Genomic DNA, 57,671 nt, shown 5'->3' on the forward strand with positions numbered 1-57,671 from the left:
CCACCACGACCCAGTCCCGTGGCGCCATCCACAACAATGCGGTCAGTGCGAGAAATACCTCCATCATGTCCCGATCTTCTCCATTCGGTGTGTGCTTGACGGGGCTTTGTCGGAGGCGCACTTTCCCCACTTCGGTGGTTCCCTCATCTCGCCCACGAAACGTAACCGCCCTCGCGGGGCTGGACCGTACCTCACTCAAGGATCCTGGCGTGCCCTTTCTGACACACTCTGGCCGGTGCACGGCGGCATTCGGGCTGGTGCTTGGTCTCGCCGCATGTGGCGACAAGGCTCCTCCGCAGCTGCCCCCGCCCGCCGTCACGATCGTCACCACCGCGCCGCACGACATTCCGGCCAGCATCGAACTGGTTGGACAGGGGGCCGCGTCCAAGTTCATCGAGGTGCGATCGCAGCTCAACGGGGTGATCATCGAGCGGCCGTACACCGAGGGCAGTGACGTGGCCAAGGGGACACTCCTCTTTCGGCTGGATCCCACGGTCTACGAGGCCGCCGCGCGCAGCACCCAGGCGGCGGCGGACAACGCCCAGGCACGGCTCGACAACGCGGAGCGCACCCTGAAGCGCCTGACACCGCTCCTCGCCGAGGGCGCCGTCTCCCAGAAGGACGTGGACGACGCCACCACCGAGCTTCAGCAGGCGCAGGCCTCGCTCGCCGAGGCCACCGCCAACGCCGACCGGGCGCGGAAGGACTACGACGACACCTTCATCCGGGCCGAGATTCCCGGCCGGGCCGGCCGCGCGGCACTCCCCCTCGGGGCGCGGGTCACCGGGCCGGCAGACATTCTCACCGACCTCCAGCAGATCGATCCCATCTACGTCTACTTCAGTCCCTCGGACCTGGAGTTGCTGCGGTTCCGCCGGGAGCGCGCCGAAGGGAAGCTGGTCTTCCCGGCCGGCAAGCTGCAGGTGGAGGTCCGCCTCTCGGACGGTACGCCGCTGCCCTCGAAGGGGCAGCTGGACTTTGCCGACCTCTCGCTCGACTCACGCACGGGCACCCAGCAGTACCGGGCCGAGTTTCGAAATCCCGACCGGATTCTTCTCCCCGGGCAATTCGTCCGGGTGCGGATCCTTGGCGTGACCCGGCGCGACGCCATCGTCGTCCCGCAGCGGGCCGTGCAGCAGGGACTCGGGGGGGCCTTTGTCTACGTCGTCACCGACGGTGACACCGCCCGTGCCCGCACCGTCGTGGCCTCGAATTGGGAAGGCGACGGCTGGGTCATCGACAGCGGCCTCGTCGCCAGCGAGCGCGTCATCGTGGACGGGATCCAGCGGGTCATCGCCGGACGCCCGGTGCGCATCACGACCGGCGCCGACTCGGCCGCGACGCCCGCCACCGCCGCGCCATGAGCGACCACACCCCGGCCGCGCCGGGCGGCGCCCCCTACGTCGCGAAGAACCTGTTCATCCGGCGACCGATTCTCGCGGCCGTCATCTCCATCGTGATCGTCCTGGTCGGTGTGGCCGCCATCAGCGCGCTGCCGATTTCGCTCTACCCGCGCATCACCCCGCCCAGCGTGAACGTGACGGCCGTCTATCCCGGCGCGACCGCCGAAGACGTTGCGCAGGCGGTGGCGGCGCCCATCGAACAGCAGCTGTCCAGTCTCGACGGCCTGCTCTACTTCAAGTCGTCGAACGGCAGCGACGGCACGATGAACCTGTCCATCTACTTCGATATCGATCGCGACCAGGACCTCGCGGCGGTCGACGTGCAGAACCAGGTCAAGCTCGCCGAACCGCAGCTCCCCGAGGAAGTCCGACGCCAGGGCATCACCGTCAAGAAGTCGCAGCCGGACATCCTGCTGATGGCGGCGCTCACCTCCGACGATCCCCGGTACGACGCCGAGTACCTGAGTAACTACGCGAAGATCAACATCGAGGACGAGCTCAAGCGCATCCCGGGCGTGGGCGACGCTTATGTCTATGGCCAGCTTGAGTTCTCGATGCTGCTGCAGCTCGATCCCGACCGCATGGCACAGCTCGGCCTGACGGTGGCGGACGTGCAGAACGCCGTGCGCGAGCAGAACGCCACCAATCCCGGCGGCCGCGTGGGGCGGGAGCCGTCGCCCCCCGGCACCGAACTGACCGTCCCCGTCACGACCAAGGGACGCCTGAAGACCACCGAGGAGTTTGGCAGCATCATCCTGCGGGCCGGCCCCGACGGGGCGATCCTGCGCCTGTCCGACATCGCCGATGTCAAGCTGGGCGCCAGGAACTACGACCTGGTCGGGCGGCTCAACAGCCAGCCCACCACGCTCATCCTCGTGTACAGTCGTGCCGGCGCGAACGCGCTCGACCTCCGGGAGAGGCTGGGCCACCGGCTCGAGGAGCTGGCCCAGAACTTCCCGCCCGGTGTCAAGTACACCATCGCGTATGACACGACGCCGTTCATTGAGGCCTCGATCGAGGAGGTGATCCACACCCTCGGCGAGGCGATGCTGCTCGTGACGCTCGTCGTGTTCATCTTCCTGCAGAGCTGGCGGACCACCCTCATCCCGCTCCTGGCGGTCCCGGTCTCCATCGTGGGGACATTTGCCGGCATGGCATTGCTGGGCTTCAGCATCAACATCCTGACTCTCTTCGGGCTGGTCCTGGCCATCGGGATCGTGGTGGACGACGCCATCATCGTGATCGAGAACGTCGAGCGGATCATGGCGACCGAGCACGTCGGCGTCGTCGAGGCCACAGACAAGGCGATGAGCCAGGTCACCGGCGCCCTGATCGCGGTGGTGCTGGTGCTCGGCGCGGTGTTCATCCCGGTCGGGTTCATGGGCGGCATCACCGGTGCGATGTTCATGCAGTTTGCCGTGACCATCGTCGTGTCCGTGACGCTCTCGGGCATCGTGGCGCTGACCCTGACTCCGGCGCTCTGCACCCTGCTTATCAAGGACGAGCACCCGGCCAAGGGCCGGTTCTTCACCTGGTTCAACTCGACCTTCGACCGGTTTACCGGCACCTACATGGGTGGGGTGCGCGGCGTGCTCGGCCGCCCCCGAACCTTCCTGGCTGTGTTCGCGGTCATCCTCGCGCTGATTGTCGTGCTCTTCAAGACCATCCCCGGCGGCTTCGTCCCGACCGAAGACAAGGGCTATTTCGCCATGGCGGTCCAGCTGCCGTCCGGAGCCTCCCGCCAGCGGACGGACTCCGCCGTCGCCCGGGTGGAGGCGATCCTGGAACGACAGCCCGGCGTCGCCAACGTGATCACCCTCGTCGGGCTCGACTTCATCCAGAACGCCAACCTGACGAACACCGCCGCGCTGTTCGTGATGCTGAAGCCCTGGGGCGAGCGCACCGACGAGGCCACCAGCATCAACGCGATCATCGGGGCGGTGAACCGCCAGCTCTCCCAGATGCCGGAAGCCGCGGCGTTCGCGTTCAACCTGCCGGAAATCCCCGGGCTCGGCAGCACTGCCGGCCTCGAGATGAACCTGCTCGACCGGTCGGGCGGGAGCGTGAAGGAGTTTGCCGGCGTCGTCAACGAGTTCGTCGGCGCGGCGCGGCGGTCGCCCGACGTGGTGGGCGCCCGGACCCTGATCAGCGTCAATACGCCGCAGGTGTACGTGACGGTCGACCGGGAAAAGGTCAAGTCGCTGGGGGTGTCGCTCACCGACGTCTTCCAGACCCTGCAGGCCATGCTGTCGGCGGTGTACATCAACGACTTCAACCTCTTCGGGCGCACCTACCGCGTGCAGGCCGAGGCGCAACCACGCTTCCGCATCACCCCCGGCGACATCGGCAAGCTCTACGTGGCCGCCCCGGGCGGTGCCATGGTCCCGATTTCTTCGCTGGTGAAGACCGAGTTCGTGGGTGGCCCTTCCGTCGTGACCCGGTTCAACGGGTTCACCTCCGCGCTCGTCACCGCCGAACCGGCGCCGGGCAAGAGCACCGGCCAGATGATGGCCGCGGTCGAGGCAACGGCGGGGGAATTTGCCGATCGCGGGATCGCGTACGCGTACAGCGGGCAGTCCTACCAGGAAAAGATCGCGCAGGCGCAGGGGAGCATGGTGTTCGTGCTCGGCATCCTGCTCGTCTTCCTCGTCCTCGCCGCGCAGTACGAGAGCTGGTCGATCCCCTTTGGCGTGCTCCTCGGTGTGCCCTTCGGCGTGGTGGGTGCCCTCATCGGCATTCTCCTCCGCGGCGTGCCCAACGACGTCTACTTCCAGATCGGGCTCGTGACCGTCATCGGCCTGGCCGCCAAGAACGCCATCCTCATCGTGGAGTTTGCCAATACCCTCCGCCTTGCGGGGGCCACGGTGCGCGCCGCCACGCTCGAGGCCGCGAAGGACCGGTTTCGGCCGATCCTCATGACGTCGTTCGCGTTCATCCTCGGCGTCGTCCCGATGCTGATCGCGAGCGGGGCCGGCGCGCAAAGCCGCCACTCGCTCGCTACCGGCGTCTTTGCCGGCATGCTCATCGCCACCGCGCTTGGCGTCTTGTTCATCCCGCTTTTCTTCTACCTCATCGCCGGCGCAGGACAGACACCGGCGGCGGAAGGGGCGGAGCCATGATGCGCCACCACCTGGCGTCCGGACTGGCGGCCCTGGCCCTCGGCGCCTGCGCCGTCGGCCCCGGCTACGAACGGCCGCCGACGCCGATGCCGGCCGCCTACCGCGGCGACACGCTGCAGATTGTCCGGGACACCGCCGCCGCCATCGCGCCGCTGGTGCCGCCCGCCGCGTCCGCGACCGACACGATCGCTCCCACCTGGAACCAGACGCTTGGCGACACCGTGCTGCTCGCCCTGATGGACACCGCGCGCGCCCACAACCAGGACCTGCTCGCGACCATCGCCGTCACCCGGGAGTTCCAGGCTCGCTACGCGATCGCGCGCAGCGGCTTCTTCCCGCAGGTGAACGTGAGCGGGGCCGGCGGCACCATCGACTCGCGGATCCCCGGCGTCAGTGGCGACCTCTACACGGCTTCCGCCGACGCCGCCTGGGAGCTCGACCTCTGGGGCCGGGTCCGGCGCACCAGCGAGGCCGGCAAGGCCACCTACTTCGCGCGGACGGAGGAACTCCGCGGCGCCGAGCTGAGTCTCGCCGCGGCGGTGGCCACCGGGTATTTCGCGCTGCTCCAGTTCGACCGGCAGCTGGCGGTGGCGGAGCGGACGCTCGCCTCACGCCAGGAAACCGCGGCGCTCTCCCGCGCCCGCTTCCGCGAAGGGCAGGTGTCCCGGCTGGACGTGTTGCAATTCGAGTCGCAAGTCCAGGAAACCCAGGCGCAGCTGGCCTCCATTGCCCGTCTCCGCTCCGAGCAGGAAAACGCGCTGAGCGTCCTGGTCGGGCTGCCTCCGCGGGGGTTGCCGCGCGGCACGCCGCTGGACCAGCAGGTGGCGAACTTCGACGTGCCCGAGGGGCTGCCCTCGAATCTCCTGACCCGCCGGCCGGATGTGCGCGCCGCCGAAGAGGACCTGCGCGCCGCCAACGCCCGGATCGGGATTGCCTGGGGGAACCGGTTGCCGCAGGTCGTGCTGACCGGCGAATACGGTTACGTGAGCGACGACCTCTCGACCCTCTTCGAGAGCCAGAACAACACCAACCAGCTCTTTCTCGGCGTGGCGATCCCGATCTTCACGGGCGGCCGGCTGCAGGGCGAGGTGAATGTCGCCGAGGCGCAGGCCGAACAGGCCCGGGCTCGGTATGAGCAGGTGGTCCTCCGGGCGCTGCAGGACGTCGAAGACGCTCTGGTCGCCATCCGGACGAGCCGGGACCAGGTGGCGGCGCAGGCGGCGCAGGTCGAGACGCTGTCAACCTCGCTCTCACTGGTGCAGCATCGATACGAAAACGGCTTGTCGACGTATCTTGAAGTCCTGGATGCGCAACGAACGCTCTTCAATGCCGAACTGAGCCTCGCCCAGGTACAGGCCCTTCAGCTGGCCAGCGGGGTACGGCTCTACAAGGCGCTGGGTGGACCATGGTCGGAGCTCGGTACCGCGCGCGAGTGACGCATCCGCTGCGTCGCACCGTCGGCACAGCATTCGCCGGCGCGGTACTCCTGCTCGTTGCCATGCCCGGTAGCGCGCGCGCCCAGACCCCAACCGACAGTCTCACGCCGGCCGGTGCCGAGTACCAGTTTGACGGCACCTTCTCCGGCTTCGATCGCTTCGTGTACGGGAGCCGGTATCGATCGCTCTGGGCGGTGCCGGTGGCCGCCCCGGCGCTCCGAATCGACCTTGAGCTGATCGACACTCTCCCCGGCGATGGAACGACCTGGGTCTGGACCCCCGATGGCGAGCTCTGGGAGTTCATCCCGCTTGACCAGGACTTCGTGTCCAGCGCCCCGCCCGCCTTCCGCCAAAACCTCCTCCCCACCACCCTCCAGGGGCTCAACCCGGTGCGCCATCCGGGAGCGGCGCCGGTGGTCGAGGTCCTCGCCGACGCTGTCGGGGTGCCGGTGCCCGCGACCACGCTGGTACGGCTGGTCAACACCGCCACCGATGCCGAGGGGGGACAGCTCGGCTATCTCGTCCGGGCGGGACGGGGAGGACCCACGACAGCCGAAGTCCTCGACAGCCTGCGCGCCGGTGGCGGACGGGATCTCGATGCGCGCGCCTACCTCCGCGACCGGCTCTTCGACACCTTCCTCGGACAGTGGAACGTGGCCCCCGAACAGTGGCGGTGGCGACGGGACGGTGGGTCCGGACAGTGGACGCCGGAGCCGCGCTACCGGGAATTCGCCTTTGCCAGGTTCGACGGCCTGCTGGCGCGGCTCGCCGGGATGTCCTTCACCGGATTTGTGAACTTTGGAAGCCGGTATCAGGGTCACCTCGGGGTGACTCCGTATCAGCAGACCCTCGACCGGCAACTGCTGACCGTGCTCGATTGGAGCGTGTGGGATTCGGTAGCCAGCGCGCAGCGCGCCCTGCTGACCGATTCCGTCATCGATGCGGCGGTGGCCCAGTTGCCGCCGGAGTACCGGCCCGCTGGCGCCACCCCCCTCGCGACCGCGCTGCGTGCCCGCCGGGACAATCTCAACAAGGCGGTCCGTGGGCTCTACCGCCTGGTCAACAAGGAGGCGGCGCTCTTCGGGACATCGGGAGCCGACACCGTCACCGTCACGCGCGGCCAGCATGGCGGCATGGAGGTCGCGTTCGAGGACGGCTTCCATCGGTCCTTCGCCCCGGGAGACACCCGGGCAGTCGCTCTGTACCTCGGCGGCGGAGCGGATGCCGTCGCCCTTGCCGGCCCTGGCGGGACCGGCCCAGTCCTCGACCTGGCCTGGGAGCCGGGGCTCGAGGTGACGGGTTCGCGAAACAGCGGCAGGCACACCATCAGCTACGGCGGAGGACCACCGGATCGCGCGCTGCGCGTGAGCACCGTTCCCGATTCACTACCGGTGCCCGGCGTGCAGGACCTCGATTGGTCGAGCCCGCCGCCAGTTCCGCTACATGGCACCCGCACCGCCCCGGTGCCCTGGTTCGGTGCGAATTCCGACATCGGGCTCCTGCTCGGCGGCGGCGTCACCCTCACCACCTACCGCATTGGCCACACCCCGTTCTACCGGAAGGTGCGGGTCCGGGCCGGGTATACCACGGAGCTGAAGCGCGCGGCACTGGAGATGCACGCGGAGTTCAACCGGTGGCGCTCCCCCACCACGTTCACGCTCGACGTCGGGGTCCCCGCACTGACCGACCTCCGCTTCTTCGGCTACGGCAACACCACTCCGTTCACCGAGTCCGCCGCCTACTACCAGACCACCCAGCGCGAGATCTACATCTATCCCGCGTGGCACTACCGCCTGGGCCGGCGCAGCCAGCTCGCGGTCGGCCCGATCTTCAAGCAGATCACCACCGACACCTCGCAGAACGACTTCATCAGCCAGGACCGTCCCTACGGCGTGCCGGACTTCGCGCAGTTCGGCGCGGAGGCCACCGCCACCCTGGATACCCGCGACGCCCCGGCCTTTGCTCGGTCCGGCTGGCATGCCGTGGCTGGAGGCAGCTGGTACCCGGTCACCTTCGGGGCGGGAGATGCATTCGGCAGTCTCCGCGGATCGGTGGCGACGTACCTGACGCCACGAGGTTTGGATCGGCTCACACTCGCCCTCCGTGCGAGTGCGCGGCTGACGATGGGCGAGGTGCCGGTGCACGAAGCGGCATATGTCGGGGGATCAAGCACCCTGCGAGGATATCAGTCGGGGAGGTACGCCGGGAACGCGGGGGTCTGGTTCAACAGTGAACTCCGGGCCGAGCTGGGCACCCTCGCGTTCGTGGCCCCGTGGCGCTTCGGTGTGCTGGGGATCGGGGATCTCGGGCGGGTCTTCTATGACACGGACAACACCGATGTCTGGCACGCCAGCGGCGGCGGCGGATTCTGGATGGCGCTGCCCGACCGCTCCATGGGATTGGTGGTGACGGCCGTCCGGAGCGACGAGGGGACCGCCTTCTGGTTCGGGTCCTCCTTCATGTACTAGGAGGCTCGCAACTCCTCCAACGCCCGACGGACGAAGACCGAGGCCATTTCCTTTCGCCAGCCGATGGTGAAGTCGGTGTTGTCGAGCGGCTTGGCAAGCTTGCCCGCCAACCGCACCGCCTCGTCGAGCTGGTCGTCCGCCAGCGTGCCGCCCACCAGCACCTCGGCCGCCTCCGGCACAGTCTTCGGGTACGATCCGACCGCCCCCAGGACGATGCGAGCCGACATCACCTTTCCCGCCCCGTCGAACGACGCCCACCCCGCCACGCCGAGCACCGGAAAGTCGAAGGCACCCCGGCGGCGGAGCTTGCGGTAGCTCGCGCGTGCGCCGGCCAGCGCCGGCACCTCGACGCACACCAGCAGTTCCTCCGGGCGCTTCGTCACGAACGCCATCCCATCGTCGTGATAAAGCGCCGAGGCCGGAATCGTGCGCTCACCGTCCGGGCCGGCCAGCACCACCCGCGCGTCGAGCGCCACCATCACCGGGGCCAGGTCGCTCGACTGCACCGCCCAGCAGCGCGGACTCGACGGCGCCACCCAGCAGGTGTCGCCATCCTTCTTCATGCAGAAGTTGATCGCCTGCCGCCACTCGTATCCCTGGTCGTAGTAGTTGCACCGGGTGTCGAGCAGGAGATTGCCGCCGACGGTCCCCATGTTCTGCAGGAGCGGCGTGGAGATCTCGCTCGCGGCATGCGCCAGTGCGGGCCAACCAGTCCGCACCCGCGCGTCGCGCATGAACCGCGTGAGGGTCACGCCCGCCCCGACAATCAGCGTACCGTCCGCCGATACCTCGAGCCGACTCAGCTCCGGAATTCGCCGGACGTCGATGACCCGCCTCGGCTCCTGCTGCCGGCGCTTCATGTTGGGATAGAGGTCGGTGCCCCCGGCCACGTACGCGCCGGCAGCACCGGCCGACACGCGTTCGGCTACCGCCTCGCGGATCGAGGTGGGAAACGACGTCTCGTGTGGTGGCAGTCTCAGCATCGGCTCATGGCCTCGGGTATTGGTTCAAAGCGCGTCAGTGGGCGGCCAGCTCCGGAAGGTCCGGGACCTTCCATGAGTCCCGAAGACCGGACCGCCCCGGAGGCACGTGAGTTCACAGGTGGCCTCTGTGCTGGATCCATCCGTCGAGCGTGAACTCCAGTGCCGCAGGAGCGGGCTGGTCGAGGGGCTCACAATCTGAAGCATCAGTCTTTCCCGTTTCCACCCTGCGCCGGCGTCCGCACGTAGGTCCGCTCCGGCCACGGCACCGTCGGCGTCCCGCCCGGCCCGAAGCGCGGATCCTTGCCTTTCAACTTCGCCTGGATGGCCTTGAGCACCTTGGGTGCGCTCATCGGCACCTCGTCGATCCGCACCCCCACCGCGTCGTAGATCGCGTTGGCGATGGCCGGCATCACCGGGTTGAGCGGCCCCTGCCCCGCCTCCTTGGCGCCGAAGGGGCCGTTGGGATCGGGGTCCTCGATCAGGTAGGTGATGACGTCGCACATCTCCATCGTCGTCGGGCTCTTGTATTCGAGCATCGAGGGCCACTTGTGCACCAGCCCGAGCTTCTCGCGGTACGCCATCTCCTCCATCAGCGCCTCGCCGAGCCCCATGTACACGCCGCCCTCGACCTGCCCCATGACCAGTGCCGGATTGATGCACTGCCCGATGTCGTGACCGATCCAGATGGTCGGCACCCGCACGATGCCGGTATCGGGGTCCACCTCGACCTCCGCCACGGCGGCGGAATAGCTGTACGCCGCGGAGGGGCCGACGCCGGCGCCGCGGTACCGGCCCGGGGAGCGCGGGGGGGTGTAGCTCCCCACCGCGCCGAGGGTTCCGTGCTTCGCCTCGGCGACACCCAGCGCCTCCCGGAAGGTCAGCCCGGTGTCGGGGTCCTGCGCATCGAACACCCGCCTCCCGGCAAACACCAGACGATCGACCGGCACGTCGAGCTTGGTGGCCACCGCCGAGGCGATCAGGTCGCGGACCCGCGAGGCGGCCTGCATCGCCGCCTGACCGGTCATCAGCGTGACGCGCGAGGAGTAGCTGCCGAGATCGACCGGAGTGAGATCCGTGTCGGCGGTGACCACCTTGATGTCGGCCGGCTCGATGCCGAGGACCTCGGCGGTCACATAGGCGAGGACCGACTCGGACCCCTGGCCAATGTCGGTGGAACCGCAGAAGATCGTGACGCCGCCGCCGCGATCGCACTTAATCTGCGCGCCGGAGTGCGGCATGTCGTTCCAGTAGATCGGGAGCCCCGCCCCGGTGATATAGGAGGAGCAGGCCAGGCCAAGCCCGCGGCCGTACGGCAGTTTCCGGAATCGCTCCTTCCAGCGGGAGCCCTCCACCACCTTGTGGATGCACGCCTCGAGGCCGACGGTTCCGAGCTGCAGCCAGTTGGCGGTGACTTCATTCGGCTTGACGAGATGCCGGAGCCGGAGCTCTGCCGGGTCCATCTTCAGCTCCTCGGCGATCTTGTCGAGATGGACTTCCACGGCAAAGCGCGGCTGCGTCGTGCCATGACCGCGCTTCGGGCCGCCGGGTGGCTTGTTGGTGAACGCGCGCGCACCCCGGAACCGGTAGGTGGGTACGTCGTAGGTGACGGTCTGCAGGGCGCCGGTGTAATACAACGAGGCCACGCCGTAGGAGCCGTAGGCGCCCCCGTCGAGGTAGGACTCGAAGTCCATGGCGGTGATGGCGCCGTCCTTCGTCACGCCGGTCCGGATCTTCATCAGCGCCTGGTGCCGGCCGCGGTGACAGTAAAACACCTCTTCGCGCGTCAGGCCGATCTTGACCGGGCGCCCGGTCACCAGGCTCAGCTTGGCCACCACGATTTCGTGGTTGAACGGGTCGCTCTTGCCGCCAAACCCGCCGCCGTTCGGCGTGGCGATCACGCGGATGCGGGCCGGGGCGAACTCGAGGACCTTGGAGAGGGCGCGGTGGAGGTAGTGCGGCGTCTGCGTGCTCGACCAGATCGTGACGCGCCCGTCGGGCGTGGCGTGCGCGATGCTGGCGTGCTGCTCCATCGGGAGGTGGGTGTTACCCTCGTAGAGGAAGAGATCCTCCCGGACCAGGTCGGCGCGCTGGAACCCCTCGTCCAGTTCCCCAAACTGGAGGTGCACCAGCTTGTGCCAGTTGCCTTCGTCGGCGTACTCGTGCAGTTGGGGAGACGGAGTTGCCGCTGCGTCATCCACCGACGCCACCACCGGCAGCGGCTCGTAGGTGACCTCGATCAGTCCGCAGGCGGCCAGCGCCGTCTCCTCGTCGATGGCAGCCACCGCGGCCACCGGGTCACCGACGAAGCGCACGATATCGGGGCAGAGCGCATGTTCGTCCTGGCTGACCGGGAGAATGCCGAAGGGGATTGGCAGGTCGGCCCCGGTGATGATCGCCTCCACGCCCGGGAGCGCCAGCGCGCGGGCGGTGTCGATCGCGACGATTCTGGCGTGGGGATGCGGGCTTCGGAGGAGCTTGCACCACAGCATCCGCGGGAGCACGATGTCGTCGGCGAAGAGCGTCTGGCCGGCAACCTTGCCCGGAGCGTCGGTCTTGGGACGTGGCGTGCCGATGACAGCAAAGTCGGCGGGGACGCGGGGAAGCGGGGGGGCCTTAGTAGCCATGGAGTGTCTCCCGACTCGGTTCGGCCGGTTCTCCCCGCATGCGCGCCGCCGCCAGCTCAATCGCCTCGTAGATCTTGATGTAGCCGGTGCAGCGGCAGAGGTTGCCGGAGAGCGCCAGCTTGATGTCATCGCGTGTGGGAGTGGCGTTCTCCTCGAGCAGCGCCTCCGCGGCGAGGAGCACGCCCGGCGTGCAGTAGCCGCACTGGGCTGCGCCGAGCTCCACAAACGCCTGCTGCAGCGGATGCAGGGTGGGGCCGTCGGCCATGCCTTCGACCGTGGACACCTCCTGGCCTTCCACTGCCTGCGCCAGCACCAGGCAGGACAGCACCGGCAGGCCGTCTACCAGCACGGTGCACGCGCCGCACTCGCCGAGCTCGCACCCGTGCTTGGTCCCGGTGAGTTGCAGGTCCTCGCGCAACAGCTCGAGCAGGGTGAGATGCGGCCGGTACAGCGCCTCGCGCGTCTCCCCGTTCACGCGGAAGGTGCCACGGACGCGCGCGGGCGTCGTGGTCAGCGAAACAAGCGTCTCGTCACTCATCGTGCGGCCCCGATCACAGTGGTTTGAGCTTGGCAAGGACATCATTCACGACGGCGGTCGGCACCTGTCCGGCGATCTCCGCCCCGCGGGCCTTCCAGTCGGCGCTGCGCAGGTGATCCGCCAGCACGACGCCCTCGACCGGCAGCCCGGCGGGGAGGACCACCTCGAATGGATAGCCCTTCGCCTCCCGGCCGACGGCGCACATCAGGGCGAGGCCCGAGCGCGCGTTGTACAGTGCCGGCGACACGACCAGCGCCGGACGCCGGAAGGCTGGCGACCCGTCTCCCGGCTCGATGGTGATCCACACCAGGTCGCCCCGATCGGGAGCTACCACAGCTCGCGGCCCTTTGGCCGTCCCCAGTCCGATTCCTGGTGGCGATTCTCCGAGGTGATCCCTTCCACCAACTCCTCGAGGGCGTATTCCCGACTGGCGGCGACAAGGATCAACCGCCCATCGCGTACGGTGATTTCGACCTCGGAACCCTCTCCGAGCCCGAGTTCGTCAACGAACAGCTTTGGCAATCGGACCGCTAAACTGTTGCCCCATTTGGATATGTGCGTTCGCAAGTAGACGGCTCGATTTAAGTAGATACAATGAATCTACACAGTAGATCCCCCGACGCAAGCTGTGGGTCCGCCTGGGCCCCGATTGCGCATTTTCGGCCGGAACGTACTGCGGTGGTGAGTGAAATTCCCTTCACCCTTACCGGCAGAGGACATCTATGAATGTTTCGACGCTGCTCCGCCTCACCCGCGCCATTCTAGCCAGCTGTTGTGCGCTCCTGGCGATGGCGTCGATCGCGCACGCGCAGGGCTCCTCCAAGAGCCAGCCTACCCTCTCACCGGAGTTGGCCACCGCGCGTACCGCCCTCGACAAGTATCAGGATCCGATGGTGGCGGTCACCGATGGATACCTCTCCACGGTCGCGTGCATGGACTTCCCACAGGGCCATCACGACGGCGAGATGCAGTACGTGGCTGGCGGCATGGGGGTGCACTTCCTCAACCTGGCAACATCGGCCCGACCATGGATCCGATGAAGCCGCAGGTCCTGATCTACGAACCCGACGGTGACAAGCTCAAGCTCGTCGCCGCCGAATGGTTTGCGCCGGTCGCCGCCGTGGGCGACAACCCGCCGTCCATATTCGGTAAGCAGCTCGAGGGACCGATGGAAGGACACGCCCCGATCATGCCGGCGGGACTGCATCACTACGACCTGCATGTCTGGCTCTGGAAGAACAACCCGGCCGGGATGTTCTCGCCGACCAACCCCGACCTGAAGTGCCCCAAGAAGGGGTACACCTACTCGGGTGACGCCCCCAAGATGGTCGGCGGCCACTCGCACTGACCTGGACGCACGACCGGGTCGGCCTGCCTTGTCCCAAGCGGGCCGACCCGGCAGATTCTGACTCGTGACTCCGCTCGCGTTTCGCCTTCGGGCATCACTGCTCTCCGGGCTGTTCCTGCTCGGGGCGCTCGGGATGCCGCTCACCGACGCCGCACTCTTTCACCGCGCCGGGCATGACCCCTTCGCCGGCGTCACCCATTTCGAGCCCGTCGGCGCCGCACACCACGGCGATCGGTGCATCCTTGGGCTTTCCCAGGCTCCGAGTCAGTCAGCACCCCTGATCGATGGCGCGGAGCTCGCGCTTCAACTCCCCGAGCACCGTTGCACGGTTCGCCCGGCCCACCTCCCACGTTCCGCTGATCTCTCCGCACTCTCCCGCGCTCGAGCGCCTCCGCACACGGGCTGAACTGCTCCACAAGACCTGCCTTCATCCTGTCGCACGCCTCCACCCGAGGTGTGCCCGTGCACCCGTGTGAACGGAGAACTTGCCCGTGCATTCCATCTTGCTTCTCGCCATGCTGGCGCTCCCCCCGGCCCCCGCCGGACCAGCCCCGGCTGACCATGTCCTGCGCGGTCGCGTCACAGACTCGACCGGCACGCCGATCCCGTATGCCCTCGTGCGGGTGCTCGAAGTGGGCCGAAACACGCAAACCGACCAAGACGGCCGCTACTCCCTCGGTAACCTGCCGAGTATCACCGCCCGGGTCAGCTTCTCGGCGCTGGGCTACGCCCCCCAGGTCCGTCAGGTCGCGCTCCGCGACACCCTAGTGGAACTCAACGTGGTACTCACGGCCTCCCTCATCGAGCTTCCCTCGATCCAGGTCACCGCGTCGGCCATCGCCACTACCTCGCTTGAATCCCCGCAGCCCGTCAACGTGATGGACCGGTCAGACGTGGAGGTCGCACGGTCCCCGACCCTCGGCGAGATGGTCGCCACCGTGCCGGGCGTCCGCGACCTCAGTACCGGCCAGGGCATCGGCAAGCCGGTCATCCGGGGACTGACCTCGACCAATGTGCTCGTGATGGACAACGGACAGCGCATGGAAACGCAGCAATGGGGCGACGAGCACGGCCCGAATATTGAGGCTGCCAGCGCGGAGCGGGTCGAGATCATCAAGGGGCCGGCGAGCGTGCTGTATGGCTCGGATGCCGTCGGCGGCGTGATCAACGTCATCCAGCCGGACCTCCCCGACGCCATCGGCCGCAGTGCCTTCCTTCGCGGAAATGTGGCGCTGGGATATACCGGGAACGGCCCCGGCCCCGATGGCACGGTGAATCTCGAGGGAGCGACCGGCCACGTCGGCGCCAATGCCACCTTCACCGGCCGGCACTTCGGGGACATCTCGACCCCGGCCGGAACGCTGGACAATAGCGGCGACAAGACCTGGAACGCCGGCGGCAACATCGGGGTGCGTGACAGTTGGGGCAACCTGCAGGGCGGGTATGTCCACCGCGCGGAGCGGATCGAGATTTACGAGAATCCCGCGGAGGATCCTGGCGCGACCCCCTGGCAGCAGGTGGACGAAGACCGGGCGCGCCTCACGGGCCAGCTCCCGGTTGGCGGCGCCCACCTGGACGTGGCGGCCTACTACGAGAAGAATGTCCGCCAGGAATTCGAGGAGGCCGGCGCCACGGAGCCGAGCTTGCAGCTCGCCGCAAGCACCTGGAGCGGCGACGTGAAGATGCATCACCCCGCCGTGGGGCCCTTTGCCGGTATCGTTGGACTCGCGGGACTCCAGAGTTCCGTGGACAAGTCCGGCGAGGAACCGCTTGTGCCCGACAGCCGCACGGGGGCCCTCGGCGCATTCATCTATGAGCAGGCGGAGTCCGGGCCGTGGAGCTTCAGCCTTGGCCTGCGCTACGACTACCGCCAGCTCTCGGTCGATGCCGACCCGGAGCTCGGTGTCGTTGCCCAGACTCGTGACTACAACTCCGTGGCGGGGAGCGCAGGCGCCCTCTACCGCCTGTCGAAGATCTCAGCGCTTGTCGCCAATGTTGGCCGGGGATACCGGAGTCCCACGGTATTCGAGCTCTTCTCGAACGGCGTGCATGAGGGCACCCAGCGCTACGAGGTGGGCGACAGCACGCTTGTCCCGGTGACATCGCTCAACATCGATCTGGCGTATCGGCTGCAGAGTTCACGGGTGCGAATGGAAGTGGGTGTCTTCGCGAATCAACTCCAGAACTTCATCTACCCGAATCCGACTGGCCAGATCGATTCAACCTCGGGGCTCCAGATCTACGATATCACGCAGGGCAACTCTACACTCTACGGTTTCGAGGCCGCCGTGCAGTGGCACGCCACCACCGTGCTGCATTTCTCGGGTACCTCGGACTACGTCCACGGTCAGAATACCTCAATCGACGCCCCGCTGCCGCAGATTCCCCCCTTTCGGGCAACCTATGGCTTCCGGCTCGAGGCGCCGGATCGAGGCCTCCTGGTGGCGCCCTACCTCGGCGCGATTGGAGAGACCATCGCCCAGCAGACGCGCTATCCGCCCGATGACTACTCACCGCCAGGATACACCATCTTTGGACTGGGGTTGGGCACTGGTTTCCAGTCGAGTCGCCAGGTCATCCAGCTGGACATCCAGGTCCGGAACCTGTTTGACACGGCGTATCGAAGCTACCTGAGTCGCTACAAGACTTATGCGGACAATCCGGGGCGCAACATGATTGTCCGCCTCAGCACGACGTTCTGAGGGAGCGGGAAACCGGTTCCCAACCCCGGGTTGGCGCAGGGGGGGCGGGCCTGACAGATTAAGGGGTGCCCGCCTCTCCCCTCGCCTGCCTCCGTGCCGCCTTCTGCGCCAGTCTCTTTCTGGCCGGAGCGCTCGGCGTGCCGCTGGCCGACGCAGCCACGTTTCACCTGGTGGGACACGATCCGTGCGCGGGCCTGACGCACCTCGAAGCGCAGGGAAGCTCCCACCACGCCGACCGTTGTACCTTGGCGCAGCCGACGGCCGCCCAGCGCGAAAGCCTTGGCAGCGCCCGCACCGCCGACATCGTTCTGCCTTCGGCGACGCGCAGCATGGTCCCCTCGGCGGCCCGACCCCAGTCAGCGGCGGCTCTCGCACTCCAGCACTCCCGCGCGCCGCCCGCCTGACCCTCTTCCGGTTGACCTGAAATCAACAGCGGGAGCCCGCACCACTGGCTCCCCCTACCTGGAATGAGGAGGCCTATGCGGTCATCGATCCGCACGGCTGTCGTTACCGCCGCTCTACTGGGCACCATCGCATCCGGAGCCCACGCGCAGGTGCCCTCCACCACCACGGTGGACTCACTCAAGCGCACCGTGCAAACCCTCACGGCCCGGCTCGATTCCGCCGAGGCCGGCCATTGCCCCACCGGACCGGCGCCAATCGCGCCGGCGCCCGCGAAAACCGGGAACGCCGCGGTGGACTCACTGGCGCTCACCGTCGCCTCGCTCACCGCCCGCGTCAACGCCACGGTGGCCGCGCGCTGCGCACCAGCGGCAGCGGCAGCGCCTGCCCAACTACCTGATACCGCGGTGGATCCCCTCGCCGCCATTCGCGCCGCCGCCGACAGCGCGGCCATCGCGGCGGGCGCTCCCCCGGCGGCCGATACCGCCGTGGTCCCCACCGTGTTCGTGAGCCGGCAGCGCAACCAGTCGTCCATGAACCCCGAGATCAGCGCCACCGGCGACGTACAGTTCGCGGCGCAGTCCGACATCGAGGGGCTCGATCTCCAGTTGGCGGAAGTCGAGGTCGCCCTCCAGGCGACCCTCGACCCGTACTCGTTCACCAAGATCTTCCTCACCTGGGGAGCGGACGAGATCGGCGTCGAGGAGGCGTACATCTATTGGACCGGGCTGCCGGCGCATACCCGCGCCGATATCGGCAAGTACCGGCTGGCCGTTGGGGACCTCAATCGCTGGCACCGCCATGCGCTGCCGGAGACCAACTACCCGCTGGTCTACCAGGCCTTCCTCGCCCCGGACGGGTTGAGCGGGGTCGGCGCCAGTCTCTACACCCCGCTCCCGGTCTCCCTGGCCAAGGGCACCTCCGAGGTCTTCCTCCAGGCGGCGTCCATCGAGAGCGAGTCGCTGAACGACCTGGGCCACCAGCCGGCGCTCCTCGGCCGGCTGCAGAACTTCTGGCAGCTCTCCCGTAGTACCTATATGCAGATTGGCTTCACCGGCCTCGCGGCGCAGAACGGCGACTCCGGCCTGAAGAGCAACCTCTTCGGCGCCGACCTCCGCTTCACCTACCGGCCGCCCGACGCCGGAACCCGGAAGGAGATCACCTGGCGCACCGAGGGATACCGGCTCCAGCGGATCGGTGATGCCCCGACGACCACGCGGTACGGCATGTACTCCGACCTCATCTGGCGCCTCAGCAAGCGCTGGGTGCTCGGCGGCCGGTACGATTATGTCCAGGCGCCGTTCGGCCCTGAAGACACCGATTGGCGCGCCACTGCCGTCGTCACCTGGTGGCAGAGCGAGTTCGTGTACCTGCGGATGCAGGCGTTCCGCAACCATCTTGATTCCACCGGCTCGCTCGACAACCTGACAATGCAGGTCGTCTGGGCGCTCGGACCTCACAAACACGAGACCTACTGATATGCTCGCACACACACTGCTGCTCGCCGCCGCCCTCTGGGGTGTGCCCCCCGCTGCCCAGGTCAAGGTCGTCACCAGCCTGACGACCTACGGGGCGATTGCCCGCGAAATTGTCGGCGACCGCGGCACCGTCGCGTCGATCGCCCAGGGCGACGAGGACCCACACTTCGTGCAGCCGAAGCCAAGCTTCGTCTCGTTGCTCCGCGACGCCGACCTCTTCGTCACCACCGGGCTCGACCTTGAACTCTGGGTGCCGACGCTCCTCGACCGGGCCGGCAACCGGAAGATCATGGAGGGCGGGCCGGGCTACGTGGCGGCCTACACCGGCATCACGCTCCTCGAGGTGCCCACATCGCTCAGCCGCGCGGGCGGCGACATCCACGCCGAGGGCAACCCGCACATTCACACCGACCCGATCAACGGGATCATCATCGCCCGGAATGTGCTGGCCGGCCTGCAAAAGGTCGATCCGGCGAACGCCGCCTACTACCGCGAGAAGGAACTCGACTTCGAGCGGCGGGTGCTCGAAGCCACCATCGGCAAGGACCTGGTCGACGTCCTGACGCCGACCGTCGCCTTCAACCTCCTCAAGACGGAACAGTTTGACGGGTTCATCGCGAAGACCATGCTGAAGGGCAAGCCGCTGTCCGACCAGCTCGGCGGCTGGCTCAAGACGGGTGAGGTGTTCAAGGGGAAGGACATGGCGTGCTACCACAAGGAGTGGGCCTACTTCAGCGCGCGATACCAGGTGAAGTGCGTGACCTACATCGAGGCCAAGCCGGGCATCCCGCCAACCCCGGGCCACGTGGAGGAGGTCATCGCCCTGATGAAGGACAACCATATCCCGGTGCTCTTTGCCTCCAACTACTTCCCGAAATCGCAGATCGACCAGGTGGCCGCCAAGACCGGCGCCACCGCCGTCGTCGTGCCCGAAAACACCCTCGGCGCTCCCGGCGTGACCACCTACTTCGACCTGATGAACACCTGGGTCAACGGCCTTGCGGCCGGCTTCCGAAAGAAGAACTGAACCGATGCTCGATCTGATTCTGCCGCCGCTGGCGGCCTGCATGGTGATCGTGGCCATCCATTCCTACCTGGGCCTCCACATCATCGCCCGCGAAGTCATCTTCGTGGACCTCTCGCTCGCGCAGATGGCGGCGCTCGGGTCGACGGTGGCCATCCTGGCGGGGCACGAGTCGGGGACCGGCATGTCGTACGCCTACGCCCTCGGCTTCACCACGCTCGGCGCCGCACTCTTCGCGCTGACCCGCACCCACGAGAAGGGCCGCGTCCCCCAGGAAGCGATCATCGGTATCGTGTATGTGGTGGCCTCCGCTGCGGCGATCCTCGTCGCCGACCGCGCGCCGCGGGGCGGCGAGGCCATCAAGGACATCCTCGTCGGCAGCCTCCTCTGGGTCACCTGGCCCGCCATCCTCAAGATGGCCGCCGCCTACGCCGCCCTGGGCGTCTTTCACTTCGTCCTGCGGAAGCGGTTCCTGACCATCTCGTTCGAGCCCGAAACCGCCCTGGCGAATGGCTGGAGCATCCGGTGGTGGGATTTCTGGTTCTACCTCAGCTTCGGCGTCGTCATCACGCTGTCCGTGCCGATCGCCGGCGTGCTGCTCGTCTTCTCCTTCCTCGTGGTCCCGGCCGCGGTCGCCTTCCAGTTTTCGGAGTCGCAGAAGGTGCTTGCGGTCCTCTCATGGCTGACCGGGATCCTCGCGTCGGCAACCGGGCTGGCGGTGTCCTTCAAGTACGACCTGCCGACTGGACCGGTGATCGTATGCGCGTTCGGTGTCATTCTCACGCTGGCCTTTGTCGCTCGCAGGTTTCTTCCCAAACCCGCGTAGCACGGCCGCACCAGGTTGAATATCACGCGGGAGGGCAGTCGCCCTCCCGCGTTTTTTCATGCAAAGTTGCGCTCTGCCCGTGCAATTCCTGTCGCGCCGGTCGGAGATAGGCACTGACGAATCGGCCGGGCGCCGGAACACCCCACCACACATCGCCTTAGCCATCCCGGCCCAACTGCCCCGCTGCCTCCCCCGCCCCGCTGTCGACTGGCCCCCATCCTGCCCCATGGGATCCTCTCAGGAGGATTCCATTCATGCGCCGAATGCTCTTCATCGCCGCCGCGGCGGCGCTCTTCGTGACGCCCGTCACCGCCCAGCAATCCACGGTTCGCCAGGGTTTCTGGTACGGTTTCGGGTTCGGGGCCGGATCCGGCAAGCTCCATTGTGAGATCTGCAACGACCAGAGCGGGACCGACCTCACCGCGTCGATCCGCGCCGGCGGAACGCTGTCCAAATCATGGCTCCTCGGCGTCGAGCTCGACGGCTGGACCAACTCGCAGGACATCGCCACCCGACGTTCCTGGAGCGCGAGCGCCGTCGCCCTCTGGTACCCGTGGCCGGCACGCGGCGCGTACGTGAAGGGCGGCGTCGGCATCACCGGCTATCGCGCCAGTGACTCTGTGGACGTGATCTCGACGACGCGGCCCGGGGGCATCATCGGCATCGGTTACGAGTGGAAGGTCGGGAAGAAGTCGTCGATCAATCCTTACATCAACTACCAGCACACCCTGGCCGGCGACCTGCAGTTCCAGCACACCGAAGACAACACCGTCACCACATCCATCGTCGCCACCGACGCGAGCGTGTCCTCGGTGCAGTTCGGCGTTGGGCTCGTGATTCACTGAACGGAGGCGGACCATGCGACACCCCACTCCCCTGCCCTTTCCGACGGGCGCCATGGCCGCGCTGTTCCTCGGCGCGACGGGCCTCATCGGGTGCGGCGAAGACACCGGCGCCCCCTCCCCCCCGGTCGCGACCGGCGTAAGTGTGGCCTACAACCTCTGGCAGCCCGGTCCCAACGACGACTGTACTGCCGAGATTCACAACCAGTACTCGGTCGTGGGCCCCGACGGCAAACTGTACCCGACCTGGCACCCGCCGGTCGACCCGGCCACCGGGTGCCACTTCGGTCACGAGCATGGCCGCGATCCGCGCGGGTCCAACCTGTACAAGCGGACCGGGCCGATCCCGTTCGGGTACGCCAACGAACAGCTCGCCATCTATGACCCGGGGGGCATTCGGAACGAGGACCACGTCGGGCACAAAATCGAATGGGAAAACGACGTCGTCTTCGATCTGGGTGACGGGGTCGCCAGCTCGGTCTTCGAGGTGCGCTGCGACGTGCTGACCAAGCTCCACCAGGGCACCCATTCCAAGGATGCCTTCACCAATAACCTGCACGAGCTGGCGTATCACGTGGACTGCACCGGCGGCACGCGCATCGACATGACGGTCATGGCCGCCATCGGCGTACCCGGCGAAATGGTCGAGTCGTGCGACCACGATGTCCACTTGCCGGTTGGGTCGCCCACGCCGCTCAACAGCCCGAGCGGCGGCGGAAAGCGCACCCTGCCCGACCGTGCCTGCATCGAGCAGCACATGCTCGTGGCGCCCGGCCAGAACTCGAACTTCGGTGCCGCGCTCCACGAGAGCTGGCAGATATCCGCCAGCCTGCGCAGCGCCTCCGGACAGACCCTGGCGAGCATCGATCCGTACTACCAGGTCTTCTACCCCAGCCGCTTCTACGACCCGTCGCTGCCCGGGCTCACCGGACGCACCGTGGACATGTGCTTCACCACCGAGCCGAACGGCGACCGCGCCAAGGGATGGCTCTGCGATCTCGCCACCGCCAACGGCACCCTTACGTCACTCGCCTACGACGACCCGCGGTCGCCGTTCAACGGCGTGCGGCGCCAGGTCGACATCAACAGCAACCGGATCCGGAACGCCGACGGCCCCGAAGTCTGGTACACCGATCCGTTCGGCAAGAACGGCCGGACCGCCCCGTTCCCCGGCTCCGTGCGCCAGGTGGTGGCCAAGATGGACAACGCCGACGGCTTCTCGTTCCGTGGACCCACACTGGGCGGGAGTCGTGACTACGGCGGGCCGGGGGTGCACGCACCGAACTAGAGGCAAGGCGGGTTGGTTGGGAGGCAGAAATGCGGACGGGCGCACCATGGTGCGCCCGTTTCGTCTTCCTGCCTTCCTGCCCCGCTGCCCCGCCCGGCCGACCTACGGTCGGCGGCGCCATCCCGGTGCCACCGGCGGCGATGACATCGACGCACGGCGCAGCAATTCGAGATGCGGCGCGAGCAGGTCGGCGAGCTGCTGAGCCAGGGCGATATCCGCCCGGGTGAACGCATCCGCCCCGGCCGCCAGCAGCGTGAGGCAGCCGAAGATCCGTCCGCCGACCCGAAGCGGGACCACCAGCGCCGCGGTCGGCTGCCCTGCCGGGAACTCTGACTCGAGCTGACGCCGCGCCGATGCGTAGGCGTGCGGCAGTTCGCCGCGGAGCACCCGGCCGAGTTCGGTGCCGGCCACGGATATGAGGGGAAGGTCGGGTAACGGATGCGCATCGCCTGGCGCGACCACGACGACTTCGTCGGCATCGCCCAGCTTCAGGGAGAACTCCATCCGGTCAAAGGGCAGCACCGTCGACGCCTCGCGCGCAAACAGCCGCGTCGCAGCGCCGATGTGCGCCGTCGTGGCGAGCACCTCGGCGATCCGTCCCAGGTGGGCGGGAACATTGCGCAGCACGCTCAGGTGCGAGCGCATCACCTGCACCTGCCAGGCGAGCAGGAAGCTGTCCACCCGAACCGCCACCAGCGGCGCCACTTGTGTCAGGAGCTCCAGGTCGTCCTGCCGGAAGAACTCGGGCCCGTTTCCGCCAAGGAGGAGGTAGCCGGCGACGCGCGTCTGCGAGAGGAGCCGGACGCCAACCACGGATCGCGCCGGCGCCGTGTCGCCGCCGCTGCCCGGGGCATCGGGGCACCACGCTGGGGCGCCGGACTGCTGCTGGGTGTCACCGACGAGGATCTCATCGGCGTCGCCGAATTGAGCCGCCGGGTTGAACTGCTCACGGGTGACGACGAGCGCCGGGTCGGACCAGAAGGTGCCCGGGCCGTGCCGGTCGAATCGATAGTGTTCCTGCGCCGAGGCGTCCGGCACCAGGATCTGGAGGCGATCGTGGGGGAGCATCGGCTGGAGGGCCTGGGAAACAAACTCCGAGAACTCCCGCGGCGTGCGGGAGGCCGACTCCGCGAGCCCGAGCTTGGCGAGCAGCTCGTGCAGCTCGACGAGCTTGCGACCCGGCTCCGAACGCCGTCGTTCCGGGGGCGGAGGGGAGCCATCCTCCCGCGGCGCGGCTTCTGCTCCCCTGCCCTGCCGTGCCACCCGCGCCAGCGTGGGGCCGAGCGAGTCGGCAACATTGCGGAGCAAGACCGCCTCCGGCAGCCCGTAGCGCGCAGACCGGAGATCGGCGAGGAGCAGGAGCCCGACGTCGCGGTCGCCATGCGGAACGGCCATGCAGACGACAGAGGCATATCCCGCCGACCGAATCCGCTGCTCCATGGTGTAGAGTTCGTCCTGCCCGAGATGGGGGGCCGGCGAAGGGACCTCAAGATGGTCCTGTGCCAGGGCGGATGGACCGACCAGTACCGCGGGGCCCTCGGGGGGATACACCCAGAGCGCCATCAGGTCGTGCGGCAACTCCGGAGCGAGCAGTCCAGAGAGGGCCTCAAGCCAGGTCTCGAGCGCGACCGCATCCCACGAACTACCCTTGAGGCGGAGGAGCGGAACCCTGACATCCAGGGCTTCGATCTCTCCCCCTTCAGAGGATGAGCGGAATGAGTCGCGGTGGTCTTCCATATGTGCCACCTAGTGCACTTTGCATGCCCCGAGTTCTGGCACTAGCCGGTAAATCGTTACATGAAAACATCTTAGCTTGCTAGTCGGGCCACACGATCTGGCCGCCAAGCCACCGCCTCATCTTGCAAATGCCTGCTGGGAAAGAACTTCAGCCGGATTTGGCAATACCATTGACATACCCCCCTACCCTATATATTTTCGATCCAGTATTCACCGCTGCGCCTCGGAATCCCGGACTCGGTTTGCCTGTCGAGACCTACGCTCCTGGGGGCGCAGACCTAGTTGGTAGTACTCACTACTACGCAATGGGATCATGCAAAATCTCATCCTCCACATCGAAGGCATGTCCTGCGGGCACTGCCTCAATGCCGTCAACAAAGCCCTTGCCGCCCTCAAGGGGGTGGAGGTCGATTCGGTCAAGATTGGCCGGGCCGAACTCCGGTTCGACCCCTCCCTGATTGACGCGACCGCCATCGCCGCAGCCGTCTCCGAAGAAGGCTACCGCGCCACCCCCGCGCCGAGCGCGGGATGACCGGATAAGGCCGATGCCAGCCACCACCGATCGGGTCACCATTCCCGTCTCTGGAATGACCTGCGCTGCGTGCAGCGCGCGCATCCAGCGTACGCTGGAGCGCACCCCCGGGGTGGCGTCCGCCAACGTCAACCTGATGACCAATTCGGCCACCGTCGAATTCGATGCGGCGGTCGCCTCCCTCGATGCGCTCGTGGCCGCCATTCGCGACACCGGATACGGCGCGGAGCTCCCCCGCCCCGAGGCTTCACCGGGCGACGAGGAAACGGCGGACGAGCTGCGACTGGCCGGCGAACTGAAGAGCCTGCGCCGCAAGGTGGCGGTCAGTCTCGTCGCCGCCGCGCTCGCCATGCTCATCGGCCTCCCGCTCGGCGAGGCCGCCGCGGCGCAGGGCGCGGCCGACCCGCTGATGCACCTGATGATGCCGCTCAGCGCCGCGCTGCGCTCGGTGGCCCCTGCGCTCTACGATGTGAGCGCCGATACCTGGCGCTGGACGCTCCTCTGCCTCACCCTGCCAATCGTCTTCTGGGCCGGCCGGCATTTCTACGTGCGCGCCTGGGCCGCCGCGCGGCATGGCGGCGCCGACATGAACACCCTCGTTTCCGTGGGTACCGGCGCGGCGTTCCTCTTCAGCCTCGCCATGACGGTGGGCGCCTCGTACTTCCTGGCGCGTGGCGTCGAACCCCACGTGTACTACGAGGCGGTGGTCTGGATCATCGCGCTCATTCTGCTGGGGAACTATCTGGAGGCGCGCGCCAAGGGCCGTGCTTCCGCGGCCATCCGGAAGCTCGTGGCGCTGCGGCCAGATACCGCCCATGTGGTGCGGGGCGGGGAAGTGCTCGAGCTTCCACTGGGCCAGGTGCGCAGCGGCGATGAACTGCTGGTGCGGCCCGGCGAGACGATACCGGTGGATGGGGTCGTCCTGGAGGGCACCACGTCGGTCGACGAGGCGATGCTCACCGGGGAACCCACCCCCGTCGCCAAGCAACCCGGCAGCACCGTCGTCGGCGCCACCCTCAACCGCGCCGGCGCCATTCGCTTTCGCGCCACGCGTGTCGGGGGCGACACCGTCCTCGCGCAGATCATCCGCATGGTGCGGGAGGCGCAAGGCGCCAAGGCCCCCATCCAGCAGCTCTCCGACCGCATTGCCGCCGTCTTCGTGCCGGTGGTCATCGTCATCGCGCTCGCCACGTTTGCCCTGTGGTATTTCCTCGGGCCTGACCCCAGAGTGGTTCGCGCGCTCGCTGCCGCCGTCACGGTGCTCATCATCGCCTGTCCCTGCGCCATGGGGCTGGCGGTGCCCACCGCCGTCATGGTGTCCACCGGGCGCGGCGCCGAACGTGGTGTCCTCTTCAAGGGTGGCAATGTCCTGCAGCGCGCCGCCGAACTCGACGTGGTGGTGCTCGACAAGACCGGCACCATCACCGAAGGGAGCCCGGCGGTGACGCAGGTCCGGCTGGTCGGGGCAGGGGACGAGCCGGCGGTCCTCACCTCCGCGGCCGCGCTCGAGCGGATGAGTGAACACCCCCTTGGTGAGGCGATCGTGGCCGCCACCATCGACCGGGGTCTCACCATTCCCCCCGTGGAATCCTTTCAGGTCTTCCCGGGGAAGGGCGTCGTCGGTGTCGTCAACGGCGAAGGTGTACTGGTGGGAAACCGCGCGCTCTTCGCTGATTGGGGCATCGACAGCTCCTCGCTCCATGCCACAGCGGACGAACTGGCCGACCTCGGCGCGACGCCGGTGCTCGTCTCGATCGGCGGTGCCGCGGCCGGTGTCATCGCCGTGGCCGACCCGATCAAGCCGACGAGCGCCGCAGCCGTCTCGGCGTTGCGGGCGCTCGGGCTGGAAGTCGTGATGCTCACCGGCGACGCGCGCGGCACCGCCGAGAGCGTCGCGCGCCAGATCGGAATCAACGTCGTGGTGCCGGAGGTGCTGCCGGAGCACAAGCGCGAGGTGGTTCAGCGGCTGCAGGCCGACGGCAAGGTGGTCGGCATGGTGGGGGACGGCCTGAACGATGCACCGGCACTCGCCCAAGCCGATGTCGGCATCGCCATCGGCACCGGCACGGACGTGGCGATCGAGGCGGGCGACATCACGTTGATGCGCGGCGACCTGGCCGGTGTCCCCGAGGCGGTGCGGCTGGCCCGCCGCACCCTCCGCGTCATCAAGCAGAATCTCTTCTGGGCGTTTGCCTACAACGTCGTGGGCATCCCGGTCGCGGCCGGGGCGCTCTATCCATTCTTTGGCATTCTCCTCACGCCGACCATCGCCGCCGCCGCCATGGCGGTGAGCAGCGTGTCCGTCGTCACGAACAGCCTGCGCCTCCGGAGGGCCTGATGCCAGCGAGCACGCCCGACCACGACATCTCCCTCGACGAACCTGTGGCGCCCTGCGCCTGTGCCCGTCCCGGCGACGGCACCCACGCCGTGGCGGTGGATCCCGCGCTGAAGGAAGCGGCGCTGAACCGGCTCAGGCGGATCGAGGGACAGGTGCGCGGCCTGCAGCGCATGCTCGAAGAAGAGCGCTACTGCGCGGATGTGTTGACACAGGTCTCGTCGGTGCACGAGGCGCTGCGTGGAGTGGCGCGCATCCTCTTTCGGAACCACCTGGAACACTGCGCGGCCACCGCCATTCGATCGGAGGACCCGGAGCAGACCGGGGCAATGTACGATGAGCTGGTGGAGTTGTTGTACCGGAATGCGCGGTAGGCAAGAAGGGCGGGGCAGCGGGGCAGGAATATCGGCGGTTCGTCACCCCGGCGGAAGCCGGGGTCCAAGTTTGACTAGTGGTGAAATACTGGTGCCGACTACTGGACGATCGGGTGTGAAGTTGTCGTTCGAGCTGCCACAAACGCCATGTCCCGCAGCACCGTCCCAACCCCCAGGAAGAGCACAACCCCGCCCGCAATCGCCGCGGCCGGCAGGATGAAGATGGCCCGGTCGATGCCGAAGCGGTCTGAAAGGAAGCCGACGAGCGGCAGGGCAATCGCGTCACCCGCCACGTGAATGAAGAGCAGGTACGCCCCCACCACGGTCGCCCCGATCCGGGCGGGCACCACATCGAAGACCGCCGCAATGACCGGCCCGTTGTAGAGCGTCAGGAAGAAGAACGCCGCCGCGAAAACTGGTACGAAGACGCCGAGATCACGCACGGACAGCAACCAGATGGCCAGCGGCCCGCCAACGAACAATCCCAGTGACGACACCAGCATCCGACCCCGCCGGGTAAACTTTCCCAGCCAGTCGGCAAGCATTCCGCCAGCCAGCGTGCCCGAGGTGCCGGCCAGCAACCCCCATTGACCGAGCAGCAGCGTCCCCTGGGCCACGCTCAGGCCCAGCGCGCGCGACATGAACGTCGGCGCCCACCCCACCAGCCCGTTCATCCCGAATGACACGAGCGCCCCGCCCACGAAGAGATACTTGAGAGTCGGCGTGCGAAGCACGGTATCCACCGCGATCTTCATTTCGCCGAGTGCGTCGTTCATGCTTTCCGCGGGGAGAAAATCGAAGACATCCTCCTTGCGGCGGTTGGCGCGGACCACCAGCACCAGGTTGCCCGCCAGCCCCAGCCCGATGCCGGTGGCGAGCGCCGCCGTGTCCAGGCTCGACGTGGCGCCGTATCGACTGTCGAGAATCCATGCAGCGAGCAGGCCCACGGCCGTGCCCAGCAGGAGGGGCCATGCCACCTTCAGCGCACCAGTGGCCCCGAGTTCCAGCTGACGCCAGTACTGCCGTACGGTCAAGATCGGTGGCGGGCGGGTCGGATCGGTGAGTCGGACGGCCAGCGCGGCGAGCAGGAACCCCGGCACGGCCACCGCCATCATCGCGATGCGCCACCCGTAGAACTGTTCCAGTTGTCCACCGATGGCGATGCCGACGACGCCACCAATCGGAATCCCCGCGGAGAACACGCCCATCGCCACCGCGCGCCGGCGGCCCGGGAAGTAGTCCGCCACGAGCGAGGCGGCCGCCGCCGTGAAGGCGGCGGCGCCGATGCCGACCGCCGCTCGCGCCAGGAAGAGCCCCCAGAAGCCGCGCGAAAGCCCGGCCAGGAAGGCAAAGGCGCTCCATACCACGACACCGACGGCGGCTACCGCACGCCGGGAGCGCAAGTCGCTCAGCACCCCGAAGGGAAAGACCGCCACCGAAAAGAGCAGCACGAACGCGGAGGCAATCCATCCGACATGTGTATCTGTCAGGTGGAGATCGAGCTCGATCGGCGGGACGAGGGCAAAGATGACGTTTCGGTTGACGTAGCTCAGCAGGTTGAGCAGGGCGAGCAGCCCCAGGGCATACCAGCTGTAGGCCCGCGAGGGCCCAGGAAAGGCGGGGGGTGCGCTACTGGCCACCCCGATCTCCCACCGCATCGTCCGCGCGCTGGTCCCGGAAGGCGAGCGCGGCGCGATACTCCGTGACCAGCCGTTCCATCATCCCCTCACGCCGGTCATAGAGACGCTTGGGCGGACGGGGCGCCACCCGCTGCAGTGCGTAGGCGGTGAGCAAGGGCAGGGTGATGGTGTTGTCGGCGTAGACGACGACGGTCCCGGGGAGCTGGTCCGGGTCGATCTTGCCCCAGCTGACGGCTTCGTTCGGCGTGGCGCCGGAGAGGCCGCCGACATCGGGCCGGGCGTCGGTCATCTGCAGGAAGTAATCATGGCCCCGTTCGTCGATCCCGAGCACCTCCTGGATTTGCGGCTCGGTCTGCAGCATGAAGTTCTTGGGGCTGCCGCCGCCGGCAATGAGGACGCCGCTCTTGCCGCCGGTGCGCTTCGCCTCAAGCACGATGGCCGCGGTCTCGTTCACGTCGGCGCTCACGTCAAATCGCAGCTGGCTCCCGGCCAGCGCCTGTTCCGCGACGTTCATGCCGATCGAGCTGTCGCCGGGGGAACTCGTGTAGATCGGCACCGCCAGCTCGTGCGCGGTGGAGAGCACCGAGCGTTTGGACAGGCCGAGCGCCGCCTCCCGCTCCCGGAGGTAGCCCCCCAGCAGATAGTGATACTCCGCCGAGCTCATGGCGCGCTGGAACTCCGGCCGCGCCGACACCTCGCGCACGAAGGCGTCGGTGGAGAGCAGCACGTTGTAGTCGAAGAAGATGTCGTAAATGCGCACCACGCCCTTGTCGCGGAGCTCCACGTCGTCGGCGTCGTGGCGGCCGCGGTGCAGCGCGAGCCCGAGCGCGAAGTGCGCGTCGTGATAGAGGTTGGCGCCGGTGGAAATGATCCAGTCTACAAACCCCGCTTCCATCAGCGGGATGAGGCAGCTCATCCCGATGCCGGCCGGGGTCATGGCACCCGTGAGGCTCATGCCCACCGTCGTGTCGGGCTGCAGCATCCGGGTGGTGAAGAGCTGACACCCTTCACGGAGCCGCCCGGCGTTGTAGGCCAGGAAGGCGTTGTCCACGAGGTCGGCAATCTGTTCGCCGCCGGTGATGGCGGTGGGATCGATGCGCTGGCCGCGCAGGTAGGGGCTCGAGGGACGTGTCATGCGGTGCTCCGGTCTGGGCGGAAGGTCAGGCGCGCTTGGCGCGGGCCTCGAGGACGATCCGGACGGCCTCTTCCGGATCGTCGGTCAGGTGAAAGAGGGTCAAGTCGCCGGTGTTGATGTTGCCGGCGCCCGCCACGGTGTGCGAGAGCCACTCGACCATGCCTTCCCAGTACGCCCGGCCAAAGAGGATGACGGGAAACGACTTCACCTTGCCGGTCTGAATCAGGGTCAACGCCTCGAAGAGCTCGTCCATCGTGCCGTAGCCGCCGGGAAAGACGATGAACGCGGTCGCATACTTCACGAACATCGTCTTGCGAACGAAGAAGAACTTGAAAAGCAGGTTCTTGGTCAGGTAGGGGTTATTGCCCTGCTCGAACGGCAGTTCGATGTTGCAGCCCACCGACTCGCCCCCCGCCTCCTTGGCGCCGCGATTGCCGGCCTCCATGATGCCGGGGCCGCCACCGGTAATGACGGGAATCCGGTGTGCCGCCAGCAATTGGGCGACCGTCACGGCGTCGCGATAGTACCGGTCGTCAGGCTTGGTCCGGGCCGAGCCGAAGATCGACACGCCGTCCTTGATCGACGCCAGGTTGTCGAAGCCCCAGACAAACTCCCCCATGATCCGCAACACCCGCCACGAGTCGCTGATCTTGAGCGCATCGGCCCGCCGTCGTTCGGCGTCCGTGGCAAAGCGGTCGAAGAGGAGTTCGTCTTCGGTCAGGCTGCGGTCAGACGGGGTTGGCGCGTCAGCGGCCATCGGTCAGGCACTCCAGCAGGGCCCGATGATCGTCGGGCAGATTGTAGAAATACGGTGATACGCGCACATGACCTGGCCGCGCGTCCACAATGAACCCCGCGTCGGCCAGCCGCCGCACGGCAGCGGCAGGATCCGGCGAAGGGAGCATGACGATGGCACTCCGGTCCTCCGCACGCGACGCCACCTTCGGCGCGAGGCCGGCGGCCGCCGCCAGGGCAATCAGGTCCTCGGTCAGCGCGGCGGTCGCGGCACGGACGGCGGGAACGCCGATCTCCTCGAGAATGTCGAGCCCGCCCAACTGGGCATACACCGGCATCAGCGGGGGCGTGCCCGCCTCCAGCCGCCGGGCATCGTCGTGCAGTTCCAGCGCGCGGGAATCAAAGCGGAACTGCTCCCGATGCGCAAACCATCCCGTCACGGTGGGCACCAGCCTGGGTGTCAGCTCCGGCCTGGCATACAGGAAGGCCACGCCGGTCCCGCCGAGGAGCCACTTGAGCCCGCCGCCGACGTAGAAGTCGACGTCCAGCGCCTGGACGTCGACGGGAAGCTGCCCGGCCGCCTGGTAGCCGTCGACCAGGCAGAGGGCGCCGGCGCGATGCGCGATGGCGGACAGGGCCGCGACATCCTGGATGGCGCCGCTGGTGAAGAAGACATGACTGGTGGCGATGATCGACGTGCGTTGATCGACGGCGCGTTCGTACATCTCCAGTGGCACCGACACGCCGTCGGGGCTGTCGAGCACCACCACCTCCACCCCGTCCCGGGCCTTCGCCATCCACTGGTAGCCGATGGTGGGAAAGTCGAGGCTGGTGACGATCACCTTCGGCCGGTGGGTGTAGTCGAGGGTGGAGGCCACGACGCCGAGGGCGCCGGACACGTTGGGATGCAGGGCGATGGTGCCGGGCGGGGCGTGAACCAGCGCCCCATACCGGTCGCGCAGCTCCGCCAGCGCCGCCCACCACGTCTCGTACCACGCGGAGGCACCCCGGCTGTCCCAGAGATCGAGGTACTCGTTGACCCGGGCGCGGGAGCGCCGCGAGAGCGCGCCAAGAGAGCAGCTGTTCAGGTAGACGCAGCGCTCGAAGATCGGGAATTCGGCACGGTACCGTGCCGCCAGGGTGTGAGGCACGCCGCTACTGGTTGCCAAAGGTGAAGCTGAGTCCGGAGTTGACGCCGTAGTCGTTGCCGGAGGTACCGGCGGGGGGCTGGGTGTCCCAGTTGCCGTAGAACGACACGTTCCAGTTGATCTGGCCGAAGAGCTTGAGGAAGTAGTTGGCGTTGGTGTTGAAGTAGAAGCGGCCGGCCTCGGTGAGGGAGGGGATCACGTTGACGGTCACGCTGAGCGTCGTCTTCTTGAACTTGACGTAGTTGGCCGTGCCCAGCAGCATGGCCCCGAGCATGTCCTCTCGGCTCGCCGAACTCACGGAGGATTCGTAGGTGGTCCCCTGCCACACCAGCCCCCCGACCACGGAGAGCCGTACGTTGCTGGTCTTCTTCAGGTACCGGCCCACGCCGCCGCCCAGGTTGGTCTGGAGGCTGATCTGCTGCTCGGAGCTTTGCAGCCCGTTGGCGAACCCGGAGTAGAACCAGTTGTTCCACCGCAGCAGATGGCTGGCCGTGAGCTGGAGCTGGTTCCGGGTGGCGGCATCGGTACCGGTACTGCTGGAGAAGTTCGAGTTGAAGCCCAGCGATGCACTCCACCGCGGGCGAGGATAACTCACGGCCGAGCTGATGTTATAGGTGGTCGTCTCGTTTCCCTTGGCGTAGCTGACCCCCGACGAGATGCTTCCGTTCAGCCGACCCCAGAACGAGGCCCCGGTGCTGCTGAACGCCGCAATCCGGGACTTGTCGAAGGTGGCCACCCGCCCGTCGGTGTCCGTGATGACCACGAGCACCGAATCGGTTCCCTCCACGGGATGGATCGAGATTCTTCCGTTGTACACGGTGCCATCATCGAGAGAAATGAGAAAAAGGTTCGGACTGTCCAGGCCCGCCAGGCGTGCCCACTCCACCGCGACATTCCCGTTGACGTAGTCCAGGCTCACGTAGATGGCCCCGGCGTCCATCGTCTTGATTTCACAGGTCAGCTTGTCGCCATTCTTCATGTAGAGCACGTCGTTCTTCGGCCCCAGCATGTCCGGGGGGGCGAGCAGGAGCGTGGCGCCAAGCAGTGTGGTACCGAGAAGCATGTCGACTCCGGCAGCGGCGGATGCCCGGGACATGGGCGGATGGGAAGAATACTACCCCCATCCGGGACGCGTGCCACCCGTCCTTCGTTCCCCGGTCCCCGGTGCACGGGCCGGGTATATATTCCCCGCATGGACGCCGCCCTTCACCACCCCGAGCATCCCGGCGCCGCCGCCTTCCGCGGCTCGTGGACACCGCTGCTCGCCGCAGCCGCGCTCCGGGCCGCGGTAAACCCCCGGCTGGCGATGGACCTGTTGCGGACGGGATGGGCCTTCCGGCGGCGCCGGTGGTGGGCGAATCCACCCTTCCTTCCCCTTCCCGATACCACCTACCTGCGCTGGCGGATGTACACCGCCTACGGCGCCGAGGACGCGGTCCCGCCGCTCGAGGACATGCTGCGGTTCGTCCGCTGGCGGCGGGAGACCATGGGGCTCTGAACGACGTGGCCCGCCCGCGCGTGGTGATTGTTGGCGGCGGCTTCGCCGGGCTGTACGCTGCCAAGGCCCTCGGTCGCGCGCCTGTCGATGTCACGGTCGTCGACCGGACGAATTACCATCTGTTCCAGCCGATGCTCTATCAGGTGGCGACCGCCGCCCTGGATACGAGCGATATCGCCTCCCCCATTCGCTCCATCCTCAGGCATCAGCGGAATACCGAGGTCCTCATGGCGGAGGTGAGTGCCATCGATGTCTCGGGCCGCTCGCTCCAGCTGGCTGACGGGAGCGCGCTGACCTACGACTACCTCCTGCTCGCACCCGGCGTGCGGCATTCCTACTTCGGGCACGATGCCTGGGAACGGTTCGCGCCCGGGATCAAGACGGCGGACGATGCCGAGGAGGTGCGGCGGCGGGTGCTGCTGGCGTTCGAGGCCGCCGAGCGGGAGCCGGATGTCGAGAAGCGGCGGGCGCTCCTGACCTTCGTCGTGGTTGGCGGTGGGCCAACCGGAGTTGAGGTCGCGGGTGCCCTCGCTGAGATCCGGCAGTACGCCCTCCGCCGGGATTTCCGGCGGATCGACCCGCGCGCGGCCACGGTGATGCTGCTCGAGGGCGGTCGACAGCTGTTGCCCAGTTATCCCCCAACCTTGGCCGCCGACGCGCGCGAGGCGCTCAGACGCCTCGGTGTGGAGGTCCGCACCGAGACCTTCGTGACCGATGTGCAGGCGAATCATGTTGCCGCAGGAAGGCTCATCATTCCGACGCACACGGTCGTCTGGGCTGCCGGCAACCGGGCGAGCCCGCTGCTGGAGTCGCTCGGCGTCCCGCTCGACCGAAGCGGCCGCGTACTCGTGGCCCCCGACTGCACCATCCCGAATCACCCTGAAGTGTTTGTGCTCGGCGATGCCGCGGCCTTCGCGCTTGGCGATGGTGCGTACCTGCCCGGCCTCTGCCCGGTCGCAATCCAGCAGGGGCAATTCGCGGCGGCGGCCATACGTCGCGACCTCCAGGGAAAGGACCGCGAGAGATTTGCGTATCGTGACCGGGGCCAGCTGGCCGTCATCGGTCGCGGCAGGGGAGTGGCCGATCTCGGCCGGCTCCACTTCGGCGGCTTTGTCGCGTGGCTCGCCTGGGTGTTCGTCCATATCTTCAAGCTTCCTGATCCGGATTCGTCGCCTGCTCGTCATGATCAGGTAGAACGGGCCCATTTCAAGCGTCACCGCCCGCGGCGCCCCTGTCATCACCGGGCACGATCCCGTGCTGAGCGCAGGCCACTCCTGCTGTAGCCAGCCATCCCGCGTGACCCTCCCTGCCCACGCTGTGAAAGCCCGCGCCGCCGAACTCGGGTTCGTGGCCTGCGGCATCACCGACCTCGGCCCCTCCGTTCGGGCGGATGCGCTGACCGCCTGGCTCCATGCCGGGTACGGCGGGAACATGCGGTATATCAACCGCCAGGCGAAGAAGCGGAAGGACACCCGCCTCATCGACCTCGAAGCGACGCGCGCAGTTGTTATTCTTGATAACTACTACTATCCGGAATCCGCATCGCCGACGCCAGAACCGAAGCTTGCAAGATATAGTCGTAGCAAAGACTACCACATAACTACATTTAATAGAATCAATCAGTTAGCAGAATTGATGCTGGACCACGGCGCAAAGACGGCGCGACCATATGTCGATACCGGACCGGTGCCCGAGCGCGAGCTCGCCGAGCGGGCCGGCCTCGGTTGGATCGGCAAGAACACGATGCTCCTCCGCCCGGGCCTGGGCTCCTGGTTCGTCATCGGCAGCATCTTCACCGACCTGCCACTCGACATCGACCAGCCCTTCACCACCGACCATTGTGGCAGCTGCACCAAGTGCCTCGATGCGTGCCCCACCGATGCCTTCGTCGAGCCGTATATTCTCGATGCCACGAGGTGCATCTCCTATCTCACGATTGAATACAAGAAGGAGATTCCCGCCGAACTGGCCGGCCAATTCGACGGGTGGGCGTTTGGCTGCGATGTCTGCAACGATGTCTGTCCGTGGAATTTGCGCTTTGCGGCGGAAACAACGGTCCCCGAGTTCAGGGATCGCGGCGAATTGCGAGGGGCAGACGAGGAGTGCTTCGACCGGATGGAGGAAGAGGAGTTTCAGGCCCGGTTCGGCGACACTCCGCTGGCCCGGCCAGGCCTCGAGCGGATGCGGCGAAACTGGCGGAACGCCTGGGCCACCCTTCGAGACGGTTAGGCGCGGATGCCTGCCGATCGCCAGTAGAGGTATACCGGAAGGCCGAGGGCGAGTAACCCCGCGCCACGCACGGCGTTGCCCGGGTTGGAAAGGATCGACCCCACCACCACATAGCCGGCCACTCCCACAAAGACTGCCATCGCCAGCGGGAAGGCCGGCACGCTGAAGCGCACCCCGGCCATGCCGTCTCGCCGCCGGAACACCACGAGCGTCAGCGCCGTCAGGCCGAAGAAGATCCAGTCAGCAAAAACCACATAGTCGAGGAGGGCGCCGTACTTGCCGCTGTAGACGAGGATGGCCGACCAGACGCCAAGGAAGATGATAGCCGGCACGGGAGTGCGGAACTTCGGATGCAGGCGTGCGAACCGCTCGAAGAAGAGCCCGTCGGCTGCCATGGCCTGGAACACCCTGGGCGTCACCAGGATCACGAGATTCAGGAAGCCGAAGGTCGAGAAGACAATCCCGGCCGTGATGACCATCCGTCCCGCCGGTCCGAGCAGGACCTCCATGGTATCTGCCGCCGGCGCCGAACTCGCCGCGAGCCCCGCCACGCCGAGCGCGCCGAGATAGGCCGCATTGGCCAGGACATAGACCAGCACCACCATCACCACGCCCAGCACCAGCGCCCGCGGCAGGTTCTTCTCCGGTTCGATGATCTCCTCGGCGATGAAATTGGTCTGCTGCCACCCGCCATAGGAAAAGAGGACCGGTACCAGTGCTGCCGCCACGGCGCCGATCATGGCGCCACCACCCACAGGCACCACCGGCGCGGCGCAGTCCAGGCAGGCCGGCGCGGGGTTCCCCAGGGCAAACAGGCCCGCGACGACCACCATGCCGATGGCGGCCAGCTTGAGGACGGTGAAGATGTTCTGCGTGACGGCGCCGAACGTGACGCCGAGGCAGTTGACGAGCGTCAGGAGGAGGATGGCCGTCACAGCCGCCGGCCGCGCCACCTCCGAGGAGACCCCGAACAACGCCGCACCGTAGTTGCCGGCGGTGACCGCCACGGCGGCGATGGCCCCCGGGGCGATGATCAGCAGCAATGCCCAGGCATAGAGAAATGCTGGAAAGGGGCCGAATGCCTCGCGAAGGTAGGCGTAGCCGCCGCCCACCTTGGGCCGCCGTTGTCCCAGCTCGCCGAAGATGAACGCTCCGATCAGCGCCACCAATCCACCGCCCACCCAGACACCGATGGTCGCCGCCGGCGTACCGACCCGCTGCGCCACGATGGATGGATTGAGGAAGATGCCGGCGCCGATAATGCCGCCAATGACCGACATGGTGCCGGAAAAGAGACCGAGACGGCGGGCATACGTGACGGCCACAGACACTCCGGAAGGAGGGGAAGGGACGAAGGTACGGTGAGGCGGGGGAGGGCGCCAGCGGCATGCGGACCGGCGACTATCTTCCCGGGACACCGCAACAGAGAGTGCACCCATGATCACCGTCATCCCGGATCTTCCTGAGAACGTTCTTGGCTTCTCGGCCAGTGGCAAGGTGACCGCGTCCGACTACGAGACCGTCCTCGTCCCGGCGGTCAAGGCCGGCCTGGCCAAGGAGGGCAAGCTTCGGTTGCTCTATCACCTCGGCGCCGACTTCGACGGCTTCGGCATCGGCGCCATGTGGGCCGACGCCAAGGTGGGGCTGGAACATCCTTCCGCGTGGGAACGAATCGCCCTGGTGACCGACATCGACTGGCTCCGCTCGGCGACGCACATCTTCGGCTTCGCGATGCCCGGAGAGGTGCGGGTGTTCACCAACGCCGAGCTCCCAGACGCCAAGAAGTGGGTCGCCGAGTAGTCCCGGCAAACACAGCCTCAGCAAACCCCGATTGATCGGATTCCCATGGCCGCCACCGGCACGAAGTCGCCAAAACGCTCCGTCGGAAGTTCTGCCGGCGGAGCCACCCTTCGCTTTCATCATTCCGAGGAGTCTGAGTCGCGGATGCTTGCCGTACTTGCCATGCTCGAGGAGTCCGACGACCCCGAAGAGCATCGCGAGGCGCTGGCCGACCTCGTTGCCGATCTCACCGAGGCGGGAATGGACTACTACTATCTGCGGGCGTTGAAGCTCTCCAACGCCGGCCACCTGGCCCAGCAGTCAGCCCGACTGGGCATCGCCGGCGCGGTGAAGATGATCAGCTCGGTCAGCCGACGCTTCATCATGCGGATGAACGGGAAGGAACTCCTGATGGTGGCGGGGCATATCCGAAGTCTGGCGGGATAGCCGTGGGGGTGTAGGTTGGCCGACCGAGGCAGGTTTGAGCGATGGTCAGCTCACCACATCCTGCCTTCCTCTTTCCACGGAGTCGGCCAATGAGCACCGCACCAGACACCAAGAATCTCAGTCTCGCGCTTCGACTCGTCGGCATCATCTTCGTTGTGGGGATCTACCCACTGACGATTCTCTGGCCCAGCGGCTGGAGCTGGATTCCGGCGCAGCCGATGTACCTGCAGATGATCCTCGGCATCTACGCGACCCTCGGCATCTTCCTGTTCCTCGCGGCCAGGGATCCGATGAAGCATCTCAGCCTCATCTGGTTCGCCGTCTGGTCCAGCTTCGTGCACGCCGGCATCATGGCCTACCAGGCCCTCACCACCCCCGGCAACAGCGGGCATATGCTGGGCGATGTCGCCGCGCTGGCCATCGTGGGGCTCCTGCTCGCGGTGCTCACGCCGAGACAGTCTGCTGCGGGGTAGTGCCGGCAGGGTGCGTCCCACCTCGCAGGTGAGCGGGTTGATCGGGGTCCTCCTGCTGCTTGGGATGATCCTGCCGACCCGACTGTCCGCCCAGCAGCAGGACCCACGCCCCGCCGACAACCCGTCGGCGCGTCCCACGACGGACCTTCCGGTGCGCGCTGGACAGCCGGCGACGAGCGGGGCGGGGCAGCCCGCCCGGCTGCCAAACGGGAGCAGCCCGGCCAGCACCGACCGTCCGTTCGAGACCTGGACCGTCGCGCTTCCCTACCGCCAGGGCGTGACGATCTGGGCCCGCAACCCGGCCCTCGACACGATCGTCATCACCCAGTTCTCGCTCAAGGATTGCTTCAACCTCGCGACGCCGTGCGGGCCGACCGATCTCCACCTGACGCTCGGGCCAGGGGACTCTGCCGAGGTCATCACGCTCCGGCCAAAGGTCTGGAACGATCAGTTCACCTATCGGCCCGGGTGGAAGTGGATCATCCCCGCCGATCAACGGATGGCCACGGATGGTTCCGGTGACGAGCCCCCGCTTCCCCTTGCTGTCTGGGCACAATCGGACTCGGCCCGTCGCGAGGTCGTGCTGATGACTCGCAACACCGCCACGGAATCCGTGATCGTCACCGGCCTGCTGGTCTCCAACTGTGAGAACATCGCCCGCGGCGGTTGCGGCGCCCATCCCCTCGACCTGCGCCTGGCGCCAGGCGATTCAGCGGCCACCGTCGTGCTGCGGCCAAAGAGGTGGGGAGACCCGTTCCGCATCAACCTCAAATGGACCTGGACTTGGGCCGCCAGCGGTCCCTAGCGCGAAACCTCCCTCTGCGTGGCATCGTTGGGAGTCCTATGCACCGTACCATTGTCCGACTCGTCGCCGCCATCCTGTTCGCCGCTCCCGCAGCGGCCCAAGTCCCTGATGCCATCCCGACGCCCCGCGCCGACTCCCTCACAGGCTTGTACCAGGACGCCTCCGGCGGCTACGTCCATCTGATGAACCTCGCCGATCAACTCGGCGGTCGTTCCGTCCTGTCCCTCACGGACTACGCGACCGGCATGGTGCGCGCCCTGTATCCTGTCGACCGGACGCACTTCGAGTTCGGCCCGGCGTGGTTTGAGCGTGCACCGACGGAAGGCGGGGTCGAGATCAACGGCGACACGCTGACCATCCACGATGCGAGCGGAGCCGGGCGAATTGTCGCGACGCGAGTGCCGCTCGAGCGGCGCGAGGTCCGCGTCGCCAGCGGCGGGGTCACCCTCGCGGGTGTCCTGACGATGCCCCCGGGCCCCGGACCTCACCCCGCGATGCTGATGATCCAGGGTTCAGGCCCCCTCACCCGCCGCTCTCCCGGGCAGACCGGCGACCTGGTCGCCGCCCACGGAGTGGCCGTGCTCACACTCGACAAGCGCGGCACGGGAGGGTCGTCAGGGGAGTGGAACGGGCTGTCACACGAAGCATGGATGGCCGATGCGGGTGCGGCCATCGACGTGCTCAAGCGCCAGCCGGGAATCGATCCGAACCGGATCGGGATCTACGCCGCGAGCGAGGGCGGGTTTGTCGGTCCCGAATTGGCCACGCGACGCAGCGACGTGGCGTTTCTCGTCTGTCGGGTCTGCTCGGCGCTGCCGCACGCTGAGGCCATCATGGATATGGAGGAGCGCCGGCTGCTCGCTGCCGGGCGCGCTCCCGATGTGGCGGCGGAAGCACGCGAATGGCTGCGATTGCGCACCGCCTATGCGCTCGAACGCCAGGGCTTTGAACGCATGGCCGCATTTGAAGCCCGGACCAGCGCCGCGCAGTGGCGCAAGGACTTCCCCCCTGGCACCGCGAACCTGCCGCAACCTGGCGCGGCGTACTGGGATGTCTATGCCGGTGTGCTGGCCGGCGACCCGGCTCGGGCCTATCGCGCGCTGGATATCCCGGTGCTGGTGGTGCTCGGCGGTGACGACCAGCGCATTCTCGCCGAACGCCATGAGCCGGTCTTCGCCGAGATCGCGCAGAAGGCCCGCGACATGACCATCATGGTCGTTCCGGGCGCGAGTCATGGCCTGCTGGTGACGGATGCGGGAGGTGGAGTGGGGTACCCGCCAGGGCTCTATCAGGAGATCGTGGACTGGATTGTGGCGCATGGCGAGAAGGGTGGGAACTGAACGCTCGGTACCCGAAGGCGCCGCGACACTCTTGTCGTAGATTGTCCCAGATTGAAACTATTGCTGCAGCGCCCCCCGTATAGGCTCTCGCAGTCTTGATCGAGAATTCACCCCATCCATGGAATCCAATGCTCACCATTCGTGAGCTCGTGAAGGTGTATTCGGGCCAGATCACGGCCCTGCGAGGAATCTCCCTGGACATCCCACCGGGGATGTTCGGACTTCTGGGGCCGAACGGATCCGGGAAGACGACACTCATGCGGATCATCGCCGGACTGCTGGAGCCCACCTCCGGTCAAGTCCTGCTCGACGGCGTCGACGTCGTCGGACGCCCCGAGCTGGTCTGGCCCCGCCTCGGGAATCTTCCGCAATACTTTGGTTTCTATCCCAGTCTCACCGGCGCCGCGATGTTGCTCCATATGCTCCGGCTCAAGGGAGTCGATTCGCCGCTTGGGCTGGATCGACTCTGTGCCGAGCTGCTCGAAAGGGTCAACCTGACTACCGCTGCCAACCGCAAGGTCAAGCATTACTCCGGCGGCATGCGCCAGCGCCTGGGGATCGCGCAGGCGATTGCCGGAGATCCGGATCTCCTCGTCGTCGATGAACCCACCGCAGGGCTCGATCCGGAGGAGCGCATTCGATTCTATCGGCTGCTGGCTGAACTGGCTGAATCGAGGACGGTCATCCTCTCAACTCACATCGTCGAAGATGTGGCAGTGCTTTGCCCGCGCTTCGCCGTGATCCGGCAGGGTACGGTGCTCACGCAGACCACGCCGTCGGAAGCCCGGGGACGAATTGCCGGAACCATGTTCGAAGGCGAAGTCAGCCGAGAGGAGCTGGTGTTGCTGGCGGAATCCGCCAGAGTGACACAGGCCCACCTCGTCGAGGGACGCAATCGGGTGCGCATCCATGATCCCGACGGGCAGTGCCCGCCCGGCTTCTCGCCCACTTCTGCCACACTCGAGGATGCCTACCTGATCCTGACCGAGGCCGGCGCGAATCCGTCGGGTGCGCCCGCAGGTGCCGCACCCGCGTGATGAACCGTCGTCGCCTCGGTACCATCGCAAGTCATGAATTGCGCTCGCAGGTGGGCAGCCCGCTCTTCTGGGTGCTGCTTGGGCTGCTGGCGTTGATGACCAGCATCATCAATCCCGTTGCGATGATCCCCTCCGGTGCCGCTGAAGTTGGTGGGGTCCGCCCCTTCAACAATTCGCTTCACGCACTGTCGCAGGGCTTTGCGCTCGGTAGTTTCCTGACCTACACCTTCTTCGCCTCGTTCATGGCCGGGTTGTCCGTCATCCGCGATGACGAGGTCGGCATCGGCGACTTGCTCCACAGCTCTTCGCTGACATCCGGCGAATATCTGGTCGGGAAGTTCCTCGGAATTTGCGGCGCACTTGGCCTGGCGCTGCTCGTGCATATTGGCCTCGCCATCGGCTTCTACCAGTTCGCGGGGGTGTCGGAGGTCGGTGCGGCGGTTGGGCCCTTCGCTATCAGCAACTACCTCTTGCCGGCGCTTCTCTTTGCAGCACCAGGTATTCTCTTCACGGCCGCCCTCGCCTTCGCGGTCGGCACATGGACCCGTCGGCCCATGGCCGTCTATGCGGTACCGACCGTACTCTTTCTTCTCACCGTCATGGTGTTCTGGACGTGGGCGCCGTCCGGGCTTGACCCGCGAGTGGACCGGCTGCTCATCGCCCTTGACCCGAGCAGCCTCCGGTGGCTCCGCCAGACGCTCTTTGCCGTCGACCGCGGCGCGGAATACTACAACTCCGCCCCGCTCGCGATCGACCTGCCCCTGATCATCAATCGTGCCTGGGTGGCGATTGTCTTTCCTGTTGTCGTCCTCTGGATGTCGGTCCGCCACTTCGGCCGTGTGGTCGGTGGCCGGCGCCGCCCCATGGGAACGGATCGCCACGTCGCGATGGCTTCGGCACATGCCCCGGCCGCCGCGCCCATCTTCCGACCGATTGCAGGGCTGCAGATGGCGCAGCGCTCGCCGGGGCTGTGGCGGGGAGCGGCAGCCGTGCTGCGGTCGGAGCTCCTCGAACTCCGCAACCAGCCGGCGCTCTATCTTTTCACGGCATTCCTGATGTTCGTGGTCGCAGAAGTCGCCGTCACGGACAGTGACGCGTTTGGCGACCCCGTGCTCCTGACCGCCGGCACCGTGGCGCTCCAGGTCATGCCGGTCATGACCATCCTCGCCTGCCTCTTCCTCCTGTTCACGGTCGTCGAGTCGATGCATCGCGAAGTGGCCACGGGGTTTGATTCGATCTTTCTGAGCGCACCCATCCCGACGGGGGCGATCCTCGTGGGCAAGGGCCTCGCAACGGCGGCCGTCATCCTTACGCTGACCATCGCGTGTGGCGCGACGTGCTGCCTGCTGTTGGGGATCCAGGACGGGTGGCCGGTGACGGTCTGGCCGTTGGCGCTTGTCTTTGGCGCCGTGTTCCTGCCGTCGCTCCTGCTGTGGAGCGCCTTCGTCACCCTGGTGATGACCTTGACGCGACACCGAGCCGCTGCGCTGGGGATTGGTCTCGCGGCGCTACTGCTGACGGGCATCCAGTTCGGGCGGGGAGCAACGACCTGGGCCACCGACTGGCCGCTCTGGGGGGCGCTCCGCTGGAGCGACATGGGGACGTTCGCGCTCAATGGCAGCGCCCTGCTGCTCAATCGGATTGGCGTGGTGGCGCTGGCGGCGGCATTCTTCGCCGTCTCGGTGCAGTCGTTTGCCCGCACCGAGCGGGACCGCACCGCCACCCTCCGGCGGTTGCGGAAGGACCGGTTGGGTGCGCGTGCCGTGCTCCTGGGGGCTGTCGCGGCCCTGCCCATGGCAATCGTTGTCGTCCTGGCCGTTCGAGTCAGGGACGGTTTTCAGGGCCACGCCGCAAAGGACAGGCAAGCTGCGTATCAGCGCGAACTGGCGCCAGAGTGGAGCTCCGTCGCGCCACTGAGCATCACCGCTCTCGACCTCGCCCTCGGCCTGGCGCCGGAGGACCGCAGCATGCGGGTGACCGGCGAGTACACCATGGTGAACCTGACAGGTGAACCGGTGTTGCGGGCGCCGTTCACCCTCGGCGACGGCGTCACTGAGGTCGCCTGGCGAGTGAACGGGCAGACCGTGCCAGCAACCAACCAATTTGGTTTGCATGTCCTGACGCTCTCCAAGCCAGTCGCACCGGGGGATACCGTCCGGGTGGCGTTCGACTACCATGGCCGCCTCCCGAACGGCATCACCCGAAACGGCGGTGGTGTGTCTCATTTCATCTTGCCGTCCGGTGTCCTGTTGTCCACTCGCGAGGCCGGCTTCGTACCGGTGCCTGGCTTCATCCGCAACGAACGGAGCGAAGCTGCCGAGGGGGATTCCGCCTCCATGTCACTTGGCGGCGCATTCCAAACGCGCATTGCCGTGACCGCGCCAAGCGAGTTCACCGTCAATGCGGTAGGCCGGAAGATGGCGGAATCGAGGGATGGTGGCATGACGACGGTGGTGTGGGAGAGCGAGGGTCCTGTGACTGCGTTCAACGTGCTGGCGGGCCGATGGGATGTTCGGCGCCGGGAGGGGACGGCGGTCTTCTACCACCCGGCACACGAGCGCAATGTGGACCACATCCTCAGCACCCTCGCCGCCGCCCGCAGGCGCTACTCCGAATGGTTCTACCCCTACCCCTGGGAGGAGTTGCGCTTGAGCGAAGTCCCGAACATGGAGACGAACGCCACTGCGTTTCCAACCAACATCAGTTTCTCCGAGGGAATCGGGTTCCTCACGGGGGGCCGGGCCGGCGATGGTCAGGCCTTCAGCGTGACCGCCCACGAAGCGGCCCACCAGTGGTGGGGGCATATCCTCACCGCCGGCGAAGGGCCCGGAACCGGGTTGCTCATTGAGGGGATGGCCAACTACGCCACGCTGCTGCTGCATGAGGCCGAGAACGGCGCCGATGCCAGGCAGGCATTCGCACGCTGGCTGGAACAGGGCTACATCGAGGCCCGGCGGGTAGACACGGAACGCCCGTTGTTGGAGACCAAAGAAGGGCGGCGCAGCGATGATGCGGTGCTTTCCCTCAAGGGGGCGTTCGTCATGTGGATGCTTCAAGAGCAGCTCGGCCGGGAGCGGATGCTGGCCGGCCTGCAGGCCTTCGTCAGCAAACATGCCACGCCGCGGCAGCACGCGACGCCCGAAGAACTTCTCGAGACACTTCGTGGCTTTGCCCCGGACTCGGCGGCGTACCAGGAATTCGTCGACCAATGGATGACCGGCCTGGTGCTCCCAGAAATCCAGATCAGGAACGCCACCGTTGCGCAAGCGAGCGGCGGGTGGCGCGTGTCGGCAGAACTCGAGAATGTCGGTACCGGGACCGTGTCGGTGGAGCTTGCGGCCGAGGCGGCAACGCCGGATTCCCCCGGAGACGGGACGCGAGTCGCAGACGCCCGCACCACCGTCATGATGCGGCCGGGGATACCGCAGTTGGTTTCTTGGATGGTCCCCTTCGCACCCGGTCGAATCGTGGTCGATCCCGACGCGGTCGTGCTTCAGCTGAACCGCGCTCGTGCTCTGGCACGTCTGGAACCGGCCGAGGCTGACCTGTAGCCGACCATCCGCCGCGCACTGGTTATGATTCGTCGCTGGTAGTGACGTCCACAGATTCCCCGCACCCCCGCCCCCATGCCACACATCCACAGCATCGCCATCTTCGTGACCGACATCGACCGCGCGCTCCTCTTCTACCGCGACCATCTCGGCCTGCCGCTGCTGCACCAGGGATCGTTCGGCGCCGAGTTCATGGAGGGTCAAAAGGGCAAGACCCGGCTCGGCGTCCACCCGGCGGTCCACCCCAACGCGCTCGCGATGGTGGGCAGGGAGACCGGCATCACTCTTCACGTCGAGAATCTGCTCGAGTATTGCGAACGCCTCCACCAGCGGGGGGTGAAATTCGTGACCGAGCCGACCCAGCAGGGGTTCGGGATCATGGCCATGGTGGCCGACCCGGACGGGAACATCCTGGCCCTCTGGGAGGAGAAGCTCCCCGAATAGCGCATTCCGCCCCGTCCCCTGCGGGGTGCAAGCACTCGCAGCAGAACGGCCAAGCCGTTGTCACATTGAGAGTTGCACCGGACCCACAGGGTCGGCACGTGGGTTGCCCCGCTCTCTGCCATGACCTTTTCCAGACTCGCCGCAACCCCGCTTTCAATTCTGCTGGTGCTCTTCGCCGCAGCCTGCGGCGGCAAGGAACTGACCGGCCCCTCGGTGGGCGGCCTCGCCGTCAGCGTTGAGGGGCTTCCACCGGCCGCCGCGGCCAGCGTCACCGTGACCGGGCCCAACGACTTCAGCCAAGTGGTCGGGCCATCGAATGCATCCCTGGACGAGCTGGCGCCCGGCAGCTACACAATTACGGCTGCAGATGTGAGCGAAGGCGGTGCGGCCTACGTTCCCCTCCCGACGACCCAGGTGGTTCAGGTCACTGCCGGAGGATCCGCCTCGGCGGGGGTGGTCTATACCGCCACACCAGGCTCCCTCAGCCTGACCGTCAGCGGATTGCCGGGCGGGGTCGGCGGCGCCGTGACCGTCTCCGGCCCCGGCGGCTACTCCTCCACCCAGACCAGCAACGCCTCCCTCACCGGTCTCGCGCCGGGCACATACACGGTCGCGGCCAGTGTGGTTGGTTCTGCACCGCTCTATGACCCCACGCCGCTGAGCCAGCAGGTCAGCGTCTCAAGCAGCGCCGCTGCATCCGCCTCCGTGGCCTACGCGGTCCGTTCAGCCACGAGCATGAATCTCCGCATCGACGGCTTCTACGTCACGCAGAGTGTGCAGACATACGACCGCAGCATTCCGCTGGTCGCCGGCCGCGACGGGCTCCTGCGCGTCTTTGTCGTTTCCAATCAGGCCAATACCGCCTCGCCCGAGGTGCGAGCCCGCTTCTACCGGGCCGGCGCGCTGATCCAGACCGTGACGATTCCGGCCCCGGGAGCGAGCGTCCCGACCGACACCGTGGGGAGCCAGGGAGCGCTGACTCGCACCTGGAACGCCACGTTGCCGGCGTCGCTGCTGCAGCCCGACCTCGACATCGTGCTCGACGTCGATCCCACAAACGTCGTTGCCGAATCGAACGACGGCGACAATAGCTATCCGTCCAACGGCACGCCTGTCACGATGAACCTCCGCACCGTCGCAACGCTCGACCTGCGCCTGGTCCCGGTCCATCGCACCGCCGACAACACGACCGGCAACGTGACCACCGGCAACGCCGCACAGTTTGCCGACCAGACCCTGCGCATGCATCCGCTGGCGGCCGTCAACGTCGACGTGCGCGCGGCGTATACCTACACCGATACCGCGCAGATTCAGTCCAACGATGGCAATGGCGTGTGGCTCCGCATCCTGAGCGAGATCAACGCCCTGCGGGCCTCCGAAGGGGGGACGAAGAACTACTACGGCGTCATTGCCGTCCCGTACGGCGGCGGCATTGCCGGCTACGGATATGTCCCCGGACGGGCCTCGGTGGGATGGGACAAGCTGCCGAGCGCCTCCGGCGTGGTCGCCCACGAACTCGGACACAATTTCGGGCGGTCACATGCGCCGTGCGGCGGGGTAAGCTCCTCCGACCCGAACTATCCGTACAGCGGCGGGGTGACGGGGCAGTGGGGATACGACCTGGTGTCCGGCGCGCTCAAGGCGCCGACACTCACCGACCTCATGGGCTACTGCAACAACACCTGGATCAGCGATTACAACTACCTCGGCGTGATGAACCAGCGCGGCCCCGCCGCCGTGGTACAGATGGGACGCGTGCGGGAGCCGAGCCTGATCGTATGGGGCCGGATCCGGGACGGGGAAGTGGTACTCGAGCCGGCGTTCGAAGCCACGACCGAGGCGCTGCTGCCGGTCAGCGCCGGCCCGAACCTGATCCGTGGATTCGACGCCAACGGTGGTGAGGCCTTTCGGATCGCGTTCAGCGGCACGCCAGTGGCCGACGCGCCGCACGCCGAGGAGCACTTCGCTTTCGCCATTCCGCTCAGGATGGTGCGGGGGTCGCTGACCCGGCTGCAGCTGGAGAGCCGGGGACAGCGCGCCATCGTCGCCACCACCGGCGCCGGTTCCGCCGGCCGCAGTTCGAGCCTCCGACTGGAGCGCTCAGGCACCGCCTCCACCATCCGGTGGAATGCGGCGGAGTATCCCCTGGCCGTGGTGCGCGACGCGTCCACCGGGCAGATCCTCTCGCTGGCCCACGGCGGCAGCGTCACGCTCGACGATGCCACCGGCCCACTGGATGTGACGCTGTCGGATCGGGCGAACTCCCGGATCGAGCATTTGCGATAGCAGTCTGCGGCTGACACGAAGAACGGAACTGCCCCCCTTCGTGACCTTCGTGCCTTCGTGTGAGAAGACCATAAACCCCGGCTTTCGCCGGGGTGACGGCCGTCTCGCTTCCCCGCATCCCCGTTTCCCCGCTAAATTCCTTCATGCGCCGCTTCTTTCAAACCATCGGCTCCGCCTGGGCCTGGTTCTGGATTGCCGTCGTCATCGTCGCCTGGTTTCCGACGATGGTGCTGGTCTTCCTCGTCACCGTTCCCTTCGACCGCGGCCGGTACGTCGTTGGCTGGTGGTTCCGCCGCCTCGGCGTGGCGATGGCCACCGTCAATCCCTACTGGAGCTTCCGCCGGGCCGGTATGCACGTCGAGCATCCGCGGCACCCCTACGTCATTGTCGCGAACCATGAGTCGTTCGCCGACATCCTGCTCATCAGCCATCTCCCCTTCGAGATGAAGTGGCTGTCGAAGATCGAGATCCTGAAGATTCCGCTGATTGGCTGGATGATGCGGATGGCGGGCGACATTCCCATCAAGCGGGGGTTTGGCCCCAGCGCCGTCGAGGCGATGGAGCGCTGTCGTACCTCGCTGCGGAACCGGGTGTCGGTGGTCTTCTTCCCGGAGGGCACCCGCTCACCCGACGGGCGGATGCTGCCGTTCAAGGACGGCGCCTTCCGCCTGGCGCTTGAGGCCGGCGTGCCGATCCTCCCGCTCGCCGTGGCGGGAACCAGGACCGCCCTCCCCAAGCATGACTGGCGCTTCAGCCGGGCGCGTGCCGTCGTCGAGGTCCTCCCCCCGATCGACACCGCCGGCCTGACCCTCGAGGACCTGCCCGAACTGAAGGCGCGGGTGCGCGCCACCATCGAAACCGCGCGCGACGCCCTGCGGGCCCGGCTGGCCTGAGCGCTACTTCCCCTCCAACTCCTTCTTGACCCGGGCGCGCATTCGCTCCGCGGTGGCGCGGCCCATCGGCACCTCAGTGGCGACCCACTCCGCGTTCTGAAAGGACGCAGGGTTGGCCGCGGCACGAATCTCCTTCAGATAAGGCTCCACCCGCACATAGAGCAGCAGCCCCTCCGCGTTGTTCTCCACCAGGAAGTCGCCGTGGATGATGCCGTGCCGCGCCATGCGGTACACCATCTCCCAATAGGTGGACACCTGGCGGTAGGCGCGGTTCAGCGGGTGGTCGTGCTTGAGGATCGCCACCGCCTCCTTGGCATTCTTCGGCAGGTAGTCGCGCGTGAGTTCTGCGCGCGCTTCCCGCAGGACCGTCTCGCGGCGCAGCTCGTACAACTTCAGGATGAGGTCGGCGTCGAGGTGGTCGGGCGCATCCTTCATCATGCGGCCGCCGGGTTGGCGCGGAGCACTTCGGCCACGCGGGACAACCGGACCCGCGCCTCGGTCGCGACCGACCGCAACGCCGGGTCCTGATCCATGCCGCCCACTGACAGCATCACGTCGGGATCGGCGATCCGCACCACCGATCCCGAGCCATCGGCCTCGACCGTCACATTGCACGGCAGGAGCAGCCCCGCCTCCGCGTAGTGGCTCATCGCGCGGTGCGCGAGCGTCGGGTTGCAGGCGCCGAGAATGGAATACGGCCGAAACTCCACCCCGATCTTCTCCTTCAGCGTTGAGTGCACGTCGATGCGGGTCAGGACGCCGAACCCTTCGTCCTTGAGTGCCGCGGTGACCATGTCGATCGCCTGTGCGTATGGTACGGTGAGCTTTGCCTCGAATGCCAGCGCTGCGGTGGTCATGATGTCGTTCCCTTCTTGATGTAGGTACCCATCAACTCCACCTGCTCGAGGATGTGGCCGGCCATCGCGGCCTCGAGCACCGGCTTGGTGGCCGCGCCGAGGTCGGGCAGCGCCTTGTCGAGCGCGTAGAGCTTATGGAAGTAACGGTGCCGGCCGATCGGCGGGCAGGGCCCGCCGTACCCGGTGCGCTTCCAGTCGTTGAGGCCCTCACGGGTACCGGCGGGCAGGTCGGCAGACGTGGTGCCCTCCGCCAACCCCGTGGCGTCAACGGGGAGGTTGTACAACACCCAATGAACATACGTCATCTTCGGCGCCGCCGGGTCCGGGGCGTCCGGGTCGTCGACGATCAGTGCCAGCGACATGGTGCCGGACGGCACGCCGGACCAGGCCAGGTCGGGTGCGAGGTCCTTTCCCTCGCAGGTGCAACGGGTGGGAATCTCGCCACCGTGTACAAACGTCTTGGACGTCAGGGTCAGTGTCATCCGATACTCCTCTCGTTCAGGCGCCTACCGTGCTGCGTGCCTCCGTCGTGTCGATCGCTTCCACGCCTATCGGCGCGCGGGCTGTCGCCCCCGGCTTCACGGGCATGCACTCCATTGCGTATTCCGCCAGGGCGGTGATCGTCAAACTGGGGTTCACGCCGGGATTGGCCGGGACAATGGACCCGTCGATGGCGTAGAGGCCGGGATAATTGTGCACCTGCATATCGAGCCCGACGACACCCTCGCTCGCGTTCGTGCCGAACGGGCACCCGCCCAGGATGTGGGCCGTCATCGGGATGCCAAGCAGCCCCTCGTTAATCGACCCGGCGGCGATCCCTCCGTTCTTCTCCGCAAACCGCCGGGTGACCTTCCGGCTGATCTCAATGGCCGACGGGTGCCCGCTCTCCGGGTCGGGATGCGACACCAGCCCGCGGCGGAAAAGGGTGAAGAGACTCCGCCCAAATCGGAAGCGCAGCCGGGTATCGTCGGTCTGCATCGCCAGGATGATCGTGGTCCGCTGGGCCCAGCGCGGCAGGAAGTGGGTGCGGGCAAAGTCGATCGGTCTGGCGACGATTTGCCACACCGACTGGGCCAGCCGGCTCAGGAAGCCCCCTGACTCGATGATCGGTCCGGTGAGGAGCCGCATCATCGACGAGCCCGGGGAATACCGCACCGGCTCGATCGTCGTCATGGCGTCGGCGTGGACAATGGAGGTGATGGCGATGCCCTGCGAATAGTCCGCCTTGTCGTCGCGCGCGATGACACCCAGCAGTGATTCATTGTTGGTACGGACCATGTCGCCGAGCCGCGGTGAGAGGCGGGGCAGGGAACCGGTCACGTCGCGGCACCGGAAGAGGAGGCGCATTGTCCCGAGCGCGCCGGCGGCGGCAATGACATTGCGGGTGCGGATGCGCCGCTCACCCCGGAACAGCATCGCGGACGAGGAGCGGTACACCACTTCATACCGGGCGCCATCGGGTTGGCCTTCCGGCAGCGGGATGATGTCCCGCACTTCGGCCTCCGCCTCCACTTCCGCGCCCCACTTCTCGGCCAGATAGAGATAGTTCTTGACGAGGGTGTTCTTGGCATTGTAGCGACACCCGACCATGCATCCACCGCAGTGGATGCACCCGCTCCGCGCCGGCCCCTCTCCGCCGAAGTAGGGATCGGCCACTTCCTCCCCCTCGTCGTCCGGCACGCCAAAGAAGGTCCCGACCGGCGTTGACTGCCAGGTGTCCGCGGTCCCCAGCTCTTCGGCAATCTCCTGCAGGAGAATATCTGCCGGCCAGGTGCGCGGATTGACCGTCACGCCGAGCATCCGGCGCGCGGTGTCATAGTGCGGTTCGAGGAGTGCCTTCCAGTCGGCCAGATGGCTCCAGGCGGGGGCGGAGAACATCTCGTCGCCGGGGGCCATCAGCACGTTGGCGTACCCGAGGCTGCCCCCGCCGACGCCGGCGCCGTGAAGGACGAAGATGTCGCGGAAGGGACTGATCTGCAGGATGCCGAAGCACCGGAGCGCCGGCGCCCAGAGCGCCCGGCGCACATTCCAGTTGCTGCGCGCAAAGTCCTCGTCGCGGAACCGCTTCCCGCGTTCGAGCACCCGCACCCGGTATCCCTTCTCGGTCAGCCGCAGGGCGGACACGCTGCCGCCGAAGCCGGAACCGATGATGACAAAATCCAATATGTCCGACATGCATGCCCTTCCTGGGTCTATTGTCCCGCCGCCAACGTGTCCAGCCCGTTCAGGGTCCGCGTGGCATTCACGATGTCGCCGATGTCACCGAAATCTACTGCAAGATAGGTCGGCTTGATCCCACGCTCCCGTTCGCACTGCTTCGCCCGCCTGAGGAGAACGTCGTAGGTATTCACGATCTTCGCGTTGCTCGGCCGCGGGGCCGGTGTCGTCTCGATCCAGTGATTGACCTGGAACAAGGTGCCCGACGTGCCGCCGCGGTTCGGCTTGCAGGAAAACTCCGCCGGCGTGTGGAAGGTGTAGGGGGTCTCCTGGAAGCTCTCGAACGCCGGGTGAAGCCACGCCACCCCCGGCTTCCCCGACTCGGTGAACACCAGCACCCGCCCGCCTGTTTCTATCATCGACCGGAGCGTGGGCCACGGCGTGATCGGTCCGGTGTAGACCATTTCAAGCAGGCCGCTCGCCTTGAACGCTTCTGCGATCTCCTCCGGCGTCACGTAGTCCTCGATGACGATCAGGAGGACCTCATCCGGGTTCAGCAACATCCAGTCGCGGATATTCTTGAGGGCGGGCGCTACCAGATACGCCCCAAGTTCACAGAAGCCATGGCAGAAGTAGAGCCCCCGGTGTCCTTCATCTACCCCGACCAGGCGGTCGCGGATCCGCTGGGCCGCCTCGAACCCTTCCTCGCCCACGGCGCCCACCAGCTTTTCCCGGGTCGCACCCTCCCCCTCGAGGTCGGTCTTGATGCGTTCGGCACCCGGAAAGCCGTAGTGGATGTCGATCAACAGGGCACGAATCCCGTGCTGCAGCTGCCCCGTGAAGTCCACCATGTGGTGCGGAAACATCCAGCCCGGGATCTCCGCGTTCGACATCGAGTTGTGCGTGGCCGGGAAGGAGACCTGGTCGATCCGGCGATCGCAAAGTTCCGGGGCGCCGTTGCAGGCCAAGACCGCCGTGCTCGCGAGCGGCAGGGGCTCCGGCCGGCGCAGGAACAGGAGCAGTGCAATCAGCCCGGCTCCGAGCCCGACCCCAACCAGTGTGCGGAGCGGCCACCGCCGGCCGGTGGCCACGGCTGAACCAGAACGTTCCGGCACATTTTCCAGGACCACCCGGAACAGCTCACGGAGCGCGGCGAAGATGAGCAGGAGCCCGCCGATGACCGCGGCCACGGCGACGACGCTCGACGGCCAGGTCAGCACCACCGTCCCCGCGACTGCCGTTGCGAAAATCCAGAGCAGCCGGCCGCCACGCCCCTTTGGCGGCTCCGCCGCCAGCCGGCCCAGCCGCCGCAGGCCTTCGAACGGGTCGGTCTTCTCGTGCAGCGAGTTGGCAGCGGAGGCCAGAATCACGCCGCTGCCGGCAAAGGAATAGACAAACCCGAGGAGCGGCAGGAAGTACTGTCGCCACACACCGAAGAGCGCGCCGCGAGTGGCGTCGTCCTGCGTGAGCGCGAGGGCCACCAGCCGACCGGCGGGAATCACGAGGGCCAGAATGAGCGCCACGAGCACGAGCCCGACGCCGGTACGTGTCAAACCCCGGCGGCGGTCGCGGTCGAGCAGGATGCCACCCACCAGCAACCCGATGCCGAGCACCAGAAGACCGCGCTGCAGCCAGGCCATTCTCGTCAAGACGCGGCGGGCGGTGACGACAGCGGTGCCGAGCTTGCTGTGTGGCAGCCTGGCAACGACTGTCTCGAGATTCTTGGGGATCTTTGCCGCGAGCTCCGGATTCATCCCGCCCAGGGCACTCTGCACCAGGACCCCGACATCGGGAACCGAGAGCAGGACATCTTGCCCGGTCTGCGAGAAGAACGCCTGATGGGCCGACTTGAGCGCGGTCCGGGCGACGGCACGGAAGGGAGAGCTCCCGACCAGGCCGTCGGCGGTTCCAACGATGAGCGGTCGTACGGCGGTGAGGTTGGGTCGTCGCTCGATGAGCACATCGGTGATCTTTTCGGCAACGAAACCCGAGACGCGTTCATCACCCAGGCTTGACGCCACGCGGTTCGCGAAGTCGTCCGCGTTGAACAGGCCGTGGCTGACATCGATCAGGACGGCGCTCAGGAAAAGCAACACCAGCCCGATGAAGCCCATCAGCCGGGCGCCCATCGCCTAGAGAATCCGCTTCCCGAAAGCTGATTCCAGCAGCTCCACCGCAAGCACGGCAGAGCGGTTGCGTTCGTCGAGGATTGGGTTGACCTCGACGACTTCCAGCGAGGTCATTCGCTTGGATGCCCAGATCAGTTCCATGATGGTATGGGCTTCTCGGTAGTCGAGTCCGCCCTTCACGGGCGTACCGACGCCGGGGGCAAGGGTCGGATCGACGGCATCGAGGTCGAAGCTCACGTGCAGGAGGTCGGTGCCGTCGGTGACGCGGGCCAGCGCATCGCTCATGACGGCGTGGATCCCGTCCCGGTCAATTTCCGACATCGTGTAGACCCGGATGCCGAGTTCGGCCAGGTGGCGCCGCTCGCCGTCTTCGAGGCTCCGAATGCCGACCAGCGCAGTGTGCTGCACGTCGATCTTCGGCCAGTCTCCGCCGACGGCCGAAAGCTCCTTCGGCCCGAGACCGAAGAGGGCGGCGAGCGGCATTCCGTGGATGTTGCCGGAGGGGGAGGTCTTCGGGATGTGGATGTCGCTGTGGGCATCGATCCAGAGGAGGCCAAGTTTCTTTTTCTTCTTCCGGGCGAAGGACGCCACGCCGGAAATGGTGCCGACCGCAATCGAATGGTCCCCACCCAATACCAAGGGGAACCGCTTCCGCTCCAGGATCCGCTCCACGGCCTTGGCGAGGAGCCCCGATGCGCGGGCAATCTCCCCCAGGTACCGGGCACGCCGGCTCCCGAAGGTGGTCTCTTCCATGTTCTTGATGTCGAGGTCGCCACCGTCGAACACACGGTGGCCGCGGGCGACAAGGGCGGGGCCGACGCCTGCGATCCGGAGCGCGGAGGGACCCATGTCCACGCCGCGCCGCCCGGAACCGAGGTCCATCGGGACGCCAAGGAGTTCGATGTTCATGGGACTACGCTACCCACAACGGCGAGGGGCCGCAACGTGGGGGCTTGTCCTACCGGGCCAGCATCGCGCGCGCCTCTTCCTCCATGCGCATCAGGCGAGTGTAGTAGTCCGGCAATTCCATCAGGTGTGCGAGCGCAATCTTCCCGGTGAGCACCAGGTCGTCGTTGGTCACGTTGGTGACGACGTTCCTGACGCCGTGCTCCAGTTCCACTTCAAGCCCCATCCGGAACTGCTCCAGGTGCACTTCGCTCCATTTGATGCCAATCTGATCGCCCACCCTGCGGGCCTCTTCCATCGTAAACGTCCGCTGGCTGACCATGATCTCCCCTCCTTGAATCGCAGGGCGTGTATGCGCCGCGGGCCACCCCCGCCACGAGGCGGGAGTGGACTTGCAAGATGGCATCTGGGCTATGAAGCGGGGGTGAAGCTGAGGAGAGAATCCCTTGGCAGGTCAGGAGTTGAGATGCGGGAAGTAGCGTTCCTCCAGGATCCGGAGGTGATGCCGCTCATGGCCTGCGAGAATCCAGGCCAGGGCCCGGGCCGAGACTGGGTGGCCGCTCGCGGACCCGATCCGTGCCCAGGCCTCGGCGCTGAATGAACTGAAGAGGGCCAGGCTCGCGTCCCGCACGGCCCGGAACTCGGCGGCGACATCCGCCATCGACCGGGCCTCGAACCCGGCCATCGGCACCCAGGCGTTTTCATCGAACCCCGGCAGGTCGATGGTATCACCCCGAGCGATCCTGAGGGCCCGGTAGGAGAAGACCCGCTCGGCGTCCGCGACGTGCCCGATGACCTCCCGGATGCTCCACTTCCCATCAGCGTACCGATAGGCGGCTAGTTTGTCTGAAATTCCAGCCAATACGGCAGTGGTTGATTCGCGCTGGTACCGGAGCGTGGCCAGAAGGTCGCCATCCGGCACTTCCTTGACGTACGGCTGATAATAGGAGTTATACTCGGAATCGGCAGGACGGGCAGGGGAATGCTCGGGCAAGGGGACCTCCAAGTGCCTCAGGCGAGAGTTCCGGGCGAGCCACAATATAGGCGGCTGTATTCGTGAACTCGAACCCGCACCCCTCCTCCTCTTGCTCTCAGCCCTCGTTCCTGCCCAGCGCGGCGGGAGCCTTCACCCGACCCACCGCCCCCGCCAGCGCCAACAGCGTCAGCAGGTACGGAAACATCAGGAAGAATTGATACGGCACCTTGAGCCCCGCCGCCTGCAGCGCAAACTGGAGCGCCGTCGCCAGCCCGAAGAGCAGCGCTGCCCATCCCGCCCCCACCGGGTTCCACCGCCCCAGGACCACGATCGCAATCGCGATGAACCCGCGCCCCGCTGTCATTCGCTCGGTAAAGGTGCCCACCTGCGCCAGCACCAGCGTGGCACCCGCCAACCCGGCAAAGGCGCCGCCGATCAACACCGCCACTGCCCGCGTCGCGCGCACCGGCACGCCGGCGGCGCGAGCAGCGGAAGGATCCTCGCCGACGGCGCGCAACGCCAGCCCAAATCGGGTCCGGAACAGAAAGGCCCAGCTCAGTGGGATCAGGGCGACCGCCAGATACGTGGTGACCGGCTGCGCAAAGAGCGCGTTGCCAATGAATGGGGTATCGGAGAGGATGGGAAGTGGGAGCGGCGGCAGCGTCGGCAGCGAGAGTCCGACCCCCGCTGGCCCGTAGAACTGCCGGTAAATTGTTCCGGTCAGGCCAACGCTCGCCAGCGTCACCGCCGTGCCGGTGATGATCTGGTCGGCCCCCGCGCCGATGGCCACTGCGGCGAAGAGCGCCGCCACCAGCACACCCACCAGGATACCGAGGCCGAGTCCCGCCACCGGTCCCGCCACCGTGGCACCGATGGCGCCGCCCAGCGCACCGAAGAGCATCGCTCCCTCGACACCCAGGTTGACCACACCCGACCGCTCGGCAATCGTCTCACCCGTCGCGGCCAGCGCCAGCGGTGTGGCAATGCCGACCGCCGCAACCAGGACATCCGCCGCCACCGCCATCGGATTGATCATGCAGCGCCGTCCGAAACTTGCGGTGCGGCCTGTCGCTTGACCCCTCGACGTGCCGCGGCATCTCCCAGGAGCAGCACCAGGATGATCACACCTTCCACCACGTACACCGCCACCGCCGGAATACCCGCATCCCGCTGCATCGCTCCCGCCCCCGCCTCCAGCGCGGCAAAGACAATTCCCGTCAGCACAATCGCCGAAGGCCGGAGTCGCGCCAGCAGTGCCACACCGATGGCGGTAAAACCATAGCCGGGTGATAGGTTCTGGTAGAGAGCGTACGACACCCCGCTCACTTCAAACGCGCCGGCCAGCCCCGCCAGCGCACCCGACCCGAAGAGCGCCACCGCGATCATCCGTCCCGGCCGAACTCGTCCGCTCACCTCCGCCGCACGCGGTCCCTCGCCCAGCGCGCGCAGCCGGAACCCCCACCAGGTGCGGGCAAAGATCCATGCCAGCACACCCGCGACAATCAGCGCAACGACAAACCCGACATGCAGCCGTGTGCCGGGGAGCATCGGCAGTCGTGCGGCCTCCGTAATCGGCGCGCTCTGCGGGTAGATCCCCGACGGCTCCTGCATCGGCCCCTGGACCATCCAGCTCACCAGCGACTCGGCCACGAAGTTGAGCAGCAGTGTGCTGATCACCTCGAGCACCCCGAAACGAAGCTTCAGCAGCACCGGCAGCGCCATCCAGAGCGCACCCCCCACGATGCCC

The 57,671-nt window shown here is 67.0% G+C and carries 52 protein-coding genes (2 of these 52 cut by a window edge); 29 read left to right on the forward strand and 23 right to left on the reverse strand.

Annotated features, from left to right (window positions below; genetic code table 11):
• A protein-coding gene (locus R2910_09940) for a hypothetical protein (GenBank protein MEZ4413292.1) crosses the window boundary here: on the reverse strand, positions 1-67 show its 5' portion. 719 nt of this gene lie to the left of the window's left edge; the window shows 67 of its 786 coding nt (coding positions 1-67); it begins with the start codon at positions 65-67; its stop codon lies beyond the left edge, outside the window.
• 142 nt (positions 68-209) lie between these two features.
• On the opposite strand from R2910_09940, the gene R2910_09945 reads away from it, so the two are divergent.
• From R2910_09945 to R2910_09960, 4 genes are read left to right on the forward strand one after another with little or no spacing between them, the layout of a single operon-like run.
• Positions 210-1,364 carry an efflux RND transporter periplasmic adaptor subunit gene (locus R2910_09945; protein MEZ4413293.1) on the forward strand — a complete coding sequence of 385 codons (1,155 nt, stop codon included), beginning with the start codon at positions 210-212 and terminating at the stop codon, positions 1,362-1,364.
• Positions 1,361-4,522 (forward strand): multidrug efflux RND transporter permease subunit, encoded by a 3,162-nt coding sequence (locus R2910_09950; protein ID MEZ4413294.1) that lies wholly within the window; start codon positions 1,361-1,363, stop codon positions 4,520-4,522. Before R2910_09945 ends, R2910_09950 begins: the two co-directional genes overlap by 4 nt.
• Positions 4,522-5,958, forward strand: a complete 1,437-nt coding sequence (locus R2910_09955) for an efflux transporter outer membrane subunit (protein ID MEZ4413295.1) — start codon at positions 4,522-4,524, stop codon at positions 5,956-5,958. The genes R2910_09950 and R2910_09955 overlap by 1 nt, the downstream gene beginning before the upstream one ends.
• Positions 5,955-8,426 (forward strand): BamA/TamA family outer membrane protein, encoded by a 2,472-nt coding sequence (locus tag R2910_09960; protein MEZ4413296.1) that lies wholly within the window; start codon positions 5,955-5,957, stop codon positions 8,424-8,426. Before R2910_09955 ends, R2910_09960 begins: the two co-directional genes overlap by 4 nt.
• Here R2910_09960 and R2910_09965 read toward each other — a convergent pair.
• The 4 genes from R2910_09965 to R2910_09980 all read right to left on the reverse strand — a co-directional run bounded on the left by R2910_09965 (position 8,423) and on the right by R2910_09980 (position 12,905).
• The gene (locus R2910_09965) at positions 8,423-9,409 is read right to left on the reverse strand and encodes an FAD binding domain-containing protein (protein MEZ4413297.1); all 987 of its coding nucleotides are present in this window, start codon (positions 9,407-9,409) and stop codon (positions 8,423-8,425) included. The genes R2910_09960 and R2910_09965 overlap by 4 nt on opposite strands.
• 203 nt (positions 9,410-9,612) lie before the next feature.
• Entirely contained in the window at positions 9,613-12,033 is a 2,421-nt protein-coding gene (locus tag R2910_09970) for a xanthine dehydrogenase family protein molybdopterin-binding subunit (protein ID MEZ4413298.1), read from the reverse strand.
• Positions 12,023-12,571, reverse strand: a complete 549-nt coding sequence (locus R2910_09975; GenBank protein ID MEZ4413299.1) for a (2Fe-2S)-binding protein — start codon at positions 12,569-12,571, stop codon at positions 12,023-12,025. The genes R2910_09970 and R2910_09975 overlap by 11 nt, the downstream gene beginning before the upstream one ends.
• 13 nt (positions 12,572-12,584) lie before the next feature.
• The gene (locus R2910_09980) at positions 12,585-12,905 is read right to left on the reverse strand and encodes a type II toxin-antitoxin system PemK/MazF family toxin (GenBank protein MEZ4413300.1); all 321 of its coding nucleotides are present in this window, start codon (positions 12,903-12,905) and stop codon (positions 12,585-12,587) included.
• A gap of 388 nt (positions 12,906-13,293) precedes the next feature.
• Here R2910_09980 and R2910_09985 point away from each other — a divergent pair, with 388 nt between their 5' ends.
• Together R2910_09985 and R2910_09990 are read left to right on the forward strand one after the other, a co-directional pair.
• On the forward strand, positions 13,294-13,611 hold the full coding sequence (locus R2910_09985) for a hypothetical protein (GenBank protein ID MEZ4413301.1): 318 nt from the start codon (positions 13,294-13,296) through the stop codon (positions 13,609-13,611).
• On the forward strand, positions 13,608-13,919 hold the full coding sequence (locus R2910_09990; protein MEZ4413302.1) for a hypothetical protein: 312 nt from the start codon (positions 13,608-13,610) through the stop codon (positions 13,917-13,919). Before R2910_09985 ends, R2910_09990 begins: the two co-directional genes overlap by 4 nt.
• A 94-nt stretch (positions 13,920-14,013) precedes the next feature.
• On the opposite strand, the gene R2910_09995 is transcribed toward R2910_09990, so the two are convergent.
• Positions 14,014-14,145 (reverse strand): hypothetical protein, encoded by a 132-nt coding sequence (locus R2910_09995; GenBank protein ID MEZ4413303.1) that lies wholly within the window; start codon positions 14,143-14,145, stop codon positions 14,014-14,016.
• A 265-nt stretch (positions 14,146-14,410) separates the two neighbouring features.
• Between R2910_09995 and R2910_10000 the strand changes: the two genes are divergently transcribed.
• The 7 genes from R2910_10000 to R2910_10030 all read left to right on the forward strand — a co-directional run bounded on the left by R2910_10000 (position 14,411) and on the right by R2910_10030 (position 22,481).
• Positions 14,411-16,621 (forward strand): TonB-dependent receptor, encoded by a 2,211-nt coding sequence (locus R2910_10000; protein MEZ4413304.1) that lies wholly within the window; start codon positions 14,411-14,413, stop codon positions 16,619-16,621.
• 65 nt (positions 16,622-16,686) lie between these two features.
• The gene (locus R2910_10005) at positions 16,687-17,025 is read left to right on the forward strand and encodes a hypothetical protein (GenBank protein MEZ4413305.1); all 339 of its coding nucleotides are present in this window, start codon (positions 16,687-16,689) and stop codon (positions 17,023-17,025) included.
• 75 nt (positions 17,026-17,100) lie between these two features.
• Positions 17,101-18,501 (forward strand): hypothetical protein, encoded by a 1,401-nt coding sequence (locus tag R2910_10010; protein ID MEZ4413306.1) that lies wholly within the window; start codon positions 17,101-17,103, stop codon positions 18,499-18,501.
• A gap of 1 nt (position 18,502) precedes the next feature.
• Positions 18,503-19,528: a metal ABC transporter substrate-binding protein gene (locus tag R2910_10015; protein ID MEZ4413307.1), complete on the forward strand. Its 1,026-nt coding sequence runs from the start codon at positions 18,503-18,505 to the stop codon at positions 19,526-19,528.
• Between the two features lie 4 nt (positions 19,529-19,532).
• On the forward strand, positions 19,533-20,351 hold the full coding sequence (locus R2910_10020) for an iron chelate uptake ABC transporter family permease subunit (GenBank protein MEZ4413308.1): 819 nt from the start codon (positions 19,533-19,535) through the stop codon (positions 20,349-20,351).
• Positions 20,352-20,605: 254 nt separating this feature from the next.
• The gene (locus tag R2910_10025; GenBank protein MEZ4413309.1) at positions 20,606-21,196 is read left to right on the forward strand and encodes a hypothetical protein; all 591 of its coding nucleotides are present in this window, start codon (positions 20,606-20,608) and stop codon (positions 21,194-21,196) included.
• A gap of 13 nt (positions 21,197-21,209) precedes the next feature.
• Positions 21,210-22,481 (forward strand): hypothetical protein, encoded by a 1,272-nt coding sequence (locus R2910_10030; protein ID MEZ4413310.1) that lies wholly within the window; start codon positions 21,210-21,212, stop codon positions 22,479-22,481.
• 102 nt (positions 22,482-22,583) lie between these two features.
• Here R2910_10030 and R2910_10035 read toward each other — a convergent pair whose 3' ends face one another.
• Positions 22,584-24,218: a GAF domain-containing protein gene (locus R2910_10035; protein ID MEZ4413311.1), complete on the reverse strand. Its 1,635-nt coding sequence runs from the start codon at positions 24,216-24,218 to the stop codon at positions 22,584-22,586.
• Between the two features lie 313 nt (positions 24,219-24,531).
• On the opposite strand from R2910_10035, the gene R2910_10040 reads away from it, so the two are divergent.
• The 3 genes from R2910_10040 to R2910_10050 are packed head-to-tail and all read left to right on the forward strand — an operon-like array spanning position 24,532 to position 27,459.
• The gene (locus R2910_10040) at positions 24,532-24,750 is read left to right on the forward strand and encodes a cation transporter (protein MEZ4413312.1); all 219 of its coding nucleotides are present in this window, start codon (positions 24,532-24,534) and stop codon (positions 24,748-24,750) included.
• 13 nt (positions 24,751-24,763) lie between these two features.
• Positions 24,764-27,088, forward strand: coding sequence for a heavy metal translocating P-type ATPase (locus R2910_10045; GenBank protein MEZ4413313.1), 2,325 nt, complete (start codon positions 24,764-24,766; stop codon positions 27,086-27,088).
• Positions 27,088-27,459: a metal-sensitive transcriptional regulator gene (locus tag R2910_10050; protein ID MEZ4413314.1), complete on the forward strand. Its 372-nt coding sequence runs from the start codon at positions 27,088-27,090 to the stop codon at positions 27,457-27,459. Before R2910_10045 ends, R2910_10050 begins: the two co-directional genes overlap by 1 nt.
• Before the next feature lie 98 nt (positions 27,460-27,557).
• Here the strand turns inward: R2910_10050 and R2910_10055 are convergent, their stop codons facing one another.
• Genes R2910_10055 through R2910_10075 form a run of 5 tightly spaced genes read right to left on the reverse strand, consistent with a single transcriptional unit; the run spans position 27,558 to position 33,180 of the window.
• On the reverse strand, positions 27,558-29,099 hold the full coding sequence (locus R2910_10055) for an MFS transporter (protein MEZ4413315.1): 1,542 nt from the start codon (positions 29,097-29,099) through the stop codon (positions 27,558-27,560).
• Positions 29,089-30,234, reverse strand: a complete 1,146-nt coding sequence (speY, locus tag R2910_10060) for a deoxyhypusine synthase (protein ID MEZ4413316.1) — start codon at positions 30,232-30,234, stop codon at positions 29,089-29,091. The genes R2910_10055 and speY overlap by 11 nt, the downstream gene beginning before the upstream one ends.
• A 25-nt stretch (positions 30,235-30,259) precedes the next feature.
• Positions 30,260-30,991, reverse strand: coding sequence for a TIGR00730 family Rossman fold protein (locus R2910_10065; GenBank protein MEZ4413317.1), 732 nt, complete (start codon positions 30,989-30,991; stop codon positions 30,260-30,262).
• Positions 30,981-32,120 (reverse strand): aminotransferase class V-fold PLP-dependent enzyme, encoded by a 1,140-nt coding sequence (locus R2910_10070; GenBank protein MEZ4413318.1) that lies wholly within the window; start codon positions 32,118-32,120, stop codon positions 30,981-30,983. The genes R2910_10065 and R2910_10070 overlap by 11 nt, the downstream gene beginning before the upstream one ends.
• Positions 32,121-32,124: 4 nt before the next feature.
• Positions 32,125-33,180, reverse strand: a complete 1,056-nt coding sequence (locus tag R2910_10075) for a DUF481 domain-containing protein (GenBank protein MEZ4413319.1) — start codon at positions 33,178-33,180, stop codon at positions 32,125-32,127.
• A gap of 129 nt (positions 33,181-33,309) precedes the next feature.
• On the opposite strand from R2910_10075, the gene R2910_10080 reads away from it, so the two are divergent.
• The 3 genes from R2910_10080 to queG are packed head-to-tail and all read left to right on the forward strand — an operon-like array spanning position 33,310 to position 35,844.
• Positions 33,310-33,615, forward strand: a complete 306-nt coding sequence (locus R2910_10080) for a hypothetical protein (protein MEZ4413320.1) — start codon at positions 33,310-33,312, stop codon at positions 33,613-33,615.
• 5 nt (positions 33,616-33,620) lie between these two features.
• Entirely contained in the window at positions 33,621-34,898 is a 1,278-nt protein-coding gene (locus R2910_10085) for an NAD(P)/FAD-dependent oxidoreductase (protein MEZ4413321.1), read from the forward strand.
• 13 nt (positions 34,899-34,911) lie between these two features.
• Positions 34,912-35,844, forward strand: a complete 933-nt coding sequence (gene queG / locus R2910_10090; protein MEZ4413322.1) for a tRNA epoxyqueuosine(34) reductase QueG — start codon at positions 34,912-34,914, stop codon at positions 35,842-35,844.
• Here queG and R2910_10095 read toward each other — a convergent pair.
• Positions 35,841-37,169: an amino acid permease gene (locus tag R2910_10095; protein MEZ4413323.1), complete on the reverse strand. Its 1,329-nt coding sequence runs from the start codon at positions 37,167-37,169 to the stop codon at positions 35,841-35,843. The genes queG and R2910_10095 overlap by 4 nt on opposite strands.
• A gap of 112 nt (positions 37,170-37,281) precedes the next feature.
• Here R2910_10095 and R2910_10100 point away from each other — a divergent pair, with 112 nt between their 5' ends.
• From R2910_10100 to R2910_10145, 10 genes are all read left to right on the forward strand, one after another.
• Positions 37,282-37,644 carry an STAS/SEC14 domain-containing protein gene (locus R2910_10100; GenBank protein ID MEZ4413324.1) on the forward strand — a complete coding sequence of 121 codons (363 nt, stop codon included), beginning with the start codon at positions 37,282-37,284 and terminating at the stop codon, positions 37,642-37,644.
• Positions 37,645-37,788: 144 nt separating this feature from the next.
• Positions 37,789-38,070 carry a hypothetical protein gene (locus tag R2910_10105; protein ID MEZ4413325.1) on the forward strand — a complete coding sequence of 94 codons (282 nt, stop codon included), beginning with the start codon at positions 37,789-37,791 and terminating at the stop codon, positions 38,068-38,070.
• An 89-nt stretch (positions 38,071-38,159) separates the two neighbouring features.
• Positions 38,160-38,543 carry a DUF6632 domain-containing protein gene (locus tag R2910_10110; protein ID MEZ4413326.1) on the forward strand — a complete coding sequence of 128 codons (384 nt, stop codon included), beginning with the start codon at positions 38,160-38,162 and terminating at the stop codon, positions 38,541-38,543.
• Between the two features lie 10 nt (positions 38,544-38,553).
• Positions 38,554-39,348 (forward strand): hypothetical protein, encoded by a 795-nt coding sequence (locus R2910_10115; protein ID MEZ4413327.1) that lies wholly within the window; start codon positions 38,554-38,556, stop codon positions 39,346-39,348.
• Between the two features lie 38 nt (positions 39,349-39,386).
• On the forward strand, positions 39,387-40,688 hold the full coding sequence (locus tag R2910_10120) for an alpha/beta fold hydrolase (GenBank protein MEZ4413328.1): 1,302 nt from the start codon (positions 39,387-39,389) through the stop codon (positions 40,686-40,688).
• A 128-nt stretch (positions 40,689-40,816) separates the two neighbouring features.
• A complete protein-coding gene (locus R2910_10125; protein MEZ4413329.1) occupies positions 40,817-41,725 on the forward strand; it encodes an ATP-binding cassette domain-containing protein in 909 nt (302 codons plus the stop codon).
• Positions 41,725-45,276 (forward strand): M1 family aminopeptidase, encoded by a 3,552-nt coding sequence (locus R2910_10130; protein ID MEZ4413330.1) that lies wholly within the window; start codon positions 41,725-41,727, stop codon positions 45,274-45,276. The genes R2910_10125 and R2910_10130 overlap by 1 nt, the downstream gene beginning before the upstream one ends.
• A gap of 75 nt (positions 45,277-45,351) precedes the next feature.
• Complete coding sequence (locus tag R2910_10135) at positions 45,352-45,720, forward strand: VOC family protein (protein ID MEZ4413331.1); 369 nt, start codon at positions 45,352-45,354, stop codon at positions 45,718-45,720.
• A 120-nt stretch (positions 45,721-45,840) separates the two neighbouring features.
• The gene (locus R2910_10140; GenBank protein MEZ4413332.1) at positions 45,841-48,006 is read left to right on the forward strand and encodes a M66 family metalloprotease; all 2,166 of its coding nucleotides are present in this window, start codon (positions 45,841-45,843) and stop codon (positions 48,004-48,006) included.
• A 143-nt stretch (positions 48,007-48,149) separates the two neighbouring features.
• On the forward strand, positions 48,150-48,899 hold the full coding sequence (locus tag R2910_10145) for a lysophospholipid acyltransferase family protein (GenBank protein ID MEZ4413333.1): 750 nt from the start codon (positions 48,150-48,152) through the stop codon (positions 48,897-48,899).
• A 3-nt stretch (positions 48,900-48,902) separates the two neighbouring features.
• On the opposite strand, the gene R2910_10150 is transcribed toward R2910_10145, so the two are convergent.
• From R2910_10150 to R2910_10195, 10 genes are all read right to left on the reverse strand, one after another.
• Positions 48,903-49,337, reverse strand: coding sequence for a hypothetical protein (locus R2910_10150; GenBank protein MEZ4413334.1), 435 nt, complete (start codon positions 49,335-49,337; stop codon positions 48,903-48,905).
• The gene (locus tag R2910_10155) at positions 49,334-49,756 is read right to left on the reverse strand and encodes a DUF302 domain-containing protein (protein MEZ4413335.1); all 423 of its coding nucleotides are present in this window, start codon (positions 49,754-49,756) and stop codon (positions 49,334-49,336) included. The genes R2910_10150 and R2910_10155 overlap by 4 nt, the downstream gene beginning before the upstream one ends.
• Positions 49,753-50,238, reverse strand: coding sequence for a YbhB/YbcL family Raf kinase inhibitor-like protein (locus tag R2910_10160; GenBank protein ID MEZ4413336.1), 486 nt, complete (start codon positions 50,236-50,238; stop codon positions 49,753-49,755). The genes R2910_10155 and R2910_10160 overlap by 4 nt, the downstream gene beginning before the upstream one ends.
• Before the next feature lie 16 nt (positions 50,239-50,254).
• Positions 50,255-51,931 (reverse strand): GMC family oxidoreductase, encoded by a 1,677-nt coding sequence (locus R2910_10165; GenBank protein MEZ4413337.1) that lies wholly within the window; start codon positions 51,929-51,931, stop codon positions 50,255-50,257.
• A 17-nt stretch (positions 51,932-51,948) separates the two neighbouring features.
• A complete protein-coding gene (locus R2910_10170; GenBank protein ID MEZ4413338.1) occupies positions 51,949-54,042 on the reverse strand; it encodes a hypothetical protein in 2,094 nt (697 codons plus the stop codon).
• Between the two features lie 3 nt (positions 54,043-54,045).
• Positions 54,046-54,951 carry an arginase gene (gene rocF / locus R2910_10175; GenBank protein MEZ4413339.1) on the reverse strand — a complete coding sequence of 302 codons (906 nt, stop codon included), beginning with the start codon at positions 54,949-54,951 and terminating at the stop codon, positions 54,046-54,048.
• 49 nt (positions 54,952-55,000) lie between these two features.
• On the reverse strand, positions 55,001-55,270 hold the full coding sequence (locus tag R2910_10180; protein MEZ4413340.1) for a DUF5661 family protein: 270 nt from the start codon (positions 55,268-55,270) through the stop codon (positions 55,001-55,003).
• Between the two features lie 132 nt (positions 55,271-55,402).
• Positions 55,403-55,942 carry a DinB family protein gene (locus R2910_10185; protein MEZ4413341.1) on the reverse strand — a complete coding sequence of 180 codons (540 nt, stop codon included), beginning with the start codon at positions 55,940-55,942 and terminating at the stop codon, positions 55,403-55,405.
• A gap of 97 nt (positions 55,943-56,039) precedes the next feature.
• Complete coding sequence (locus R2910_10190; protein ID MEZ4413342.1) at positions 56,040-56,960, reverse strand: ABC transporter permease; 921 nt, start codon at positions 56,958-56,960, stop codon at positions 56,040-56,042.
• Positions 56,957-57,671 carry the 3' portion of an ABC transporter permease gene (locus R2910_10195; protein ID MEZ4413343.1) on the reverse strand. 344 nt of this gene lie beyond the right edge of the window, so the window shows 715 of its 1,059 coding nt (coding positions 345-1,059); its start codon lies beyond the right edge, outside the window; it ends in the stop codon at positions 56,957-56,959. The genes R2910_10190 and R2910_10195 overlap by 4 nt, the downstream gene beginning before the upstream one ends.

This window comes from Gemmatimonadales bacterium (assembly GCA_041390145.1).
GTDB lineage: Bacteria > Gemmatimonadota > Gemmatimonadetes > Gemmatimonadales > GWC2-71-9 > SPDF01.

What these genes read in the sequence shown, in the direction of transcription:
- R2910_10110 (MEZ4413326.1), top strand. Translation starts at nt 38,160, where the DNA reads ATGAGCACCGCACCAGACACCAAGAATCTCAGTCTCGCGCTTCGACTC.
- R2910_10190 (MEZ4413342.1), bottom strand. Translation starts at nt 56,960, where the DNA reads ATGATCAATCCGATGGCGGTGGCGGCGGATGTCCTGGTTGCGGCGGTC.
- R2910_10165 (MEZ4413337.1), bottom strand. Translation starts at nt 51,931, where the DNA reads ATGTCGGACATATTGGATTTTGTCATCATCGGTTCCGGCTTCGGCGGC.
- R2910_09955 (MEZ4413295.1), top strand. Translation starts at nt 4,522, where the DNA reads ATGCGCCACCACCTGGCGTCCGGACTGGCGGCCCTGGCCCTCGGCGCC.
- R2910_10020 (MEZ4413308.1), top strand. Translation starts at nt 19,533, where the DNA reads ATGCTCGATCTGATTCTGCCGCCGCTGGCGGCCTGCATGGTGATCGTG.
- R2910_10130 (MEZ4413330.1), top strand. Translation starts at nt 41,725, where the DNA reads ATGAACCGTCGTCGCCTCGGTACCATCGCAAGTCATGAATTGCGCTCG.
- R2910_10105 (MEZ4413325.1), top strand. Translation starts at nt 37,789, where the DNA reads ATGCTTGCCGTACTTGCCATGCTCGAGGAGTCCGACGACCCCGAAGAG.
- R2910_09970 (MEZ4413298.1), bottom strand. Translation starts at nt 12,033, where the DNA reads ATGGCTACTAAGGCCCCCCCGCTTCCCCGCGTCCCCGCCGACTTTGCT.
- R2910_10045 (MEZ4413313.1), top strand. Translation starts at nt 24,764, where the DNA reads ATGCCAGCCACCACCGATCGGGTCACCATTCCCGTCTCTGGAATGACC.
- R2910_10135 (MEZ4413331.1), top strand. Translation starts at nt 45,352, where the DNA reads ATGCCACACATCCACAGCATCGCCATCTTCGTGACCGACATCGACCGC.
- R2910_10050 (MEZ4413314.1), top strand. Translation starts at nt 27,088, where the DNA reads ATGCCAGCGAGCACGCCCGACCACGACATCTCCCTCGACGAACCTGTG.
- R2910_09975 (MEZ4413299.1), bottom strand. Translation starts at nt 12,571, where the DNA reads ATGAGTGACGAGACGCTTGTTTCGCTGACCACGACGCCCGCGCGCGTC.
- R2910_10100 (MEZ4413324.1), top strand. Translation starts at nt 37,282, where the DNA reads ATGATCACCGTCATCCCGGATCTTCCTGAGAACGTTCTTGGCTTCTCG.
- R2910_10140 (MEZ4413332.1), top strand. Translation starts at nt 45,841, where the DNA reads ATGACCTTTTCCAGACTCGCCGCAACCCCGCTTTCAATTCTGCTGGTG.
- R2910_10145 (MEZ4413333.1), top strand. Translation starts at nt 48,150, where the DNA reads ATGCGCCGCTTCTTTCAAACCATCGGCTCCGCCTGGGCCTGGTTCTGG.
- R2910_10170 (MEZ4413338.1), bottom strand. Translation starts at nt 54,042, where the DNA reads ATGGGCGCCCGGCTGATGGGCTTCATCGGGCTGGTGTTGCTTTTCCTG.
- R2910_10080 (MEZ4413320.1), top strand. Translation starts at nt 33,310, where the DNA reads ATGGACGCCGCCCTTCACCACCCCGAGCATCCCGGCGCCGCCGCCTTC.
- R2910_10125 (MEZ4413329.1), top strand. Translation starts at nt 40,817, where the DNA reads ATGCTCACCATTCGTGAGCTCGTGAAGGTGTATTCGGGCCAGATCACG.
- R2910_10075 (MEZ4413319.1), bottom strand. Translation starts at nt 33,180, where the DNA reads ATGCTTCTCGGTACCACACTGCTTGGCGCCACGCTCCTGCTCGCCCCC.
- R2910_09990 (MEZ4413302.1), top strand. Translation starts at nt 13,608, where the DNA reads ATGAAGCCGCAGGTCCTGATCTACGAACCCGACGGTGACAAGCTCAAG.
- R2910_10025 (MEZ4413309.1), top strand. Translation starts at nt 20,606, where the DNA reads ATGCGCCGAATGCTCTTCATCGCCGCCGCGGCGGCGCTCTTCGTGACG.
- R2910_10035 (MEZ4413311.1), bottom strand. Translation starts at nt 24,218, where the DNA reads ATGGAAGACCACCGCGACTCATTCCGCTCATCCTCTGAAGGGGGAGAG.
- R2910_10160 (MEZ4413336.1), bottom strand. Translation starts at nt 50,238, where the DNA reads ATGACACTGACCCTGACGTCCAAGACGTTTGTACACGGTGGCGAGATT.
- R2910_10015 (MEZ4413307.1), top strand. Translation starts at nt 18,503, where the DNA reads ATGCTCGCACACACACTGCTGCTCGCCGCCGCCCTCTGGGGTGTGCCC.
- R2910_09985 (MEZ4413301.1), top strand. Translation starts at nt 13,294, where the DNA reads ATGAATGTTTCGACGCTGCTCCGCCTCACCCGCGCCATTCTAGCCAGC.
- R2910_10155 (MEZ4413335.1), bottom strand. Translation starts at nt 49,756, where the DNA reads ATGACCACCGCAGCGCTGGCATTCGAGGCAAAGCTCACCGTACCATAC.
- R2910_10120 (MEZ4413328.1), top strand. Translation starts at nt 39,387, where the DNA reads ATGCACCGTACCATTGTCCGACTCGTCGCCGCCATCCTGTTCGCCGCT.
- speY (MEZ4413316.1), bottom strand. Translation starts at nt 30,234, where the DNA reads ATGACACGTCCCTCGAGCCCCTACCTGCGCGGCCAGCGCATCGATCCC.
- rocF (MEZ4413339.1), bottom strand. Translation starts at nt 54,951, where the DNA reads ATGAACATCGAACTCCTTGGCGTCCCGATGGACCTCGGTTCCGGGCGG.
- R2910_09965 (MEZ4413297.1), bottom strand. Translation starts at nt 9,409, where the DNA reads ATGCTGAGACTGCCACCACACGAGACGTCGTTTCCCACCTCGATCCGC.
- R2910_10180 (MEZ4413340.1), bottom strand. Translation starts at nt 55,270, where the DNA reads ATGGTCAGCCAGCGGACGTTTACGATGGAAGAGGCCCGCAGGGTGGGC.
- R2910_10150 (MEZ4413334.1), bottom strand. Translation starts at nt 49,337, where the DNA reads ATGATGAAGGATGCGCCCGACCACCTCGACGCCGACCTCATCCTGAAG.
- R2910_10030 (MEZ4413310.1), top strand. Translation starts at nt 21,210, where the DNA reads ATGCGACACCCCACTCCCCTGCCCTTTCCGACGGGCGCCATGGCCGCG.
- R2910_10010 (MEZ4413306.1), top strand. Translation starts at nt 17,101, where the DNA reads ATGCGGTCATCGATCCGCACGGCTGTCGTTACCGCCGCTCTACTGGGC.
- R2910_10065 (MEZ4413317.1), bottom strand. Translation starts at nt 30,991, where the DNA reads ATGGCCGCTGACGCGCCAACCCCGTCTGACCGCAGCCTGACCGAAGAC.
- R2910_10040 (MEZ4413312.1), top strand. Translation starts at nt 24,532, where the DNA reads ATGCAAAATCTCATCCTCCACATCGAAGGCATGTCCTGCGGGCACTGC.
- R2910_09950 (MEZ4413294.1), top strand. Translation starts at nt 1,361, where the DNA reads ATGAGCGACCACACCCCGGCCGCGCCGGGCGGCGCCCCCTACGTCGCG.